The organism is Streptomyces sp. NPDC059828, from assembly GCF_042731955.1.
Lineage (GTDB): Bacteria > Actinomycetota > Actinomycetes > Streptomycetales > Streptomycetaceae > Streptomyces.
Map to the genome: position 1 here is coordinate 1 of NZ_JBHWIW010000050.1, position 55,754 is coordinate 55,754.

56 protein-coding genes, 1 rRNA gene and 1 riboswitch (1 of these 58 running past the window's edge) are annotated in these 55,754 nt (G+C 69.9%); of the genes, 38 read left to right on the forward strand and 19 right to left on the reverse strand.

All coding sequences use genetic code 11. The features are described from left to right. The 11 genes from rrf to ACFV6V_RS25530 all read left to right on the forward strand — a co-directional run. A 5S ribosomal RNA gene (gene rrf, locus ACFV6V_RS25480) occupies positions 1-91 on the forward strand; the annotation flags it as partial. Between the two features lie 141 nt (positions 92-232). Further along, on the forward strand, positions 233-841 hold the full coding sequence (locus ACFV6V_RS25485) for a CDP-alcohol phosphatidyltransferase family protein (RefSeq protein ID WP_385569172.1): 609 nt from the start codon (positions 233-235) through the stop codon (positions 839-841). Positions 842-955: 114 nt separating this feature from the next. Further along, positions 956-3,451 (forward strand): sugar phosphate nucleotidyltransferase, encoded by a 2,496-nt coding sequence (locus ACFV6V_RS25490; protein WP_385569174.1) that lies wholly within the window; start codon positions 956-958, stop codon positions 3,449-3,451. Between the two features lie 113 nt (positions 3,452-3,564). Continuing rightward, the gene (locus ACFV6V_RS25495; RefSeq protein WP_385569176.1) at positions 3,565-4,500 is read left to right on the forward strand and encodes a DUF881 domain-containing protein; all 936 of its coding nucleotides are present in this window, start codon (positions 3,565-3,567) and stop codon (positions 4,498-4,500) included. Then, the gene (locus ACFV6V_RS25500) at positions 4,497-4,829 is read left to right on the forward strand and encodes a small basic family protein (protein WP_242332811.1); all 333 of its coding nucleotides are present in this window, start codon (positions 4,497-4,499) and stop codon (positions 4,827-4,829) included. The genes ACFV6V_RS25495 and ACFV6V_RS25500 overlap by 4 nt, the downstream gene beginning before the upstream one ends. A 5-nt stretch (positions 4,830-4,834) precedes the next feature. Continuing rightward, on the forward strand, positions 4,835-5,788 hold the full coding sequence (locus tag ACFV6V_RS25505; RefSeq protein WP_385569293.1) for a DUF881 domain-containing protein: 954 nt from the start codon (positions 4,835-4,837) through the stop codon (positions 5,786-5,788). 81 nt (positions 5,789-5,869) lie between these two features. Next, entirely contained in the window at positions 5,870-6,808 is a 939-nt protein-coding gene (locus ACFV6V_RS25510) for an FHA domain-containing protein (protein ID WP_385569296.1), read from the forward strand. Positions 6,809-6,825: 17 nt separating this feature from the next. After that, the gene (locus tag ACFV6V_RS25515) at positions 6,826-7,563 is read left to right on the forward strand and encodes a MerR family transcriptional regulator (RefSeq protein WP_385569179.1); all 738 of its coding nucleotides are present in this window, start codon (positions 6,826-6,828) and stop codon (positions 7,561-7,563) included. 64 nt (positions 7,564-7,627) lie between these two features. Then, positions 7,628-8,101 carry a bifunctional nuclease family protein gene (locus ACFV6V_RS25520; protein WP_026281837.1) on the forward strand — a complete coding sequence of 158 codons (474 nt, stop codon included), beginning with the start codon at positions 7,628-7,630 and terminating at the stop codon, positions 8,099-8,101. Between the two features lie 177 nt (positions 8,102-8,278). Beyond that, positions 8,279-8,878 (forward strand): MerR family transcriptional regulator, encoded by a 600-nt coding sequence (locus tag ACFV6V_RS25525; RefSeq protein ID WP_385569181.1) that lies wholly within the window; start codon positions 8,279-8,281, stop codon positions 8,876-8,878. A gap of 71 nt (positions 8,879-8,949) precedes the next feature. After that, positions 8,950-10,401, forward strand: a complete 1,452-nt coding sequence (locus ACFV6V_RS25530; protein WP_385569184.1) for a DNA polymerase IV — start codon at positions 8,950-8,952, stop codon at positions 10,399-10,401. Here the strand turns inward: ACFV6V_RS25530 and ACFV6V_RS25535 are convergent. Continuing rightward, complete coding sequence (locus tag ACFV6V_RS25535; RefSeq protein WP_385569185.1) at positions 10,377-10,802, reverse strand: PRC-barrel domain-containing protein; 426 nt, start codon at positions 10,800-10,802, stop codon at positions 10,377-10,379. The two genes, ACFV6V_RS25530 and ACFV6V_RS25535, sit on opposite strands and share 25 nt — an antisense overlap. Positions 10,803-10,915: 113 nt before the next feature. Continuing rightward, positions 10,916-11,012: riboswitch (glycine riboswitch) on the forward strand. Between the two features lie 178 nt (positions 11,013-11,190). On the opposite strand from ACFV6V_RS25535, the gene gcvP reads away from it, so the two are divergent. Beyond that, positions 11,191-14,085 carry an aminomethyl-transferring glycine dehydrogenase gene (gene gcvP, locus ACFV6V_RS25540; RefSeq protein ID WP_385569188.1) on the forward strand — a complete coding sequence of 965 codons (2,895 nt, stop codon included), beginning with the start codon at positions 11,191-11,193 and terminating at the stop codon, positions 14,083-14,085. 94 nt (positions 14,086-14,179) lie between these two features. Here gcvP and ACFV6V_RS25545 read toward each other — a convergent pair whose 3' ends face one another. Then, positions 14,180-14,377, reverse strand: a complete 198-nt coding sequence (locus tag ACFV6V_RS25545) for a DUF5999 family protein (protein ID WP_385569190.1) — start codon at positions 14,375-14,377, stop codon at positions 14,180-14,182. A gap of 342 nt (positions 14,378-14,719) precedes the next feature. Further along, positions 14,720-15,310, reverse strand: a complete 591-nt coding sequence (locus tag ACFV6V_RS25550; protein WP_385569193.1) for a hypothetical protein — start codon at positions 15,308-15,310, stop codon at positions 14,720-14,722. Positions 15,311-15,814: 504 nt separating this feature from the next. Here ACFV6V_RS25550 and ACFV6V_RS25555 point away from each other — a divergent pair. Next, the gene (locus ACFV6V_RS25555; RefSeq protein WP_385569195.1) at positions 15,815-17,317 is read left to right on the forward strand and encodes a glutamate--cysteine ligase; all 1,503 of its coding nucleotides are present in this window, start codon (positions 15,815-15,817) and stop codon (positions 17,315-17,317) included. 106 nt (positions 17,318-17,423) lie between these two features. Continuing rightward, positions 17,424-18,227 (forward strand): CPBP family intramembrane glutamic endopeptidase, encoded by an 804-nt coding sequence (locus ACFV6V_RS25560; protein ID WP_385569198.1) that lies wholly within the window; start codon positions 17,424-17,426, stop codon positions 18,225-18,227. A 24-nt stretch (positions 18,228-18,251) separates the two neighbouring features. On the opposite strand, the gene ACFV6V_RS25565 is transcribed toward ACFV6V_RS25560, so the two are convergent. After that, complete coding sequence (locus ACFV6V_RS25565; protein ID WP_385569201.1) at positions 18,252-19,073, reverse strand: PhzF family phenazine biosynthesis protein; 822 nt, start codon at positions 19,071-19,073, stop codon at positions 18,252-18,254. A 183-nt stretch (positions 19,074-19,256) separates the two neighbouring features. Between ACFV6V_RS25565 and ACFV6V_RS25570 the strand changes: the two genes are divergently transcribed. Continuing rightward, on the forward strand, positions 19,257-19,856 hold the full coding sequence (locus tag ACFV6V_RS25570) for a PadR family transcriptional regulator (protein ID WP_385569203.1): 600 nt from the start codon (positions 19,257-19,259) through the stop codon (positions 19,854-19,856). An 81-nt stretch (positions 19,857-19,937) separates the two neighbouring features. On the opposite strand, the gene ACFV6V_RS25575 is transcribed toward ACFV6V_RS25570, so the two are convergent. Further along, the gene (locus ACFV6V_RS25575; RefSeq protein ID WP_385569205.1) at positions 19,938-20,366 is read right to left on the reverse strand and encodes an SRPBCC family protein; all 429 of its coding nucleotides are present in this window, start codon (positions 20,364-20,366) and stop codon (positions 19,938-19,940) included. Positions 20,367-20,568: 202 nt separating this feature from the next. Between ACFV6V_RS25575 and ACFV6V_RS25580 the strand changes: the two genes are divergently transcribed. From ACFV6V_RS25580 to ACFV6V_RS25590, 3 genes are all read left to right on the forward strand, one after another. Further along, on the forward strand, positions 20,569-21,108 hold the full coding sequence (locus tag ACFV6V_RS25580) for a Clp protease N-terminal domain-containing protein (RefSeq protein WP_385569208.1): 540 nt from the start codon (positions 20,569-20,571) through the stop codon (positions 21,106-21,108). A 31-nt stretch (positions 21,109-21,139) separates the two neighbouring features. Continuing rightward, positions 21,140-22,159 (forward strand): DMT family transporter, encoded by a 1,020-nt coding sequence (locus ACFV6V_RS25585; RefSeq protein WP_385569211.1) that lies wholly within the window; start codon positions 21,140-21,142, stop codon positions 22,157-22,159. Between the two features lie 238 nt (positions 22,160-22,397). After that, positions 22,398-23,369 carry a DMT family transporter gene (locus tag ACFV6V_RS25590; protein ID WP_385569213.1) on the forward strand — a complete coding sequence of 324 codons (972 nt, stop codon included), beginning with the start codon at positions 22,398-22,400 and terminating at the stop codon, positions 23,367-23,369. 99 nt (positions 23,370-23,468) lie between these two features. On the opposite strand, the gene ACFV6V_RS25595 is transcribed toward ACFV6V_RS25590, so the two are convergent. After that, entirely contained in the window at positions 23,469-24,173 is a 705-nt protein-coding gene (locus ACFV6V_RS25595; RefSeq protein WP_385569216.1) for a pyridoxamine 5'-phosphate oxidase family protein, read from the reverse strand. A 39-nt stretch (positions 24,174-24,212) separates the two neighbouring features. On the opposite strand from ACFV6V_RS25595, the gene ACFV6V_RS25600 reads away from it, so the two are divergent. Further along, a complete protein-coding gene (locus ACFV6V_RS25600) occupies positions 24,213-25,544 on the forward strand; it encodes an aminotransferase class I/II-fold pyridoxal phosphate-dependent enzyme (protein WP_385569219.1) in 1,332 nt (443 codons plus the stop codon). Here ACFV6V_RS25600 and ACFV6V_RS25605 read toward each other — a convergent pair. Continuing rightward, on the reverse strand, positions 25,535-26,506 hold the full coding sequence (locus ACFV6V_RS25605) for a DMT family transporter (protein WP_385569221.1): 972 nt from the start codon (positions 26,504-26,506) through the stop codon (positions 25,535-25,537). The two genes, ACFV6V_RS25600 and ACFV6V_RS25605, sit on opposite strands and share 10 nt — an antisense overlap. A 72-nt stretch (positions 26,507-26,578) precedes the next feature. On the opposite strand from ACFV6V_RS25605, the gene ACFV6V_RS25610 reads away from it, so the two are divergent. Further along, positions 26,579-27,487 carry a LysR family transcriptional regulator gene (locus ACFV6V_RS25610; protein ID WP_385569224.1) on the forward strand — a complete coding sequence of 303 codons (909 nt, stop codon included), beginning with the start codon at positions 26,579-26,581 and terminating at the stop codon, positions 27,485-27,487. A 27-nt stretch (positions 27,488-27,514) separates the two neighbouring features. On the opposite strand, the gene ACFV6V_RS25615 is transcribed toward ACFV6V_RS25610, so the two are convergent. After that, the gene (locus tag ACFV6V_RS25615) at positions 27,515-27,982 is read right to left on the reverse strand and encodes a pyridoxamine 5'-phosphate oxidase family protein (protein ID WP_385569226.1); all 468 of its coding nucleotides are present in this window, start codon (positions 27,980-27,982) and stop codon (positions 27,515-27,517) included. A 124-nt stretch (positions 27,983-28,106) separates the two neighbouring features. On the opposite strand from ACFV6V_RS25615, the gene ACFV6V_RS25620 reads away from it, so the two are divergent. Then, positions 28,107-28,757, forward strand: a complete 651-nt coding sequence (locus tag ACFV6V_RS25620) for a cysteine hydrolase (protein ID WP_385569228.1) — start codon at positions 28,107-28,109, stop codon at positions 28,755-28,757. Here the strand turns inward: ACFV6V_RS25620 and ACFV6V_RS25625 are convergent. Then, positions 28,744-29,208 carry a Rieske 2Fe-2S domain-containing protein gene (locus tag ACFV6V_RS25625; protein WP_385569231.1) on the reverse strand — a complete coding sequence of 155 codons (465 nt, stop codon included), beginning with the start codon at positions 29,206-29,208 and terminating at the stop codon, positions 28,744-28,746. The genes ACFV6V_RS25620 and ACFV6V_RS25625 overlap by 14 nt on opposite strands. Before the next feature lie 115 nt (positions 29,209-29,323). Between ACFV6V_RS25625 and ACFV6V_RS25630 the strand changes: the two genes are divergently transcribed. From ACFV6V_RS25630 to ACFV6V_RS25660, 7 genes are all read left to right on the forward strand, one after another. Further along, the gene (locus ACFV6V_RS25630) at positions 29,324-30,187 is read left to right on the forward strand and encodes a HipA family kinase (protein WP_385569233.1); all 864 of its coding nucleotides are present in this window, start codon (positions 29,324-29,326) and stop codon (positions 30,185-30,187) included. After that, positions 30,184-30,579, forward strand: coding sequence for a DUF3037 domain-containing protein (locus ACFV6V_RS25635; protein WP_385569236.1), 396 nt, complete (start codon positions 30,184-30,186; stop codon positions 30,577-30,579). The genes ACFV6V_RS25630 and ACFV6V_RS25635 overlap by 4 nt, the downstream gene beginning before the upstream one ends. 208 nt (positions 30,580-30,787) lie before the next feature. Continuing rightward, complete coding sequence (gene fabG / locus ACFV6V_RS25640; protein WP_385569238.1) at positions 30,788-31,549, forward strand: 3-oxoacyl-ACP reductase FabG; 762 nt, start codon at positions 30,788-30,790, stop codon at positions 31,547-31,549. A gap of 15 nt (positions 31,550-31,564) precedes the next feature. Beyond that, positions 31,565-32,332 carry an SDR family oxidoreductase gene (locus ACFV6V_RS25645; protein WP_385569241.1) on the forward strand — a complete coding sequence of 256 codons (768 nt, stop codon included), beginning with the start codon at positions 31,565-31,567 and terminating at the stop codon, positions 32,330-32,332. A gap of 120 nt (positions 32,333-32,452) precedes the next feature. After that, the gene (locus ACFV6V_RS25650) at positions 32,453-34,036 is read left to right on the forward strand and encodes an ABC transporter substrate-binding protein (RefSeq protein WP_385569243.1); all 1,584 of its coding nucleotides are present in this window, start codon (positions 32,453-32,455) and stop codon (positions 34,034-34,036) included. A gap of 101 nt (positions 34,037-34,137) precedes the next feature. Continuing rightward, on the forward strand, positions 34,138-34,821 hold the full coding sequence (gene ung / locus ACFV6V_RS25655; protein ID WP_385569245.1) for a uracil-DNA glycosylase: 684 nt from the start codon (positions 34,138-34,140) through the stop codon (positions 34,819-34,821). A 121-nt stretch (positions 34,822-34,942) separates the two neighbouring features. After that, the gene (locus tag ACFV6V_RS25660; protein ID WP_385569248.1) at positions 34,943-35,383 is read left to right on the forward strand and encodes a hypothetical protein; all 441 of its coding nucleotides are present in this window, start codon (positions 34,943-34,945) and stop codon (positions 35,381-35,383) included. Between the two features lie 10 nt (positions 35,384-35,393). Here the strand turns inward: ACFV6V_RS25660 and ACFV6V_RS25665 are convergent, their stop codons facing one another. Together ACFV6V_RS25665 and ACFV6V_RS25670 are read right to left on the reverse strand one after the other, a co-directional pair. Then, positions 35,394-35,906, reverse strand: a complete 513-nt coding sequence (locus tag ACFV6V_RS25665) for a DinB family protein (RefSeq protein WP_385569250.1) — start codon at positions 35,904-35,906, stop codon at positions 35,394-35,396. Positions 35,907-35,999: 93 nt separating this feature from the next. After that, entirely contained in the window at positions 36,000-36,593 is a 594-nt protein-coding gene (locus tag ACFV6V_RS25670) for a TetR/AcrR family transcriptional regulator (protein WP_385569253.1), read from the reverse strand. Between the two features lie 73 nt (positions 36,594-36,666). Between ACFV6V_RS25670 and ACFV6V_RS25675 the strand changes: the two genes are divergently transcribed. After that, on the forward strand, positions 36,667-37,875 hold the full coding sequence (locus ACFV6V_RS25675; protein WP_385569255.1) for an FAD-dependent monooxygenase: 1,209 nt from the start codon (positions 36,667-36,669) through the stop codon (positions 37,873-37,875). Positions 37,876-37,904: 29 nt separating this feature from the next. Further along, entirely contained in the window at positions 37,905-38,810 is a 906-nt protein-coding gene (locus ACFV6V_RS25680; protein ID WP_385569298.1) for a Gfo/Idh/MocA family protein, read from the forward strand. On the opposite strand, the gene lnt is transcribed toward ACFV6V_RS25680, so the two are convergent. The 3 genes from lnt to ACFV6V_RS25695 form a co-directional block, all read right to left on the reverse strand. Next, entirely contained in the window at positions 38,734-40,371 is a 1,638-nt protein-coding gene (gene lnt, locus ACFV6V_RS25685) for an apolipoprotein N-acyltransferase (protein WP_385569258.1), read from the reverse strand. The genes ACFV6V_RS25680 and lnt overlap by 77 nt on opposite strands. A gap of 101 nt (positions 40,372-40,472) precedes the next feature. Next, positions 40,473-40,934, reverse strand: a complete 462-nt coding sequence (locus tag ACFV6V_RS25690; protein ID WP_385569260.1) for a nuclear transport factor 2 family protein — start codon at positions 40,932-40,934, stop codon at positions 40,473-40,475. A gap of 47 nt (positions 40,935-40,981) precedes the next feature. Beyond that, on the reverse strand, positions 40,982-42,994 hold the full coding sequence (locus ACFV6V_RS25695) for an APC family permease (RefSeq protein ID WP_385569263.1): 2,013 nt from the start codon (positions 42,992-42,994) through the stop codon (positions 40,982-40,984). A 240-nt stretch (positions 42,995-43,234) separates the two neighbouring features. On the opposite strand from ACFV6V_RS25695, the gene ACFV6V_RS25700 reads away from it, so the two are divergent. Continuing rightward, a complete protein-coding gene (locus ACFV6V_RS25700) occupies positions 43,235-44,761 on the forward strand; it encodes a right-handed parallel beta-helix repeat-containing protein (RefSeq protein ID WP_385569265.1) in 1,527 nt (508 codons plus the stop codon). A 167-nt stretch (positions 44,762-44,928) separates the two neighbouring features. Here the strand turns inward: ACFV6V_RS25700 and ACFV6V_RS25705 are convergent, their stop codons facing one another. Both ACFV6V_RS25705 and ACFV6V_RS25710 read right to left on the reverse strand, forming a co-directional pair. After that, positions 44,929-45,801 carry an undecaprenyl-diphosphate phosphatase gene (locus ACFV6V_RS25705; protein WP_385569268.1) on the reverse strand — a complete coding sequence of 291 codons (873 nt, stop codon included), beginning with the start codon at positions 45,799-45,801 and terminating at the stop codon, positions 44,929-44,931. A 215-nt stretch (positions 45,802-46,016) separates the two neighbouring features. Next, positions 46,017-46,478: a winged helix-turn-helix transcriptional regulator gene (locus tag ACFV6V_RS25710; RefSeq protein ID WP_385569271.1), complete on the reverse strand. Its 462-nt coding sequence runs from the start codon at positions 46,476-46,478 to the stop codon at positions 46,017-46,019. Positions 46,479-46,616: 138 nt separating this feature from the next. On the opposite strand from ACFV6V_RS25710, the gene ACFV6V_RS25715 reads away from it, so the two are divergent. Then, positions 46,617-47,786 carry a thiolase family protein gene (locus ACFV6V_RS25715; protein ID WP_385569273.1) on the forward strand — a complete coding sequence of 390 codons (1,170 nt, stop codon included), beginning with the start codon at positions 46,617-46,619 and terminating at the stop codon, positions 47,784-47,786. 46 nt (positions 47,787-47,832) lie between these two features. Here the strand turns inward: ACFV6V_RS25715 and ACFV6V_RS25720 are convergent, their stop codons facing one another. Continuing rightward, positions 47,833-48,537: a TVP38/TMEM64 family protein gene (locus ACFV6V_RS25720; protein ID WP_385569276.1), complete on the reverse strand. Its 705-nt coding sequence runs from the start codon at positions 48,535-48,537 to the stop codon at positions 47,833-47,835. Between the two features lie 49 nt (positions 48,538-48,586). Here ACFV6V_RS25720 and ACFV6V_RS25725 point away from each other — a divergent pair, with 49 nt between their 5' ends. From ACFV6V_RS25725 to ACFV6V_RS25745, 5 genes are all read left to right on the forward strand, one after another. Next, the gene (locus tag ACFV6V_RS25725) at positions 48,587-49,303 is read left to right on the forward strand and encodes a DNA alkylation repair protein (protein ID WP_385569278.1); all 717 of its coding nucleotides are present in this window, start codon (positions 48,587-48,589) and stop codon (positions 49,301-49,303) included. A 60-nt stretch (positions 49,304-49,363) separates the two neighbouring features. After that, a complete protein-coding gene (locus ACFV6V_RS25730; RefSeq protein ID WP_361284399.1) occupies positions 49,364-49,537 on the forward strand; it encodes a hypothetical protein in 174 nt (57 codons plus the stop codon). A gap of 122 nt (positions 49,538-49,659) precedes the next feature. Further along, on the forward strand, positions 49,660-50,859 hold the full coding sequence (tuf, locus tag ACFV6V_RS25735) for an elongation factor Tu (RefSeq protein ID WP_385569281.1): 1,200 nt from the start codon (positions 49,660-49,662) through the stop codon (positions 50,857-50,859). 79 nt (positions 50,860-50,938) lie between these two features. Next, positions 50,939-51,910 carry a patatin-like phospholipase family protein gene (locus ACFV6V_RS25740; protein ID WP_385569284.1) on the forward strand — a complete coding sequence of 324 codons (972 nt, stop codon included), beginning with the start codon at positions 50,939-50,941 and terminating at the stop codon, positions 51,908-51,910. A gap of 48 nt (positions 51,911-51,958) precedes the next feature. Beyond that, a complete protein-coding gene (locus ACFV6V_RS25745; RefSeq protein WP_385569286.1) occupies positions 51,959-52,804 on the forward strand; it encodes a spermidine synthase in 846 nt (281 codons plus the stop codon). Positions 52,805-52,845: 41 nt separating this feature from the next. On the opposite strand, the gene ACFV6V_RS25750 is transcribed toward ACFV6V_RS25745, so the two are convergent. After that, positions 52,846-54,159, reverse strand: coding sequence for an MFS transporter (locus tag ACFV6V_RS25750; protein ID WP_385569288.1), 1,314 nt, complete (start codon positions 54,157-54,159; stop codon positions 52,846-52,848). Between the two features lie 60 nt (positions 54,160-54,219). Next, entirely contained in the window at positions 54,220-55,281 is a 1,062-nt protein-coding gene (locus ACFV6V_RS25755) for a hypothetical protein (protein WP_385569290.1), read from the reverse strand. A 185-nt stretch (positions 55,282-55,466) separates the two neighbouring features. Between ACFV6V_RS25755 and ACFV6V_RS25760 the strand changes: the two genes are divergently transcribed. Continuing rightward, on the forward strand, positions 55,467-55,754 hold the 5' portion of the coding sequence (locus ACFV6V_RS25760; protein ID WP_385569301.1) for a DUF4442 domain-containing protein. The gene runs 150 nt beyond the window's last position; only the first 288 of its 438 coding nucleotides appear in the window; it begins with the start codon at positions 55,467-55,469; its stop codon lies beyond the right edge, outside the window.

The window sequence follows — 55,754 nt, forward strand, 5'->3', positions numbered from 1 at the left end:
GCCCGGTTACATTTCGAACCCGGAAGCTAAGCCTTTCAGCGCCGATGGTACTGCAGGGGGGACCCTGTGGGAGAGTAGGACACCGCCGAACAATTCTTCAGCCGTGGCCTCGGATTTCGATCCGGGGCCACGGCTTTTTTGCGTTACCCCCTCTGTACGACCCCCTGAGGCCTGAAGGTAAGGTCAGGGGGCATCATCGGCACGTTCCACGTTCCCCACAGGAGGCCCCCGGGTGGAGGTCCAGGAGACCCGCGTTCAGACGGACCGGGTGCTCACCATCCCCAACATCCTCAGCATGGCGCGCCTCCTCGGTGTGCCGCTGTTCCTGTGGCTGATCCTCCTGCCCGAGTTCGGCGGGCCGAAGTCCGATGGGTGGGCGCTGCTGGTGCTCGCGCTCAGCGGCGTCAGTGACTATCTCGACGGAAAGCTCGCCCGTCGCTGGAACCAGATCAGCAGCCTCGGACGCATCCTCGACCCCGCCGCTGACCGGCTCTACATTCTTTCCACCCTCCTGGGCCTCACATGGCGCGGGATCCTGCCGCTCTGGCTCACCGCGGTCCTCCTGGCTCGTGAGGCGATGCTGCTTGTGATGGTGGCAATCCTCCGCCGGCACGGCTATCCCCCGCCGCAGGTGAACTTCCTCGGCAAAGCTGCAACCTTCAACCTGATGTATGCCTTCCCGTTGCTCCTCCTGAGTGACGGAAACGGGTGGCTTGCATCAGTTGCCCAGATTTTCGGATGGGCGTTCGCTGGATGGGGTACAACTCTGTATTGGTGGGCAGGGATCCTCTACGTGGTCCAGGTCCGCCGACTCGTCAAGGCGGATCGCGTGGCCGATTGAGCCATCTGCCCGGAGTCGTGCAGAATCGCGCCGGCCCGTACAAGACCAACAGGGGCCTGCCCGGATGGGTGAAGTCGGCTGGACCGTCGTCTCTTCAAGGAGGACGCTTCCGACATGAAGGCCGTCGTGATGGCTGGTGGCGAAGGAACACGACTTCGCCCCATGACCTCAAGCATGCCCAAGCCACTCCTGCCGGTGGTGAACAGGCCGATCATGGAGCATGTGCTGCGTCTGCTGAAGCGGCACGGACTCAATGAGACGGTCGTGACCGTCCAGTTCCTCGCGTCCCTCGTCAAGAACTATTTCGGCGACGGCGAAGAGCTGGGGATGGACCTCACCTACGCCCACGAGGAGAAGCCGCTCGGCACAGCTGGGAGCGTCAAGAACGCCGAGGACGCACTGAAGGACGACGCGTTCCTCGTGATCTCCGGGGACGCTCTCACCGACTTCGACCTGACCGACCTCATCGCCTTCCACAAGGAAAAGGGCGCGATGGTCACGGTGTGTCTGACGCGCGTGCCGAATCCTCTGGAATTCGGCATCACCATCGTGGACGAGCACGGAAAGGTCGAGCGTTTTCTCGAGAAGCCCACTTGGGGGCAGGTCTTCTCCGACACGGTGAACACCGGTATCTATGTCATGGAGCCGGAGGTGTTCGACTATGTCGAAGCCGATGTCTCCGTGGACTGGTCCGGCGATGTCTTCCCTCAGCTCATGAAGGAAGGCAAGCCGATCTACGGCTATATCGCCGACGGCTACTGGGAGGACGTCGGCACCCACGAGAGCTATGTGAAGGCGCAGGCCGACGTTCTCGAGGGCAAGGTCGACGTGGAGATCGACGGTTTCGAGATCTCTCCCGGGGTGTGGGTCGCCGAAGGGGCCGAGGTGCACCCGGACGCGGTCCTGCGCGGGCCGCTGTACGTCGGGGACTACGCCAAGGTGGAAGCGGACGTGGAGATCCGCGAGCACACCGTCGTCGGCTCCAACGTGGTGGTCAAGGGCGGTGCCTTCCTCCATCGCGCCGTCATCCACGACAACGTCTACATCGGGCAGCACAGCAACCTGCGCGGCTGTGTGATCGGCAAGAACACCGACATCATGCGGGCGGCGCGCATCGAGGACGGCGCGGTGATCGGGGACGAGTGCCTGATCGGTGAGGAATCGATTGTTCAGGGCAATGTGCGCGTGTATCCGTTCAAGACGATCGAGGCGGGTGCGTTCGTCAACACCTCGGTCATCTGGGAGTCGCGCGGCCAGGCGCACCTCTTCGGGGCCCGGGGCGTCTCCGGGATCCTCAACGTGGAGATCACCCCGGAGCTGGCGGTACGGCTTGCGGGCGCATACGCCACCACGCTGAAGAAGGGCGCGACCGTCACCACGGCGCGCGACCACTCCCGCGGAGCACGGGCGCTCAAACGTGCCGTGATCTCGGCGCTCCAGGCCAGTGCCATCGACGTACGGGACCTCGAGAACGTGCCGCTGCCGGTGGCGCGCCAGATGACGGCGCGAGGCAGCGCCGGCGGAATCATGATCCGTACTTCGCCGGGGGTGCCCGACTCGGTCGACATCATGTTCTTCGACGAGCGCGGAGCGGATCTGTCCCAGGCCGGGCAGCGCAAGCTGGACCGGGTCTATGCGCGCCAGGAGTACCGCAGGGCCTTCCCCGGTGAGATCGGCGACCTGTCCTTTCCGGCCAGCGTCTTCGACTCGTACACGGGAACGCTGTTGCGGCAGGTCGATACGAGCGGAATCTCGGACGCGGGGCTGAAGGTCGTCGTGGACGCGTCGAACGGCAGCGCGGGACTCGTTCTCCCCAGCCTCCTCGGGCGGCTCGGTGTGGACGCGCTGACGATCAATCCCGGGCTGGACGAGTCGCGTCCCACCGAGACCACCGATGCGCGCCGGAGAGGACTGGTGCGGCTCGGTGAGATCGTGGCCTCGGCCAGGGCGGCTTTCGGGGTGCGCTTCGACACCGTGGGCGAACGGCTCTCGCTCGTCGACGAGCGCGGCCGGATCGTGGAGGACGACCGGGCACTGCTGGTGATGCTCGACCTCGTCGCCGCGGAACGGCGTAGCGGGAGGGTCGCGCTGCCGGTGACCACGACGCGTATCGCCGAGCAGGTGGCCGCGTACCACGGGACGCAGGTCGACTGGACGACGACTTCGCCCGACGATCTCACCCGGGTCTGCCGGGAGGACTCCACGATCTTCGGTGGGGACGGCCGCGGCGGCTTCATTATTCCCGAGTTCAGCAGTGTCTTCGACGGCACCGCTGCCTTCGTCCGGCTCCTCGGGCTGGTTGCCCGCACTCAGCTCACCCTCAGCCAGATCGACGCCCGGATTCCGCGGGCGCACGTGCTGAAGCGCGATCTGGCGACTCCATGGGCGGTGAAGGGCCTCGTGATGCGCAGGGTGGTCGAGGCTGCCGGAGACCGCTCCGTCGACACCACCGACGGGGTGCGGGTGGTCGAATCGGACGGCCGCTGGGTCATGGTGCTGCCCGACCCGGCGGAAGCCGTCACCCATCTGTGGGCCGAAGGCCCCGATGACGCGTCCGCTCAGGCGCTACTCGACGAGTGGTCCCGCGTCGTGGAGAGCGCTGGTAGCTGAACCGCGGCCAAACCCTCGGGCACGGTGGTGCGCCGGGAGGCGGCAGGTCCGCCTTCCGGCGCATCGGTGGGGCCATTCGGCGGTAGCGGGAGCGACGTGCGACGATGTGCGGCATGCCGCAGCAGCCCCCCGTTCGGAGCACCGCCTCACCGCCGTCACGTCCCGATGCGTCCATGTCGCTGCTGACCAATGTCATGGACCACAGCCTGGACGACGGCTACGCGGAGGCGGCGGCTCGGAGGAACGCGGAAGGCGGGGGCCTGCCGAGGACCTTGCGGGCGAAGCTGGGGCTCGCCGCCGGGCTGGTGCTGGCCGCTCTGGTGGTGACGCTGGGTGCGGCGCAGGCGCGGATATCGGCACCGGTGGTGGCGAAGGAGCGCGAGGAGCTCATCGACCGCATCGACGCCGAGACGTCAGCGGCCGACAAGCTCGAGGCCGATGTCGACCGTCTCCGTGACGAGGTGGGGGAGCGGCAGCGCAAGGCGCTGGAGAAGCACGGCGGGGACAAGGCAGAGCTGGTCACGCTGCTCTCGGGGGACACGGAGGTGCACGGCTCCGGCGTCAAACTGGTGGTGGACGACGCCAAGGGCACGGAGACCGGTGGCGGTGGTCCTCGTGAGAGCGCGGGCTTCTCCGACACCGGCCGGGTGCGCGACCGGGACATGCAGCGCGTCGTGAACGGTCTGTGGGAGTCGGGCGCGGAAGCCGTCGCGATCAACGGGCAGCGGCTGACGGCTCTGTCGGCGATCCGTGCGGCGGGTGACGCCATACTGGTCGACAACAAACCGCTGGTGCCGCCCTACACCGTCCTCGCGGTGGGGGATGCGAAGAAGCTGAGCACAGTGTTCCAGGACAGTGCCGACGGCCAGTACCTGCACGCGCTGGAAGAGAACTTCGGGATCCGCAGCAGCATCTCTCCCCAGGAAGAGGTGCGTCTGCCTGCCGCGCCGAGCCTGATCGTACGTACCGCACAGCCGAGGACCGCCGATGCCCAGGCGGGCAGGGGTCCGGGCAAGGAAGAGACAGAGACAGGGAAGGGCAGATCGTGATCGCCGTACTGGGCCTCGTGGTGGGAGTCGTGGCGGGGCTGTTGCTCCGTCCCGAAGTGCCGGCGGTGGTCGAGCCCTACCTTCCGATCGCCGTGGTCGCGGCCCTGGACGCGGTGTTCGGGGGTCTGCGGGCCATGCTCGACGGGATCTTCGTCGACAAGGTCTTCGTGGTCTCGTTCCTGTCCAATGTGGTGGTCGCCGCTCTGATCGTGTTCCTCGGCGACAAGCTGGGCGTCGGGGCGCAGCTGTCGACGGGCGTCGTGGTCGTGCTGGGCATCCGGATCTTCTCCAACGCGGCTGCCATCCGTCGCCATGTGTTCCGGGCGTGAGACCGATGCAGGAGCACGAGCGGATGAACCCAGAGATTCCTGAGAACCCTGAGAAGGCGGACGGGACCGGAAGCGCTGCGCACGCCGAGGGCTCTGAGAGCGCCGGGAGTGCGGGCAAGCCCGAGTACGTGGCTGAGCCCGCGCAGGTCCGCGAGCCGGTGAGGGCGCCGGGGGCCGACGAGCCCCTGGGCGCTGACCAGCCCAGGGGCGCCCAGGAGCCGGGTGCGCCGGACGCCGAGCCGGTGACCGGCCGTCAGCGGCTGATCGCCGGATTGTGGCCGCCGCGTGTCACGCGCGCCCAACTCGTGGTCGCCCTGCTGTTGTTCGTCCTCGGGCTCGGTCTCGCCATCCAGGTCCAGTCCACGAGCGACAACAGCGCACTGCGCGGTGCGCGCCAGGAAGATCTCGTCCGCATCCTCGATGAACTCGATGACCGTACTGAGCGTCTGGAAGATGAGAAGCAGCGTCTCGAGGATCAGCGGACCGAGCTCGAGACCAGCTCGGACCAGGCCGAAGAGGCGCGTCGGCAGACCCAGGAAAAGGAGCGTCAGCTGGGCATTCTCGCCGGAACGGTGAAGGCCGAGGGGCCGGGCATCACCCTGACGATCGACAATGCCGGAGCCGTCGAGCCGGACATGCTGCTGGATGCCATCCAGGAGCTGCGGGCGGCGGGTGCCGAGGCCATTCAGATCAACGATGTCCGGGTGGTCGCCAACACGTACTTCTCCGGCAGTGGCGGCGACATCCGGATCGACGGGAAGCAGGTCAGCGCTCCGTACGAGTTCAAGGTCATCGGCAAGCCGCAGGATCTTGAACCGGCGCTGCACATCCCCGGAGGCGTGGTGCAGACCCTGGAAAAGGAGCAGGCCACGGCTACGGTGACCCGGTCGGAGAAGATCGTTGTGGACGCCTTGCGACCGGTGGAACGGCCTGACTACGCTCAGTCGTCTTCTCCATGAGACCAGAGAGCATGGGGAGACCGGACAAGGGCATGAGGTTGCGGGGGGTCGACGCATCGTAAGGGTGCTGAGTGGTGGAAACTGTCCGGAGGGTACGGACGTTGTGAAGTTGTCCGGGTCGGCAGGTGTGGTCAATCAGGATTCCTGCCTTACGGGCGGGTCTGTTTCGGTCAAGGGGAATCGCCCGTGAAGTTGTTTGGGAAGTTGTTCGGCAAGAGCGCACGCGAGGACAGCGGCTCCGCCCGTCATCGCGGACCGCGCCGTGGCCAGGAGGCGGAGCAGGGGGGCGAGCGACCGCTGTTCCGTGACGAGGTCTCCGGCGATGCCGGTGACATTCCGGGCGGCCAGGGCGCGTCTGCTGTTGACCCTGCCGGTCCCGGCCCCATAGGTTTCGGAGAACCGTCAACCTCAAGTGCGGGTGGAGGGTTTGCCTCGGACCCGTACGCTTCACAGGCCCCCGCGGGGCAGCCGCGGCAGGAGGATTCGTCCATGCCGGTATGTACGCGGTGCGGGCACCGCAACGCCGAGACCAGCCGTTTCTGCTCGAACTGCGGCGCGCCGCTGCGGGCCGGGGCGCAGGCGGAGCGAGCGGCGGAGACCACGTCGACCATCTCCATCTCGGGTCTGGAGGCCTACGACGCCGAGGTGACGGGCCAGACCGCCGTTCCCTCGCTCTCACCCGAGGCGCAGGCTGCGGTCGACGCGCTGCCTGTGGGCTCGGCGCTGCTGGTGGTGCGGCGTGGGCCGAACTCCGGCAGCCGCTTTCTCCTGGACGGTGAGCTCACCACGGCGGGCCGGCACCCGCAGAGCGACATCTTCCTCGACGACTTCACCGTGTCCCGGCGCCATGTGGAGTTCCGCAGGACGCCCGACGGCAGCTTCACCGTCACCGACGTCGGCAGCCTGAACGGCACCTACGTCAACAGGGAGCCCATCGACTCGGTCCTGCTGTCGAATGGTGACGAGGTCCAGATCGGCAAGTACCGGCTGGTCTTCTACTCGAGCCAGCGGGGCGTGTGACCCTTCAGGGAAGGTCCATGCTGCGAACAACACCGACGGGCGGTGCCGCGCGCGGCACCGCCGGTGGCGACCGGCTGGTCAGCATCGGTTCGGTGCTGAACCAGCTGCGGGACGAGTTCCCCGACGTCACCATCTCCAAGATCCGCTTCCTGGAGAGCGAGGGTCTGGTCGAGCCGCAGCGCACCGCTTCGGGCTATCGCAAGTTCAGCCCGGAAGATGTCGAGCGGCTCGCCCAGGTCCTGCGGATGCAGCGGGACCACTATCTTCCGCTCAAGGTCATCAGGGAGCAGCTCGATGCTCTGGCCCGAGGGGAGCAGCCGGCTCCGCGGCACCCGGGCGCGCCGGGTGATCCGTACGACCCGGGCGCGGAGTGCGACGGGCCGACCGCCACCCGGGTGGGCCGGACCGAGTTGCTGGCGGCCGCCGAGGTCAGCGAGGACGAGCTCGCCATCTGGGAGTCGTACGGGCTTATCACTCCCGCGGCGGACGGGGGTTATGACGCCCAGTCCGTGACGGTGGCCAAGCTGGTGGCGCACATGGGCCGTTTCGGTCTGGAGCCGCGGCACCTTCGGGCGATGAAAGCCGCTGCGGACCGTGAGGCCGGGCTGGTCGAACAAGTGGTCGCACCGCTGCGGAGGCATCGCAACCCTCAGACCAGGGCTCATGCGGAGGCCACCACCAAGGAGCTCGCGGACCTCTCCGTCAGGCTGCATGCGGCTCTGGTGCAGACCGCTTTGGGTGTCAGGTTGTGCTGAGCTCCGGCTGATCTTGGGGGAACCCGACTACCCAAACCTGCCGGGCACGTCCTAGGGTTGCTGTGTGAACGAGCTCGATGTTGTGGGTGTCCGGGTGGAAATGCCCTCCAACCAGCCGATCGTGCTCCTGCGTGAAGTGGGAGGCGACCGTTACCTCCCCATTTGGATCGGCCCCGGGGAGGCGACCGCGATCGCCTTCGCGCAGCAGGGGATGGCCCCCGCCAGGCCGCTGACCCACGACCTCTTCAAGGACGTGCTGGAGGCGGTCGGGCAGGAGCTCACCGAGGTCCGCATCACCGACCTGCGGGAAGGCGTGTTCTACGCCGAGCTGGTCTTCGCCAGCGGGGTCGAGGTGAGTGCGAGGCCGTCCGACGCCATAGCTCTCGCGCTGCGCACCGGCACGCCGATCTACGGCAGTGATGGTGTGCTGGACGACGCGGGCATCGCGATCCCGGACGAGCAGGAGGACGAGGTGGAGAAGTTCCGCGAGTTCCTCGATCAGATCTCACCCGAGGACTTCGGATCCAGCAGCCAGTGAGTCGGTAGCGGTCACTGATCCGGATCGACGCGTGCGTTCGCGCATCGATTCCCGGTGAGGGGCCATGGAAAACCACTCTCCGGGTGATTATCACTCGGCGTGCCGAGTGTGGCGATCGTTGACGCGCCCCGGGCGACTGCCTACCGTCGAGTTGGCAGGTCAAGGACGGAGGTCGGCGTGAGAACCAGCGGCGACGGTGCGGCAGGGGGACCCCTCGGACTCGGTCCGGGGCACGGCGGGCCGTATCCGCTTCACATGAACGCGGCACATGACGCCACGTCCGAGGCCATCGGCTATCGGGGGCCGACCGCCTGTGCCGCCGCGGGTATCACCTACCGGCAGCTCGACTACTGGGCGCGTACCGGCCTGGTGGAGCCGAGTGTGCGGGCGGCGTACGGCTCTGGCACGCAGCGTCTCTACAGCTTCCGCGACGTGGTCGTTCTCAAGGTCGTGAAGCGCTTCCTGGACACCGGTGTCGCCTTGCAGAACATCCGTGCCGCCGTACAGCACCTGCGGGCGCGCGGGTTCGCCGACCTCGAGCGGATGACGCTGATGAGCGACGGGGCGACCGTCTACGAGTGCTCATCGCCTGACGAGGTGGTCGACCTGCTCCAGGGCGGCCAGGGGATCTTCGGGATCGCCGTGGGTGTGGTGTGGCGGGATGTCGAAGCGGCGCTGTCGCAGCTTCACGGTGAGCGCGTCGACACCGGTGAGACGTTGGTCGGGCAGCACCCGGCGGACGAGCTGGCCAGACGCCGCCGCGACCGGGCCGTCTGACCGGCCCGGTGCACCTGAGGCTCGCACGTGAGTGCGGGCGATTGTCAGTGGCGTAGGGCAGCATCGGACATGTGAGATCCGCCCCGACGATCCTGCATCTGGACATGGATGCGTTCTTCGCCGCCGCCGAGCAGGCGGCGAAGCCCAGCCTGCGCGGAAAACCGGTGGTCGTGGGAGGGCTGGGGCCCCGCGGGGTGGTGGCCACGGCTTCGTACGAGGCGAGACGGTTCGGTGTGCACTCGGCGATGCCCATGGCCCAGGCGAGACGCCTCTGTCCGAACGCCGCGTACCTCGTCCCGCGCTTCTCGCTGTACCGGTCGGTCAGCGAGCAGGTGATGGAACTGCTCGCCCGTCTCTCACCGCTGGTGGAGCCCCTGAGCCTGGACGAGGCGTTCGTGGACCTCGAGGCGGGTGGGGTGGCCGAGGACTCCGGTTCGGCCCGGGAGGCCGGTCAGCGGCTGCGCAGGGACATCCTGGCGGTCACGGGGCTGAGCGGCTCCGTGGGTCTCGCGGGCTCCAAGATGCTCGCGAAGATCGCGTCGGAGCAGGCCAAGCCCGACGGCCTGGTGCTGATCGAACCGGGGACGGAACGGGAGCTGCTGGCGCCCATGGCGGTGCGGATCCTGCCCGGTGTCGGTCCGGCGACCGGCGAGCACCTGCGGCGTGCCGGGATGACCACGGTCCACGACCTCGCCGAAGCCGGTGAGGACGAGCTCGTACGGCTGCTGGGGAAGGCGCACGGCACATCGCTGTTCAGGATGGCCCTCGGGCATGACGACCGCCCCGTGGTGGCCGAGCGTGACGCGAAATCGGTGTCGGTGGAGGACACCTTCGACGTCGATCTGCACGACAGGGTGCGGATCAGAACGGAAGTGGAGCGCCTGGCCGACCGCTGCGTCAGGCGGCTGCGGGACTCCCGTCACTCAGGACGGACCATCGTGCTGAAGGTGCGACGCTTCGACTTCTCGACACTCACCAGGTCGGAGACCCTGCGGGGGCCCACGGACGACCCGTCCGTGGTGCGGGAGGCCGCCGCGCGCCTGCTGGACGCGGTGGACACGACCGGTGGGGTTCGGCTGCTGGGCGTGGGCGTCAGCGGGCTCGCCGACTACACCCAGGAGGACCTGTTCGCACAGGCCGCCGGGGAGAAGGCCATCGGCGACGGGGACGGCGGGGGTCCGGCGGACGAGAGCCCCCGGCACGGCACCGGCGGGCAGCCGGAGCCCGAGCGGACGCCGACGGCCCTACCCGCCGAACGGCGCTGGCCCGCGGGACACGACGTCCGGCACGCACGCCACGGCTCGGGCTGGGTGCAGGGCAGCGGCGTCGGACGGGTCACGGTCCGCTTCGAGGAGCCCTGGTCGACCGTCCCCGGCCGGGTGCGCACCTTCCCCGTCGACGATCCCGAGCTCGAGCTGTCGGAACCACTGCCGCTGGTCATGCATGAGTCCGCCGCCGTGGACGGAGCGCCCTCGGCCGGGACGCCGGCGCAGCCGGCTCAGTCGTCGTTACCGGCCAGCTGACCGAAGTCGCGGTCGCCCGAATCGCCTGGTGCCTGCGAGCGGCCGGTCGACGCGGGCGGCGGCGCGGGAGCGGGGTTCTCCGCAGGACTGGGGAGGTCGAGACCGTAGTGGTGGTACAGCTGGAGCTCCTGCTCGGGGGAGAGATGCCGGCCGACGCCGAAGTCCGGTGCGTCCTTGATCAGGGCCCGCTCGAACGGGATGTGCAGTCCGTCGGTGTCCAGCTCGCTGGGTTCCAGCGGCACGAACGCGTCCCTGCTGAACAGGCCGGTCCGCACGGCCGCCCACTCCGGGACGCCGGTGGCGTCGTCGAGGTACACCTCGTCCACGGTCCCGATCTTGGTGCCGGTACGGTCGAACGCCTTGCGGCCTATCAGGCTGCGCGGATCGATATCGGTCTGCACGGTCCCTCCAAATGGTCGCACTGCTCCGTAAGTACTACGAAAGTGCACTTTTGTGGGGTCGGCCACTCGACCTTTCCGGTGAAGTCCGCGCTGGTAGGCTGGCACACGGCTGTTGACCCCGCGCGGGAGAGCGCTCCGGACAGGTACCGGAGCCGCCGAAGGAGCAAATCCTCCCCGGAATCTCTCAGGCCCCTGTACCGCACGGGCGAGGTCACTCTGGAAAGCAGAGCGGGTGCCGTACGGCATCCGCTCTCACCGACGGTGAAAACCGGAATGCCAGTGAGCGGGCGGACCGGTGAAGCTCTCAGGTTAGATGACAGAGGGGGAGGCCGTCCGGGCACCCGCGCCGCGGTGCCCCTCGCAGGTCGTATCGACCAGGAGGCCTCACATGACCGCCAACCGCACTCCGCTCGCCCAGCTGGAGCGGGGCATCCCCTTCGAGCAGCGTCACATAGGGCCCGATGCCGAGGCCCAGGCGAAGATGCTGGCGCACGTCGGCTACGGCTCGCTCGACGAGCTCACCGCCGCCGCCGTACCGGACGTCATCAAGAGTGCCGAGGCACTCGGGCTGCCGGGTGCCCGCACCGAGCCCGAGGTCCTGGCCGAGCTGCGCAGCCTCGCGGACCGCAACGAGGTCCTCGCCCCGATGATCGGCCTCGGCTACTACGGCACGTTCACCCCGCCGGTGATCCTGCGCAATGTCATGGAGAACCCTGCCTGGTACACGGCGTACACGCCCTACCAGCCCGAGATCTCACAGGGCCGCCTCGAAGCCCTGCTCAACTTCCAGACGATGGTCGCCGAGCTGACCGGTCTGCCCACCTCCGGCGCCTCGCTGCTGGACGAGGCCACCGCGGCGGCCGAAGCCATGGCCCTGTCCCGGCGTGTCGGCAAGGTCAAGGGCGGCGTCTTCCTGATCGACGCCGACACCCTGCCGCAGACCATCGCCGTGATCGAGACCCGCGCCGAGCCCACCGGAGTCGAGGTCGTCGTCGCCGATCTGAGCGACGGGATCCCGTCGGAGGTCGCCGAGGGTGGCGTCTTCGGTGTGCTGCTCCAGTACCCGGGAGCCTCCGGAGCCGTCCGTGACCTCAAGCCGGTCGTGGAGCAGGCCCATGAGCTCGGTGCGATCGTCACCGTGGCCGCCGATCTTCTGGCGCTCACCCTGCTCACCTCCCCGGGCGCGCTCGGCGCGGACATCGCCGTCGGCACCACCCAGCGCTTCGGCGTGCCGATGGGCTTCGGCGGTCCCCACGCCGGCTACATGGCGGTCCAGGACAAGCACGCCCGCAGCCTGCCCGGCCGCCTCGTCGGCGTCTCCGTCGACGCCGACGGCAACAGGGCCTACCGCCTGGCGCTCCAGACCCGTGAGCAGCACATCCGCCGCGAGAAGGCCACCAGCAACATCTGCACCGCGCAGGTGCTGCTGGCGGTGATGGCCGGGATGTACGCCGTCTACCACGGTCCCGACGGCCTGCGGACGATCGCCCGCCGCACCCACCGCTACGCCACGATCCTGGCCGCGGGTCTGCGCGCCGGCGGGGTGGAGCTCGTCCACGACGCGTACTTCGACACGCTGACCGCCCGCGTCCCGGGCAAGGCCGCGGACATCGTCGCCGCCGCCCGTGACAACGGCGTCAACCTGCACCTCGCCGACGCAGACCACGTCTCCGTCTCCTGCGACGAGACCACCGGGCGCGCCCAGCTCGCCGCGGTCTGGTCCGCCTTCGGCGTCGACGGCGAAGGTGCCGACATCGAAGCCCTTGACAGGACCGCCGAGGACACCCTCCCGGCCGGGCTGCTGCGCACCGACGACTACCTCACCCACCCGGTCTTCCACCAGCACCGCTCCGAGACCGCGATGCTGCGCTACCTGCGCCGCCTCGCCGACCGTGACTACGCGCTGGACCGCGGAATGATCCCGCTCGGCTCGTGCACCATGAAGCTGAACGCGACCACCGAGATGGAGCCGGTGACCTGGCCGGAATTCGGCCAGATCCACCCCTTCGCCCCGGTCGAGCAGGCCGAGGGCTATGTGACGCTCATCCACGAGCTGGAGGAGCGCCTCGCCGAGGTGACCGGCTACGACAAGGTGTCCATCCAGCCGAACGCCGGCTCGCAGGGTGAGCTCGCCGGTCTGCTCGCCGTGCGTGCGTACCACCGCGCCAACGGCGACGAGCAGCGCACGGTCTGCCTCATCCCCTCATCGGCGCACGGCACCAACGCCGCCAGCGCGGTCATGGCGGGCATGAAGGTCGTCGTGGTCAAGACCGCCGACGACGGCGAGATCGACGTCGAGGACCTGCGGGCCAAGATCGAGCAGTACCGGGACGAGCTGTCCGTGCTCATGATCACGTACCCCTCGACGCACGGTGTGTTCGAGGAGCACGTCGCCGACATCTGCGCGCAGGTGCACGACGCGGGCGGCCAGGTGTACGTCGACGGCGCCAACCTCAACGCCCTGGTGGGCCTCGCCAAGCCCGGCCGGTTCGGCGGCGACGTCTCGCACCTCAACCTGCACAAGACCTTCTGCATCCCGCACGGCGGTGGCGGTCCCGGTGTCGGTCCGGTGGCCGTGCGTGAGCACCTCGCCCCGTACCTGCCGAACCACCCGCTCCAGCCCAGCGCCGGGCCTGAGACGGGCGTCGGCCCGATCTCGGCCGCCCCGTGGGGCTCGGCGGGAATCCTGCCGATCTCCTGGGCCTACGTTCGGCTGATGGGGGGCGACGGTCTGAAGCGTGCGACGCAGGTCGCCGTGCTCGCGGCCAACTACATCGCCAAGCGCCTTGAGCCGCACTACCCCGTGCTCTACACGGGCCCGGCCGGACTCGTCGCGCACGAGTGCATCGTGGATCTCCGGCCGCTCTCCAAGGCGACCGGGGTCAGCGTCGACGACATCGCCAAGCGGCTCATCGACTACGGCTTCCACGCGCCGACCATGTCGTTCCCGGTGGCCGGCACGCTGATGATCGAGCCCACGGAGAGCGAGGACCTGAACGAGCTCGACCGGTTCTGCGACACCATGATCGCGATCCGTGCGGAGATCGAGAAGGTCGCCTCGGGCGAGTGGCCCGCCGACGACAACCCGCTGCGCAACGCCCCCCACACGGCCGCCGCCCTGGGCGGCGAGTGGAACCACGCGTACAGCCGCGAAGTGGCGGTCTTCCCGGCCGGTGTCCAGGCAGCGGACAAGTACTGGCCTCCGGTGCGCCGGATCGACGGCGCCTTCGGTGACCGCAACCTGGTCTGCTCCTGCCCGCCCATGGACGAGTACGACGTCTGATCCCACAGCCGGGCACACAGAGGGCCGGTTCGGAGTCTCTCCGAACCGGCCCTCTGCCGTTCGGGTCCGTGTGGTGCCCGCCTGAGTGAATCCCTCAGGCTGCCGTGGCGACCGCCTGCGGCCGGTGAGGGGCGATGATCTGCCCGTCCGGGAGCAGCTCACCGGTGTCCTCGAACAGCAGGACGCCGTTGCACAGCAGGCTCCAGCCCTGCTCCGGGTGGTGCGCCATGAGACGGGCGGCGTCCCGGTCGGGAGAGTCGGCTGAAGGACAGGCTGGCTGGTGCTGGCACATGGAAGGGTTCTTTCGCTGCGGTGTGGTGAGGAGAGTGCTGCGGCTCGATGCGGTGTTCATGACCGCCCCCGTTTTCGTCGGTCCGATCCGATCCCAGTGTTGCCCCACGAGCGTCGATCCGCAGGGATTTCACGGCAGCTCGTCTTCCCACTTAATGACGTATCACCCGCGCGGACGGTTCAACCGAAGGGCACCGTCCCTTCGGATGGTTCGAGAGAGCCGTCCTGACTATGTGTCCGCGACGTGCGGACTATGCGGGACTCCCCCCTCGGGCGCAGCACAACGCCCCGTGACCTGTCGGTCACGGGGCGGCCGCACCGTGTTGTCGTGGGCCGTCGTGTCTCAGGCTGGGGACCCCAGGAGCGGGGCACGGGTCGCCCGCAGGGTGAGGACCGGGAGCAGCTCGGCCGCCCGGTGGGGGCGGTGGGCGGCGATGCCCGGTGGGGCCGGTGCGAGAGGGACCAGCAGATCGTCGGGTGCGGGTGCGCCCGACGATGCGTCGGCCGCAGTGTCCCCGTGCAGCCACAGGGTGAGCATGTAGAGCTCGGGGACGGACAGCAAGCGGGGCTGGTAGTCGGCGGTCAGGGCCTCCGCCTGGATCAGCGCCCGTTCGGTCGAGACGAGGTAGGGGCCTTCGAAGAAGTGCGAGAAGGCCCAGCCGTCCGGGGTCAGCATCGTGTCGGCGGCGGCCACGGAGCGCTCACCGGCGCGGATGAGGAATCTCCAGCCCGCCAGTCTCGTGCGGGGTGCCTGGCCGGGCCGGGGGACGACCTGGTCCAGCACATGGACGGGTAGGGGGAGTTCGGCACTCACTGCTCCCTGGACGGAGCGGAGGGTGGGCGTCGGAGCCTGTCGGACCGCGGCGGGGGAACCGAGGGCCGTGAGAACGCTGCGCAGCGCAGGCGTGGGTGCCGGGGGGACATGCAGCGGCATGGTGGGTCGCCTCTCACTCAAGAGACACGGTGATGCGAGGGCAGTTGCGGACGGCACTGTCAGCGTGGGCCAGAGGGGGCTGGAAAGGCCATGCCCGGGCGCCAACTCTCTGCCTCGTTTGCCGAGTTTATACGACGTGTGTTCACGCAGTGTTTCTGCTAGCGCTGCCCGATATTGCGGACAAGGTCGAATCAGGACCTTTTCGGGGGGAGTTCTTCCTGGTCTTTTCGTGAACTCGTCGCTGTCACCTGGGAAGCTGCTCCGTCGGTGGTCGGCCGGATCTCATCGGCGATTCTCACCACATCTGCGCGACACCTGCGCTACACCCGTACGAGGGTAACTGCGCGTTGCTTCATGCCGACGGAATGTGCCCCGTGAAAGCCGCATCCACACTATCGCGCCGTCATCGCCCGCGGGGCGTTATAGATCAGTCGGTCTGGGCATTATCGTCCGTGACGCGAACGGCCTGTGCCGCAGGCCGCCCACTCGAGGAAGGGTGCTTCGATGGGGGAGAAGGTCGTTGGAGGCACGTTTGACCTGTCGGACCGCCAGAGGTACCGGAGGAAGCTCCAGCAGTGCCTCGCGGGGCTGGGGAGGCTCCTGGCGGAGAAGAGGTTCGACCGGCCCAGGAATCTGATGGGCCTGGAGATCGAGCTGAATCTCGCCGGGTCCGACGGACTGCCGCGCATGAGGAATGGCGAAGTGCTCGACCGGATAGCGAGCCGTGATTTCCAGACCGAACTCGGAATGTTCAATCTGGAGGTCAACATAGCCCCGCACCGCCTCGAAGGGCGCGTCTTCGACCAGCTCGCCGAGGAGCTGCACACCAGCCTGGGATATGCCCACCGCAAGGCTGCCGAGCTCGACGCCGGCATCGTGATGATCGGAATTCTCCCGACCATCGAGCCCAATGACCTGGTCTCCGCCAACCTTTCCGACGTGGACCGGTACGTCCTGCTGAACGACCAGATCGTCGCGGCCCGGGGCGAGGACTTCACCCTCGACATCGACGGGGTCGAGCGCCTCAGCTGTACATCGACGTCGATCGCGCCCGAGTCCGCCTGCACCTCCGTGCAGCTCCACCTCCAGGTGACGCCAGCCCGGTTCGCCCAGGTGTGGAACGCCGCGCAGGCCATCGCGTCCGTCCAGATCGCCGTGGGTGCCAACGCGCCCTTCCTCTTCGGTAAGGAGCTGTGGCGCGAATCCCGGCCACCGCTGTTCCAGCAGGCCACGGACACCCGCCCGCCCGAACTTCAGGCGCAGGGTGTCAGGCCGCGGACCTGGTTCGGCGAGCGCTGGGTCGAGTCGGCCTACGAACTCTTCGAGGAGAACCTGCGCTTTTTCCCCTCGCTGCTGCCGATCTGCGACGAAGAGGATCCGCTGCGGGTGCTCGACGACGGGGGAGTCCCGCGCCTCCAGGAACTCGTGCTGCACAACGGCACGGTCTACCGCTGGAACCGCCCGGTGTACGGGCTCGCCGACGGCGTACCCCACCTCCGGGTGGAGAACCGCGTGCTGCCCGCCGGCCCGACCGTCAACGACGTGGTGGCGAACGCAGCCTTCTACTACGGCATGGTGCGTTCGCTCGCCGAGGAATCCCGTCCGGTGTGGACCCGGATGCCGTTCGAGGTCGCCGCCGAGAACTTCGACACGGCCTGCCGCCACGGCATCGACGCCGAATTGATGTGGCCGCGGCCGGGCCGTGGCGGCGGGATGACGCGCGTACCGGCCGTCAAGCTCGTACGGGACGAACTGCTGCCGCTCGCGGCAGCCGGGCTCGAGGCGTGGAACGTGGAGGCCGCGGACCGCGACTTCTACCTCGGGATCATCGAAGGCCGCTGCCGCCGCAAGGTCAATGGCGCGTCCTGGCAGGTGGACGCCTTCCACCGGGCGGTGGAGTCGGGGCTCGGCCGGGAAGCCGCGCTCGCCGCCGTGACACGCCGCTATGCCGAGCTGATGCACCAGGGTGACCCGGTGCACACCTGGCCCTCCTGGTCGGTGGGCTGAGCCCTCGACGTCACCGGGCCGACCCCGCTACCGAGGCCCTGCCTTCGTATGCGCCGCCCTCGTCGGGCAAGCTGTGATCCGCTGGACGAGGCAACAGGAGGCGGATGTGCAGGCGGAGGCGGGACGCGCGCCCGGATCGCTCCCCGAGGGGGGCTTGTCGCCCAGGACCCTGCGGTCCGAGATGCTGCTCGTCCTGGCGCTGTCGCTCGGCGCCAGCGCGCTGTCCTCGCTGATCAGCTTCACCGGCGCGCTGACGAAACCGGGCGGTCTGAAAGACCAGGCCGCCACGCTCAACAGCTCCTACGCCCCGGGGCGCCCCTGGCTCGATCTCGCCTGGCAGCTCTTCGGTGTCGCCACCGCACTAGTGCCCGTCGCGCTCGTCGCCCATCTGCTCTTCCGGGAAGGCGCCGGGGGACTCAGGGTCATCGGCTTCGACCGGACCCGGCCCTGGCCCGACCTCGGCCGGGGCGCGCTGGTGGCAGCGGGGATCGGTAGCGCCGGGCTGGCGTTCTATCTGATCGCCAGAGCCGTCGGGTTCAATCTGACCGTGGTGCCCGAGGCGCTGCCCGAGGTCTGGTGGAAGTACCCCGTGCTCATCCTCTCCGCGGTGCAGAACGCCGTGGTGGAGGAAGTGATCGTCGTCGGCTATCTGCTGCGCAGACTGGACCGGCTGGGGTGGTCTCCGGTCGGGGCGCTCGTGGCCAGTTCCGTGCTGCGCGGCTCGTACCACCTCTACCAGGGCATCGGCGGATTCATCGGCAACATGGTCATGGGTGCCCTCTTCGTGCTGCTCTACCGACGCTGGGGACGGGTCGGGCCGCTGGTCGTGGCGCACGCGCTGCTCGACATCGTGGCGTTCGTCGGATACGGGCTGCTTGCCGGCAAGGTGGGCTGGCTGCCGACGCCGTGATGCCGCCCGCCGGGATCAGGCGCGCTACGGACAGCTGAGCAGTTCCCCGTCGATCACGGTCACGGCGCGCCCGGTGAGCAGGACGCGTCCGCCGCGCAGCGCGGTGTGCACCCGTCCGGAGCGGGCGGACGCCTGGAGGCCGACGAGCTCGCTGCGGCCGAGGCGGTCGGACCAGTACGGGGCGAGCGCGGTGTGGGCGCTACCGGTGACCGGGTCCTCGTCGATTCCCACGTTCGGGAAGAAGCCTCTGGAGACGAAGTCGTAGCCGCGGCCGGGGTCTTCGGCCCGGGCGGTGACGATGACCCCCCGCTCCGAGTGCCGGGCCAGAGCCATGAGGTCGGGCGAGAGATCCCGCACGGCCGCCTCGTCCGTGAGTTCCACCAGCAGGTCGCCGATGTGCTCGCCGGTGTCCTGGACCGCGAGCGGAGTGGCGTTCAGGGCTGCGGCGAGCCCTGCCGGTGCCTCCGTGCGGGTGAGCGGTGCGACGGGGAAGTCCAGGGTGATCGCACCGTCTTCGCGTGCCGTCGCCGTGAGGATCCCGCAGCGCGCGAGAAAGCGCACGGTGCCGGTCGCCGCGCCGGTGGTGTGCAGGACATGGGCTGTCGCGAGGGTGGCATGGCCGCACATGTCGACCTCGGTCGCCGGGGTGAACCAGCGCAGTGCCCAGTCCGCCGGCCCGCCGGGCGTCAGCCGGTGTGCGAAGGCCGTCTCGGCCTGGTTGACCTCTCGCGCCACGTTCTGGAGCCACGGGTCTTCGGGGAAGGCCGGGGTGTCGAGCAGGAGCACTCCGGCCGGGTTGCCGGTGAAGGGCCGGTCGGCGAAGGCATCCACGATTCGTATCCGCATGCCCGCGACGGTAGGGCTCGGACAAACCCGCAGACCAAGGCCAATCCGATGGCCGTGGACCGGTTGATGGGCCCGGTGGCTGCCCGGTGTGCATTGCCAGACGTAGTATTCCGATATATCGTCGACGCATCGCGACAGTACAACGATGGCGCGTAGATAGATCACGATGGAGGGAGCAGAGCAATGCGCTCACAAGGACACGGCAACTGCGGGCCCGGCCATCACGGGCCCGGCCCTCGCGAGCGGGGTGACTTCGAGGGGCGGCGTGCTGCCTTCGGTCCCTTCGGGCCCGGCTTCGGGGGTCCGCCCTGGGGCGGCCGAGGCCGCGGCGGCGGCCGGGGGAGAGCCCGGCGCGGCGATGTGCGCGCCTCGATCCTGGCGCTGCTGAAGGACCGGCCGATGCACGGTTACGAGATGATCCAGGAGATCGGCGAGCGCAGCGCCGGGGCGTGGAAGCCCAGTCCCGGTTCGGTCTACCCCACGCTCCAGCTGCTGGAGGACGAGGGGCTGATCGCGAGTGAGAGCGACGGCGGCAAGAAGCTGTTCACGCTCACCGATGCCGGGCGTACCGAGGCCGAGTCGGTCCCGGACGCTCCCTGGGAGGATGCCGGCCGCGGTATCGACTGGGATGCCATGCACGAGATAAGGGCGGCGGGCATGGGTCTGATGGAGGCGTTCGGCCAGGTCTGGAAGACCGGTACCGCCGACCAGCGGACGAAGGCGATCGCCGTGATCAACGACGCCCGCAAGAAGTTGTATCTGATCCTGGCCGACGAGCACTGAGTCGCGGCCCGGGATGCCCGGGAGTCCGGGACAGGGGCCCCGCCTGGTGCGGGGTCCCTGCGTCCGTCCCGGGGCGCCGGCTCAGGAGACCAGCCCGCTCAGCTTCCGCAGGGACTCGTTGAGCGCGGCGGTGGCCGAGTCCTTGAGCTTGCCCGCCATCAGCGAGACGGCGGCGCCCGTGAACTCCCCCTCGATGCGCAGGGTCGTAGCGTCCCCGTCGGGGACGAGCGCGTAACGCGTGCCGACGGTCACTCCCATCGGGCCCTTGCCCGTGATGGCGAGGACCCGCTCCGGCTCCAGTTCGGCCACCGTCCACATCACCTCGGCGGGAAAGCCCATGAGCTTCATGTTCTCCGGGAAGGTGGCGCCGGTTTCCAGGGTGTGCGGGCCGCCCTGGGGGAAGCTCGTGTGGGTGGCGTTCCAGCGGCCGTACGAAGTGAAGTCCGTCAGCTGGGCCCAGACCTTCCCGGCGGGCGCATCGATGCGTGCCTCTGCACTGACCTCGGCCATGGGGCCACCCCTTCGTCTCGGGTACCGGTGTCGCGGAACGTAGCCGTGCGGCCTCGAACATTCAATACTGATGAACAGTCAGACCTGTGGTCATCTCCTCCCCAAGGAGGAGATGCGAGCGGGTCCGCCCACCTTGCGTGGGATGCCGAGATGCTCCCGTGCGTCGATGACTCGGGCACCGGCGGACTGATGGGGTGTCATCGTGCGCCTTCCCGTCCCCCGCCCGCCGCGTCAGCCTGCTCCCCTGAACGCATCGACCTACTCACGGCTCACGGCGGAGCTGGCGTCGGTCGTCGCGGCTGCCCGTCGGCGTGCGCTGCGGGACGGTGACCGGCAGATCGACACCGCCCACCTCCTGCACTCCCTCATGGAAGAGGACGCCGGGGCGCGCGCCGTCTTCGACGGCACCGGTCAGGCGGCCCGGGTGCTCGGGTATCTCGTCCAGCGGAGCATCGGATACGGGCTGCGCTGGCAGGGCTCGGTCGAGGATTCGGGGGCGATCGCCGTGCTGCGTGACGTCGAGGCGGCGGGCTGGTCGCCTTCGGCGTCAGCGGCCTTGGAGGTCGCCCTGGAGCGTGCGGCCCGGCGCGGCGAAGCGCGTGCCACCGGTCTTGACCTGCTCGCCGCGATCGCCGCGGACCGGGACTGCCGCGCCGTCGATGTGCTCAGGCGTGCGGGCATCGACACGGGGCTGCTCGACGTCCGGATCGCGGAGCTGTCTCAACAGGCGTCACGGCCGTGACGCTCCTGACCTTCCCTGTCATGATGTGCCGATGCACGTGTCGGAGGGAAGGAACGTCGGCCTGGGCCTCGCCCTGGCCTCGGCGTTCGCGTTCGGTGGTTCGGGAGTGGCGGCCAAGCCGCTGATCGACGCGGGGCTCGATCCGCTGCATGTGGTCTGGCTCCGAGTGGCCGGCGCCGCGCTCGTGATGCTTCCCCTCGCCTGGCGTCACCGCGACCTGCTGACACGCAAGCCGGCACTGCTCGCGGGCTATGGACTGCTCGCCGTCGCGGGCGTCCAGGCCTTGTACTTCGCCGCGCTCTCCAGGATCCCCGTCGGCGTGGCCCTGCTCGTCGAGTACCTCGCTCCCGCCCTGGTCCTCGGTTGGGTCCGCTTCGTCCAGCGCAGGCCGGTCACCCGGGCCGCGGCGGTCGGGGTGATCCTCGCCGTCGGCGGCCTCGCCTGTGTCGTCGAGGTGTGGTCCGGGCTCGGGTTCGATGCGATCGGCATCCTGCTGGCCCTCGGCGCGGCCTGCTGCCAGGTCGGCTACTTCGTGCTGTCCGACCAGGGCGGCGACGGCAAGGACGCCCCCGATCCACTCGGCGTGATCGCGTACGGGCTGGTCATCGGGGCCCTGGTGCTCACGGCCATCGCCCGTCCCTGGGGTATGGACTGGTCGGTGCTCGCGGGCGACGCGAGCATGGACGGCGCCGCCGTCCCCGCCGCGCTGCTCCTCGGCTGGATCGTGCTGATCGCCACCGTTTTCGCGTACATCACCGGTGTCGTCTCGGTCCGCAGGCTGTCCCCGCAGGTGGCGGGAGTGGTCGCCTGCCTCGAAGCGGTCATCGCCACCGTCCTGGCATGGGTCCTGCTGGGCCAGCATCTGTCGGCGCCGCAGATCGTGGGCGGGGCCGTGGTCCTGGCCGGCGCGCTGATCGCCCAGTCGTCGACGCCGAAGGCCCCGTCGGGGCCGGTGGCCGGTGGGGTGGGCCCGGGAATTCCCCCGAGCGCCGAAGAGGCCGAGGACGCCGTCCCCGGAGTGCGGTTGTCCGAGGACGTGACCACGGCATAGGGTGCCGATCATGCATTCGACCGTGCTTCCGCCGCCCGCACGCTGACGCGGGCCGGCGATCGCCGATGAAGACCGGGCCCGGGGTGTGGTGTCCCCCCGGGCGGTTTGTCGCTGCCTGCGTGTGAAGCCCAGCGGCCACCAGTCCCGTCTTCAACCGGCCCGTCGTGGAGCCTTCACGCCCCCGTGACCGGGGGAGGGCCCCGGGGGATCCCCCGGACGTCCCGCACGGAGAAGTCACGTGTCGAACCCTTCATCCTCCGCTGCCTCCGGCCTGCCCGTCGGACGCAGCCTCTTCTATCTCGCTGTCGCCGGTGTCGCCTGGGGGACCGCGGGAGCCGCCGCGTCCCTGGTCTACGTGGCCAGCGATCTCGGCCCGCTCGCCCTGTCCTTCTGGCGCTGTCTGGGCGGACTGGTGCTGCTGGCCGGCGTGCTGGCGCTGCGCCCACGCGGCACGGTCGGGGCGGCCGTGCCGCGACGCCACCGAGTACTGCGCATACTCGGCACCGGTACGGGCCTGACGGTGTTCCAGAGCGCGTACTTCGCGGCCGTCGAGCAGACCGGGCTCGCCGTCGCCACGGTCGTCACGCTCGGCGCGGGCCCTGTGCTCATCGCCCTCGGAGCCAGACTCACCATGGGGGAGCGGCTCGGGCGCGGCGGTGCCGCGGCCGTGGTCGGCGCGCTGGCCGGACTGATCGTGCTGGTGCTGGGCGGCGACGCCGGTACGGTCCGGCCGGTCGGGGTGGCGCTCGCGCTCCTCTCCGCCGCCGGATATGCGGGCATCACGCTCCTCACCCGGTGGCTGGGACGGGCGGGCACGGGCGGGGACGCGCTCGCCACCGCGGCGTGGACCTTCGCGGTGGGCGCCGCCGGGCTGCTCCCGTTCGCACTCGTGGAAGGGCTGCTGCCGCACAGCGCGGAACCCGCCCGGGTGATCTGGCTGCTGGTGTACGTCGCCGCCGTGCCGACCGCGCTCGCCTACGCGCTCTACTTCGCGGGGGCGGCCGTGGTCAGAGCCGCGACGGTTTCCGTGATCATGCTTCTGGAGCCGGTCAGTGCTGCGGTGCTCGCGGTGACCGTCCTGGACGAACGGCTGTCGGCGGCGACGGTGGCCGGGACCCTGCTGCTGCTCACCGCGGTCGTCGCGCTGGCCTGGCAGGAGGCGCATATGTCAGTCCCGCGCGGGGACACCGCGGAAGCGGCCGTCGTCTGACGGCCCGGTGGGCCGGTGAAACGAGGGCGGACCGCGCAGCAGCGTGCGAGCCCGCCCCCGCCCGGGGCCGCGACCCCCGTGCGCCGCCCCGGGTGGCCGTCACAATGCTGCGAGATAGTCCGGCAGGGAGACGGCCGGGTCCATGTCCTCCGCGGGGACGGGCGTGCCGTGGCGGGGGGCCAGCGGGATCACTCCGGTCCAGTGCGGCAGTGAGAGGTCCTCCGGGTCGTCGTTCGGACCACCGGTACGGACCTTGGCTGACACCTCGTCCAGATCGAGCCGGAGCACGGCGGTGGCGGCGAGCTCCTTGTCGTTCGCCGGGCGGGAGTCGCGGGATCGTCCGGGGACGACCTGGTCCACGATGGCGTCCAGCGCCACACGCTTCTCCTCGGGGTCGACCACTTGGTGTGCGGTGCCGTGGACCACGACGGAGCGGTAGTTGATCGAGTGGTGGAAAGCCGACCGGGCCAACACGAGGCCGTCGACATGGGTGACCGTCAGACAGACCTTCAGACCTGGCTCGCCCGGCTCGCCCGAGTCGGTCCGACCGGCCATCCGGAGCGGGCGGGAACCCGTCGAGCCATGGACGTACAGCCGCTCGCCGATCCTGCCGTAGAGCGTCGGCAGCACCACCGGCGCTTCGTCGCGTATGAAACCGAGATGGCAGGCATAGGCCTCGTCGAGAATCGCGTGCACCAGCGCCCGGTCATAGGAGGCACGTGGGCGCCCCCGGGTGGGGTAGGTGCGCTCCGTCTTCGGATAGGGGGCGATGTCCTGGGGCGGTGAGGGCGGGAGCGAGGACATGGATTGACATCTCCATTGCACTAGTACAAAATCTCTTTTGTGCTAGGAGAATATCGGATTGCCGGACGCCGTGCAGCGGAGATCGCCGGGAGCGTGGAGCGGGGGGTGGGCTCGGGGGCGCTCGCGCCCGGTCAACTGCTCCCGCCCATGCGGGAGCTGGCTGCCGAGCTGGGCGTCAACCCCAACACGGTCGCCGCGGCCTACCGCACCCTGCGCGAGCGCGGTGTGATCGAGACTGCGGGGCGCAGAGGCAGCCGGGTGCGCTCACGCCCTGCCAGCACCAGCCGGGACTCGCTCGGCGTCGAAGCCCCGCCCGGCGCCCGTCAGATCGCCGACGGAAATCCCGACCCCGCTCTGCTGCCACGGCTGTACGACGCCTTCGCGGTCGCGGCGGGCGAGCAGGACGGGCGACCCGTGCTCTACGGCGAAGCACCCGTGGACCCCGAGCTCGCACGACTCGCCCGGGCGGGCCTGGAAGCCGACGGTGTGCCGGACGGGCCGATCGCGGCCGCCTCCGGCTCCCTCGACGCCATCGAGCGTGTGCTCGCCGCCCATCTGCGGCCGGGTGACGCCGTCGCCGTCGAGGATCCCGGCTGGGGCCGGGTGTTCGACCTGCTGGCGGCGCTCGGGATGCGGCCCGTACCGGTGGCCGTGGACGATGACGGGCCCCGCCCGGAGGACGTCCGGAGGGCGCTCGCCCAGGCGGCCAGGGCGCTGATCGTCACCTGCCGGGCACAGAACCCCACCGGGGCTGTGATCACCGCGGCACGCGCCGGGGAGCTGCGGCGCCTCATCGCCGCCCGGCCGGAGCTCCTCGTCATCGAGGACGACCACGGCTTCGCCATCGTCGACGAACCGCTCCATCCGCTCGCCGGAGCGTCCCGGCACTGGATGCTGGTCCGGTCCGTCGCCAAGGCTTACGGGCCCGATCTGAGGCTCGCCCTCATGACCGGCGACCCGCTCACCATCGACCGGGTGGGGGGACGGCAGCGGCTCGGGCCCGGCTGGGTCAGCCGCCTGACGCAGCGCGCCATGGTGGAGCTGTGGTCGACGGGCGCCGTCGACCCCGCGGCGGTGGCGCGCGCGTACGGGGAGCGGCGGGACGCTCTGATCGACGCGCTCGCGCGTCGGGGGGTCGCGGCGCAGGGGCGGAGCGGGATGAATGTCTGGGTACCGGTCCCCGATGAGACGGGAGCCGTGGCCCGGATGCTCCAAGCCGGGTGGGCGGCGGCCCCGGGTGCCCGCTTCCGCCTGTCGGCGCCCCCGGGAGTGAGGCTCACCGTGTCCACGCTCAGCGCCGCCGACATCGAGCCGCTCGCCGACGCGGTGGCCGCCGCGACGGCCCCTCCGCCCGTGCGCAGCTACGGCTGACGCCTGCTCTGCGTGAGCGCCGCGCCCGCCAGCACGACGAGCGCGCCGACCGGGGTGTTCCAGCCGAGCTGCTCGCCCAGCACCAGCACCCCGGCGGCGGTGGCGATGACCGGGATGAAATACGTGACCATCGTCGCGGTCGTCGGCCCGACCTCGGCGACCAGACCGTACTGGAGGAGCATTGCCAAACCCGTTCCCAGCGCGCCCAGCGCGACCACGGCCAGCAGCGGCACCACGGGGAACGCCGTCGGCAGCACGGTGAACAGCGGTGTCACCACGGCCAGCTGGAGCGTGGCGAGCAGCAACTGGGCGCCGGTCAGGGAAAGGTGCGAGTGGGACGACCCGGCGAGGGTGCGGCGGACGTAGATCCAGCCCACCGGATAGCTCAGCGAGGCGAGCAACGCGAGCAGGGTGCCGGTCATGTCGACGCCTGCGAAGCCCTGCCAGGCCCCGAGCACGGTCAGTACGCCGAGGAAACCGATGCCGAGCCCGGCGACCCTGCGCCTGGTCGGACGGTCCTCCGAGAGTGCGACCAGGGACAGCGCCATGCCCCAGAGCGGGGATGTGGCGTTGCAGATCCCGGCCAGGGTGGAGGGGATCGTGAGCTCCGCGTAGGCGAAGAGCGAGAACGGCAGGGCGTTGAGGAAGAAGCCCGCGATCATCAGATGGCCCCAGGTGCGCAGGCCGCGCGGGAGCCGCTCACGCCGCACCGCCATGACCACCGCCAGCACGGCCGTACCGAAGAACAGCCGGCCGAACGTGACCTGGAACGGCGCGAAACCGTGCGTCCCCACCTTGATCAGCAGAAAGCTGAAGCCCCAGATCAGGGCGAGCACCGCGAACCTGATACGCCAGTCGAAGGCCGGGCGACGGCGGGTCGGGGTTGCAGGTACGGAGTCGCCCGCAGAGGTGGGCGGGGAGAGTGCAGGGCTGTGCTGCCGGGTCGGCGAAACGGTGTTCATGCCCTCACTGTGGACTGGTCAATCACTTAGGACAAGCGAGAAATTCTCCGTTATTGGATTAGCATTACTTACATGTTGAATCTGGAGCGCCTGCGTACGCTGGACGCACTCGCACGGCACGGCTCGGTCAGCGCGGCGGCCGAAGGGCTGCATGTGACCACATCGGCCGTGTCCCAGCAGATGGCGAAGCTGGAGCGGGAGGTCGGGCAGCAACTGCTGGCCAAGTACGGCAGGGGAGTGCGGCTCACCGACGCGGGGCGGCTGCTCGCCGACCACGCCGCCCGGATCCTCTCCCAGGTGGAGCTCGCCCAGGCCGATATCGAGGCACAACGCGGTCAGGTCGTCGGTGAGGCGCGCATCGGCGCCTTCCCTACCGCAGCGCGCGGGCTGTTCCCCGAGGCGCTTGCCGCCCTGCGCGACACCCATCCCGAACTACGTGTGCGCTCCGTCGAGGTGGAGCCGGAGGACGCCGTGCGGCAGGTGGTCCGTGGCGACCTCGACCTGGCCGTCGTCCTCGACTGGAGCAACAAGCGGCTGCCCGTGCCCGGCGGCCTTGCCCGGGCGCGACTGCTCGACGACGCGGCGGATGTCGCCATGCACGCGGACCACCCGCTCGCGGCAAGCGCCGAAGTGGATCTCGAGGACTTCGCAGACGACCCGTGGGTGTCCTGGCCCGAGGGCGAGTTCTGCTACGAGTGGCTGGTCTTCACCCTCCGCGCGAAGGGCGTCGAGCCCCGGATCGCGCACATGGCGGGTGAGCACCACACCCAGCTGGCGCTGATCGCGGCGGGAATGGGGGTGTGCGTCACCCCGAGGCTCGGCCGTGGGCCGGTGCCGGAAGGCGTCAGATTCGTGCCCGTACGCCAGAAGATGCACCGCCACATCTATGCGATCTGGCGCAGTGACGCGGACCGCCGCCCTTCCATCCGGGCGGCGGTCGAAGCACTGCACCAGGCCGCGGCGAGCGTGGCCGGGCTCTGAGGAACCACCCGCCCGCGCCCACCGCCCTTACAGTGCGGCCAGTTTGCGGAAATCCCAGGACGCGATCGCCTCGGGGGTGAGCCTCATCCAGGCGTGCCTGCCGTCGTGCGGCATGGCGTCCAGGCCGAAGTTCTTCCGGGCGAACAGCCGCTCGACCTCGTCGAGCCCGGGATCCGGCTCGCCGGTCCGCGGGGCCTCGCCGACGAATTCGACACTGCCGGAGAGCTCGGCGCCCCGCAGCTCGCCGTACTCCTCACCGGTGTCCACCACCACCGCGATCCGCGGATCGCGGCGCAGATCCGCCCAGCGGCGGCTGCGGGTGATCGAGTACAGCCACAGGGAGGTGCCGTCCCACGCGAACCAGAGGGTGCTGACGTGCGGGCGGCCGTCGGCCGACACCGTCGCCACCCGGCAGGTGCGCTGCTCGGCGAGGAAGGCGTCCAGTTCCTCCGGCGTCATCATGATCCGGCGGCCGCGGCGCTGAGTGGCGGGCATGTCCTGGTCTCCTCCTCGTAGCTGACAGGGTGACAGGAATCATGCGGAGTCTTCCCTCCTGACGCAATGCCCGATACGGTCACGCGCCCGCGGAACGACGGCGACGGGGAGTGGAGGCCAGGGGATGCCCATGCGCGAACAGCTGGTGGAGCAACTCGACCCGGACGGCACCGTGCTGCTGACCGTCGAGTGCCAGAACGGAGTGGTCGGCGCGGACAGCGCCCTTCCCGAACTCGCCACCGAGGCCAGGTCGTCCGGGGTCCTGGCCCGGATCGCCCGTCTTGTCGCGGGGGCGCACGAGGCCGGGGTGCAGGTGCTGCACGCGGTGGCGGAGCGGCGGCCCGACGGGCGCGGCTCGAACCACAATGCGCGCCTCTTCCGGGCCGCGCTCCGGCTGCCGGTCCAGCAGCACCCGGGCACCGAGGCGGTCCGTGTCGCCGCACCCATCGAGGTGACGGACGAGGACATCGTGGTTCGCAGACTGCACGGTCTTTCCCCGATCGCCGGCACCGATGTGGACGCACTGCTGCGCAACCTCGGCTGCAGCACGCTGGTCGTCACGGGGGTCTCGGCGAACGTGGCCATCCCGAACGCCGTGTTCGACGCGGTCAACCTCGGTTACAGGGCGGTCGTACCGGCGGACGCCATCGCGGGGGTGCCCGCGGAGTACACCCCCGCGATGGTCAGGAACACGCTCGCCCTCGTCGCCACTGTCACCACCACCGACGACGTGCTCGCGTGCTGGAAGCGCCCGAAGCGGGTCACGCCAGCCTGATCGAGTCCCCGTCCACCACGATGGAGGCGGGCGGCAGCGGGGATGTGGCAGGGCCTTTGTGCACACTGCCGTCGGACGCGTCGAACATGCTGTTGTGGCACGGACAGTTGATCATGTTGTCCGACACGTTCTTCACGGCGCAGCCCTGGTGGGTGCACTTGGCGGAGAAGGCCTTGAACTCCCCGGCCTTCGGCTGCGTCACCACCACGTCGCCGATCACCTTGCCGCCGCCCTCGGGGATGTCCGCCGTCCTGGCGAGCACCTTTCCGCCGCCGCCGCCCGTCGCGCCACCGGGGTCCTTGGTACCCGTACTGGCCGCCGGCTCCCCGGCCGCCCCGGATTCGTCCGATCCACCACATGCCGTGAGGGCCAGGCACAGCCCGGCTCCGCCCACCGCCGCGACGGCGGTGCGGCGTGTCACGGGGTGCGCCGGTCCCTGCGTTCCACTCATGCGGGCCTCCCTTTCCCTCGGCGGCCCGGGATCGGGCCCGTTCGTGATGTTGTACGGGACCCGGCCCCACGACGTTCAACGACCACGCCGGGGGAGCGCACAGTAATCTGGCGGGATGCTCTCCGAAGTCACGGCGACCCGCTATGTCACGCCCCTGCGTGAAGGCGGCTCCCTCCCGGGCATCGTCGAGGCCGACGATCTCGGTACGTATGTCATGAAGTTCACCGGAGCCGGCCAGGGTCGCAAGACGCTGGTCGCCGAGGTCATCTGCGGTCAGCTCGGCCGCAGGCTGGGGCTGCGGGTCCCGGAGCTGGCACAGATTCAGCTCGACCCGGTCATCGGGCTCTCCGAGCCCGACCAGGAGGTGCAGGAGCTGCTCAAGGCCAGCGGCGGCCTGAACCTCGGGATGGACTTCCTGCCCGGGTCGCTCGGCTTCGACCCACTGGCCTACGAGGTGGACGCCGCGGAGGCCGGCCGGGTCGTCTGGTTCGACGCGCTGATCAACAACGTCGACCGCTCCTGGCGCAACCCCAACATGCTGATCTGGCACGGTGATCTGTGGCTGATCGACCATGGCGCCACCATGATCTGGCACCACAACTGGGCGGGCGCGACGGCCTCGGCCGCCAAGCCCTACGACGCGTCCGACCACGCCCTCGCCCCCTTCCGTCCCGATGTCGCCACGGCCGCCGCCGCGCTGGCGCCGCAGGTCACCGAGGAGCTGCTGACCGAAGTGGCCGCGGACGTGCCCGACGAATGGCTTGTCGACGAGCCGGGGTTCGAGTCCACCGACGCCGTCCGGCGCTCCTATGTGGAGGCACTGCTGTCGCGCGCCGCGTCCATCCACGAGCGGATCACCCTCGGCGCCCCTTCCGCATCGCGGCCCTCGCAGGCCCCGGGTTGGCTGACCGAGCGCCTCGCACCGTGGCCGCATCCCACGAAGAAGGACCGGGACGGCGTGATGGGCGGCGGACAGTGAGCAGCGGCGGCGAAGAGCGGGATGTGTTCGAGTACGCGCTGCTGCGCGTCGTGCCCAGGGTCGAGCGGGGCGAGTGCTTCAACGCGGGGGTGGTGGTCTACTGCCGTGCCCGGTCCTTCGTGTCCGCGCGCACCCATCTGGACGAGGCGAAGCTGAGGGCTCTGGACCCGCAGGCGGACATCACCGGTGTGCGGGCGGCGCTGCATGCCGTCGAGGGTGTGTGCCGGGGCGGTGAGGACGCGGGACAGGCGGCCCGGGACGATGCCGGACGCCGTTTCCGCTGGCTGATCGCGCCGCGTTCGACGGTGGTGCAGCCAGGGCCCGTGCACACCGGACTGACCACTGATCCGGAAGCCGAGGTCGAGCGCCTGCTCGACGTGCTGGTGCGCTGATCGTCCGGGTGGTGGAGGTGAACCGGGCGCCGTAATGCGGGGGGTCCGTTGACACCGGGTGCCAGGGCTTCTAGCGTCTCGTCCAGCTGAAGGTACTAAGCGGTCGCTCACCCCTCTCCGGGGCGTGACCGGGCGACCTCATCCAGCTGCGTACAACCGCATGCGTTCAACTGCATTCACCGGGATCCAAGGGCGAGGAGAGCCAACCATGTCCAGCACCGAGCAGCGCGTTGCCATCGTGACGGGAGCGGCGCGCGGCATTGGCGCCGCCACCGCCGTACGCCTGGCGGCCGAGGGCCGGGCCGTCGCCGTACTCGACCTCGACGAGGCGGCCTGCAAGGACACCGTCGAGAAGATCACCTCGGCCGGTGGCAAGGCGATCGCCGTCGGGTGCGACGTCTCGGACTCCGCCCAGGTCGAGGCTGCCGTCGCCCGGGTCGCCGCCGAGCTCGGCGCCCCCACCATCCTCGTCAACAACGCCGGGGTGCTGCGGGACAACCTGCTCTTCAAGATGAGCGAGTCGGACTGGGACATCGTGGTCAACGTGCACCTCAAGGGCGCGTTCCTGATGGCCAAGGCGTGCCAGAAGCACATGGTGGACGCGGGCTTCGGCCGGATCGTCTCGCTGTCCTCCAGCTCCGCGCTGGGCAACCGGGGTCAGGCCAACTACTCCGCGGTCAAGGCGGGTCTCCAGGGCCTCACCAAGACCCTTGCCAAGGAACTCGGCAAGTTCGGGGTCACCGCCAACGCGGTCGCTCCCGGCTTCATCGTCACCGAGATGACGGCGCAGACCGCCGCCCGCGTCGGCATGGGCTTCGAGGAGTTCCAGGCTGCCGCCGCCACCCAGATCCCGGTGCAGCGGGTCGGCCGGCCGGAGGACGTCGCCAACGCGATCGCCTTCTTCACGGGTGACGACGCCGGATTCATCTCCGGGCAGGTCATGTACGTGGCCGGCGGCCCGCTCAACTGACTCGGAGGCACGACGATGACGACTCAGGAACTTCCGCCGCTCTCCGGCAAGGTCGCCCTGGTCACGGGTGGCAGCCGGGGGATCGGCTACGGCGTCGCCGAGGCGTTGGTCGCCCGCGGTGACCAGGTGTGCATCACTGGTCGGAACGAGGACTCGCTCAAGGAGGCCGTCGAGCGGCTCGGCGCGGACCGGGTGATCGCGGTCGCGGGCAAGGCCCACGACGAGGGACATCAGGCCGCCGCCGTCGAGCAGGTCATGGCGGCCTTCGGACGGGTGGACTTCCTCGTCAACAACGCGGGCACCAATCCCGTCTTCGGCCCCATGGCGGAGCTCGACCTGGCCGTGGCCCGCAAGGTCTACGAGACCAACGTGATCTCCGCGCTCGGTTTCGCCCAGCAGACCTGGCGGGCCTGGCAGCAGGAGCACGGTGGCGCGATCGTGAACATCGCCTCGGTGGCCGGGATCTCCGCCTCCCCGTTCGTCGGGGCGTACGGAATGAGCAAGGCGGCGATGATCAACCTGACCCTTCAGCTGGCGCATGAATTCGCGCCGGTCGTGCGAGTCAATGCGATCGCACCCGCCGTGGTCAAGACAAAGTTTGCGGAAGCGTTGTACGAAGGCAGGGAAGCGGAGGCGGCAGCCGCCTATCCCATGGGCAGGCTGGGCGTTCCCCGTGACATCGGTGGTGCCGCGGCTTTTCTCACCTCGGATCAATCGGATTGGATCACGGGGCAGACACTCGTCGTCGACGGCGGTATCTTCCTCAATGCCGGAGTCCATTGAGTCGTTTTATGCCTGAATAGCCATGGATTGCCATAAGTGCCCCTCCGGACTGCACCGTTGATTCGGAGGGGCACTGCGGTATGGTTCGCCGACCCATGGCTGAACGAGGAGCGTGTGCACGTGTTCAACCGGACGATGCTGCGGGCCGCCGCGGCCGTTGCGTCCATATCCCTGGTGGCGGGATGCGGTCTCTTCTCCGACGATGACGCCGATGGGGCGAAGCCGGTGGTCGTCGGCACCACGAGTGAGCCCAGCACGCTCGATCCCGCCGCCGCGTGGGACGGTTCCTGGGAGCTTTACCGAAATGTCTTCCAGACGCTGCTGAGTTTCCCCATCGGGAGCACCAGCCCGCAGCCCGATGCGGCGCAGAGCTGCCAGTTCACGGATGCCACCAGTACGGCATATCAGTGCACGCTCCGGGAGGGCCTCACCTTCTCCAACGGTCACAAGCTGGACGCCGCCGCGGTCAAGCACTCCATCGACCGGATCAAGAAGATCAATGTCAAGGGTGGTCCCGCCGGACTGCTCGGATCGCTGAGCGCGGTGCAGACGGAGGGTGACCGGAACATTACGTTCCGGCTTTCCAAGTCCGACGCCACTTTCCCGTTCATCCTCGCCACTCCCGCCATGTCGCTCGTCGACCCCGCCGAATACCCGGCGGACGCACTCCGCGAGGACGGCAGGCTCACCGGCTCGGGTCCGTACAACCTGGAGTCCTACAAGGAGGGCGACCGGGCCGAGCTGAAGAAGAACGCGAGCTACCACGGCTTCGCCGACCGCAAGAACGAGGCGGTCACCATCCGCTACTTCCAGGACTCGGAAGTGATGGTGAGTGCGCTCAAGAAGAAGGAGATCGACGCCACCAACCGCGGTCTGACCGCGGAAGAGGTCACCTCCCTCCAGGAGAAGAAGCCGGAGAACGAGGGGATCCAGGTCGTCGAGACCGTCGGTGCCGACATCCGGTACCTGGTGTTCAACCCCAAGGACCCGGCTGCCGCCAAGCTCCCCGTACGCCGGGCGATCGCCCAGGTCATCGACCGCGACGCGCTCGTGGCCAAGGTCTACAACGGCACCGCGGAGCCGCTCTACTCCATGGTCCCGAAGGGCATCGCGGGCCACACCACCAGCTTCTTCGACACGTTCGGCGACCCGGACGTCGAGGAGGCGCGCCGCATCCTCGAGAAGGCGGGGATCGACGCCCCGGTCAAGCTGACCTTCTGGTTCACCAGCGACCGGTACGGCTCCTCCACCGCCCTCGAGTTCGCCGAGATCAAGCGCCAGCTCGACGCGTCCGGACTCTTCGAGGTCAAACTGCAGAGCAAGCCCTGGAAGGAGTACCAGGAGGGCTACAAGAACGGGCAGTACCCGGTCTTCGGCCGAGGCTGGTTCCCCGACTTCCCGGACCCCGACAACTTCATCGCGCCGTTCGTCGGCAAGGAGAACGCGCTCGGCACCCCCTACGACAGCCCGGAGATCGCCGAGCAGCTCACGCTGTCCCGCAAGGAGAGCGACCGCGGGTCGGTGTCCGTGTCCAACCAGTTCGAGACGGCCCAGAAGCTCCTGGTGAAGGACGTGCGGCTGCTGCCGCTGTGGCAGGGCAAGCTGCATATCGCCGCCAGCGAGGAGATCGCGGGCTGCGAGCGTGCCCTCGACCCGCAAACGATCATGCAGGTGTGGACGCTGGAGCGGAAGACGAGCTGGTAGCGGTCCCGGCCGGGCTCCGAAGTCCGGCCGTGGCCCCGATTGTCAGTGGCCGCCGGTAAGTTCTGTGGACGAGAACTGATCGCTCACCGGAGGTTGTTGACGTGACCGACACCGACATGCTGCCCGAGTCCTGGCGCGGCGTCCTCGGCGAGGAGCTCCAGAAGCCCTACTTCAAGGAGCTCATCGACTTCGTCGAGGACGAGCGCGCCAAGGGGCCGGTGTTCCCGCCGCGCGAGGAGGTCTTCGCGGCGCTGGACGCCACGCCCTTCGACCGGGTCAAGGTGCTGATCCTGGGCCAGGATCCGTACCACGGTGAGGGCCAGGGGCACGGCCTGTGCTTCTCGGTGCGCCCGGGCGTCAAGACCCCGCCGTCGCTCAGGAACATCTACAAGGAGATGAAGGAAGAGCTCGGGCACCCGGTGCCGGACAACGGCTATCTGATGCCGTGGGCCGAGCAGGGCGTGCTGCTGCTCAACGCCGTCCTGACGGTACGGTCCGGTGAGGCCAACTCCCACAAGGGCAAGGGCTGGGAGAAATTCACGGACGCCGTGATCAGCGCTGTGGCATCGCGGCCCGACCCGGCGGTGTTCGTGCTCTGGGGCAACTACGCCCAGAAGAAGCTGCCGCTGATCCACCAGGAGCGCCATGTGGTGGTCAAGGGCGCACACCCCTCACCGCTGTCCGCGAAGAAGTTCTTCGGTTCCCGCCCCTTCACCCAGATAGACGAGGCGGTGGCGGCCCAGGGCCATGAGGCGATCGACTGGCGGATCCCCGACCTGGGGTAGCCCAGGCGGCAGCCCTGAGGTGCCCCATCCGGGCGATGCGGGCTCGGAGCCCACTCCGAGCCCGCGCCGGTCATTCCGGGGTAGCGTCGGGATCACCCGTGTCAAGGCGCTGGAGGCCGCAGTGAGCGAGCAGGGTGAGACACCGGATGACGCCGTCATGACCAGGATCGGGCAGGCGGTCATGCTGCTCCATGCCGGGGACCGCGAGGAGGCGCGCAATCGCTTCGGGGAGCTGTGGCAGCAGATCGGCGAGTGCGGGCCCGCGCTGCACCGCTGCACACTCGCGCACTACATGGCGGACACCCAGGACGATCCCGGCGACGAGCTCGCCTGGGATCTGCGGGCGCTGTCGGCGGCTCAGGGGCTGGCCGACGAGGCGGCGTTCCACCCGGCGCTGCACCTCAATCTGGCGGCCGACTATCTGAAGCTCCAGCGCCTCGAGGCGGCCAGGGTCCATCTCGACCGGGCCCGGGCCGCCTCGGCGGTGCTGACGGACGACCCCTATGGCAAGGGGGTCCGCGCGGCGATCGTGCGGCTGGAAGGCCGGCTGGCGGGGGAGTGAGCGGGCAGCGTCAGAACCCGGTCGCCCCGTCGATCCGCTCGCGCAGCAGATCGGCGTGCCCGTTGTGGCGGGCGTACTCCTCGATCATGTGGACGTAGATCCAGCGCAGATTGAACGGATCACCAGCGCTGTTGGCGCCTTGTGTCAGCTCGTCCAGGGAGAGCGGGGCGGTGAGCTCACGGGCGCGTGCGATCTCGGCCTGCCAGTCGCCGTGCGCCTGCTCCCAGGTGTCGTCGGCCGTCACGTGGAAGTCCCCGTCCGGGTCCTCCTCGCCGTAGTAGAGCGGGGCTATGTCCTCGTTCATGAGGATCCGGCGGAACCAGTGGCGTTCGACCTCCGCCATATGCCGGACGAGCCCGAGCAGGGTCAGCTCGGACGGCGGGGCGGAGACGTCCCGCAGCTGCTTGTCGTCGAGCCCCGCGCACTTCTGGGCGAGTGTCTCCCGGTGGAAGTCGAGCCAGCCTTCGAGCATGTCGCGCTCGCCCGCGGTGATGGATGGTTTGGTGCGTTCGGAGGTGGTCATGAGGCGCATCGTTGATCATGGACACGCTCGGGTGCAAGGCATTTCATCCGTGCCGTGCCGTCCCGTGCCGATCCGGCGGCGACTCATGTCCCGTCACGGTCCGAGCATTCCGTGCAGCAGCTCCCCGAACCCCTTCCTGAGCTCGCTCCTGCTGGGGACGGACGCGTGGTACGAGCCGACCGCGCAGGAGAACATCAGCCCCTCGCACCAGGCCACCACCGAGAGGGCGTGCCGCTCGGGCTCGGCGGAACCGGCGTCCCGCATCAGCGCGACCAGCGGTTCGCGGAAGGCGGCGCCCGTCCGGTCGTAGAACTCCCGGAGCTCAGGCCGCCTGGTGGCTTCCAGGGCCAGCTCGTAGCGGCAGACCAGGAGTGTGCGATGGCCGGTCAGATAGCGGTGCAGCGCCAGCGACAGCGCGTCGAGCACCCCGTCCACGCCCTGGGCCCCGGCCGGTAGCCCGTCCGGCGCGAGTACCTGCGCCTCCCGCTCCGCAAGCCGCCGGACGGCCGCTTCGAGCAGTGCCTGGCGGGTGCGGGCGTGGTTGGACGTCGACCCCTGGGGGAGCCCGGCCGCCTCATCGACCGCGCGGTGGGTGAGCCCGCGCATCCCCCGCTCCGCCAGCAGGGCCAGCGCGGTGTCGGCGATCAGCGCGGAGCGGCCGGTGGAGCCGCTGGAGCGTGCGGGCATGAGGCAACCCTACCCCTCGCACTACGGCTGTAGTAACGTGAAATCGCACTACAGATGTAGTCACGGAGGAATCATGGACCACGCACGCAAGCCGCGGGCCGTTGTCGTCGGCGGCGGCATCGGCGGACTCACCGCCGCCGTCGGCCTGCACCAGCGGGGCTGGGACGTCACCGTCCTCGAACGCGCCACCGCTCTCGCCCCCGTGGGCGCCGGAATCGGACTCGCCCCCAACTCCCAGCGCGCGCTCGACGTCGTCGGCCTCGGCGACCAGGTGAGAGCCCTGTCCGCCTGGCAGGGCGACGGCGGCCTGCGCACCCCCCGGGGCCGCTGGCTCAACCGCACGGACAGCGGCGCCGCCGCCGAGCGGTTCGGCGGCCCCCTGGTCCTGGTGCACCGCGCGACCCTCGTGGACATCCTCGTCTCCGCACTGCCCGACGGAGCCGTACGCACAGCAGCGGCGGCCGCACTCGCCGACCCCGGCGACGACCGGCGTCCCGCGGTGGTCAGGACCGCTGGGACCGACCTCGAAGCCGACCTGGTGGTCGGCGCCGACGGCATCCACTCCGCGGTGCGCGCCGTGCTCTTCCCCGCACATCCAGGACCCCGCTATTCCGGCTACACCACCTGGCGCGTCGTCGTCCCCGCCCCCGACGCCCCGTTCGCCCCGCACGAGACCTGGGGCCGGGGCCGTCTCTGGGGCACCCAGCCCCTGAAGGACGGCCGGGTCTACGCCTACGCGGCGGCCCTCGCACCCGCGGGGGAGCACGCGCCCGACGACGAGCGGACCGAACTGCTGCGCCGCTTCGGCGACTGGCACCAGCCGGTCCCCGGCATCATCGCGTCCGCCCGACCGGGCCAGGTGCTGCGCCACGACGTCCACTACATGGCCGAACCGCTGCCCGCCTACCACAGCGGCCGGGTGGCGCTCATCGGCGACGCCGCCCATGCCATGCAGCCCACCCTCGGCCAGGGCGGCAACCAGGCCATCGAGGACGCGATCGTGCTCGCCCACCACGCGGGCAGCGGCCCGGACACCAGCCGGGGCCTCGCCGCGTACACGCGCGAGCGGTTGCCGCGCACCATGGGCATCGTGCGCCTGGCCACCCGGACCGGCCGGATGGCCCTGCACGACAGCGCCGTCGGCGTCGCCGTGCGCGACGCCCTCATCAGGGCGGTCTCGCGCTTCGGTCCGGGACTCGTCCTGCGCGGCTTCGACGGCATCGCCGACTGGCAGCCGCCGTATCCTGGCGTCAGCGCGCCCCGGCATACGGGCGCGCGCTGACGCGGGACTGAGGGATGAGGGAGACCACGGTGAAGGTCGGCTGCATCGGGCTCGGGGACATCGCACGCAAGGCGTACCTGCCGGTGCTGACCACCCGGGCGGATGCCGAACTGCACCTGCACACCCGAACGGCCGCCACCCTCGACCGGATCGCCGCGGGCCACCACATCCCCGCGGACCGGTGCCACACCACCCTGGACTCCCTTGTCGCGCAGGACCTCGACGCCGCCTTCGTGCACGCCCCCACACCCGTGCACCCCGAGATCGTCACCCGGCTGCTGGAGGCGGGCGTGCCGACCTATGTCGACAAACCGCTCGCCTATCAGCTCGCCGACGCGGCCCGGCTGGTGGAGCTGTCGGAGCGCACCGGCACCTCACTGGCGGTGGGCTTCAACCGCCGTTTCGCGCCCGCGTACGCCCAGTGTCTGGACCACCCGCGGGAGCTGATCCTGATGCGCAAGAACCGCATCGGTCTCCCCGAGGACCCGCGCACCCTGGTCCTCGACGATTTCATCCATGTCGTGGACACCCTGCGCTTCCTGCTGCCGGGGCCTGTCGAGCACACTGGGGTACGGGCCCGGGTCAAGGACGGGCTCATGCACCACGTCGTGCTGGAGCTCTCCGGGGACGGCTTCACCGCGATCGGCATGATGAACCGGCGGGGCGGCTCCAACGAGGAGATCCTCGAAGTGGCGGGACAGGACACCAAGCGCGAGGTGCTCAACCTCGCGGATGTGATCGACCACAAGGGTCAGCCGACGGTGCGCCGGCGCGGTGACTGGGTGTCCGTCGCGCGTCAACGCGGCATCGAGCAGACGGTGTTCGCCTTCCTCGACGCCGTGCGCTCCGGGAAGTTCCTCAGCGCCGAGGACGCACTGCTGACCCATGAGCTGTGCGAGCGGATCGTGCGGGAGGCGCTGGAGCAGGCCTCCTGAGCGACCGTACGACCCGGCGCACCATCCCGGTGAGGCACAGCGCAAACAGCACCGCCAGCGCCCCGTACACCGGCCAGTCACCGAGGCGCACATACGGCGTCGTGCCGTGGACCAGCGGAACGACGTACACGGCGGCGGCACTGTCGCCGGTGCCCAGCCTTTCGCCCACCCGCCCGCCGTCCGGCCCGTACACCGCGCTGACGCCGGTGAGGGTGGCGTGCACCATCGGCCTGCCCGTCTCCGCCGCCCGCAGCGCCGCGAGCGAGGCATGCTGCGCCGGAGCCCAGCTCGACTGGAACGTCGACGTCGCGGACTGGGCGATCAGCACTTCGGCGCCGTCCCTGACCAGCCGTCGGCTCATGTCGGGGAACGCCGACTCGAAGCACACCAGCGGCCCCACGCGAACCGCCGTACCCGCCTGCCCGTCCGGCACCGTCATCACCACCCGGCGACTGCCGCGCATCCGGTCCTCACCCGCGGCCCGGCCCACCGATGTGGCCCAGCCGAGCAGCGCACGTGCCGGCACGTACTCACCGAAGGGCACGAGTCGCATCTTGTCGTAGCGGTCGCCGGTCAGGCCCCGCGGCCCCACCAGCACACTGCTCTTGAAGATGCCGCCCTCGCCCTCGGCGGTCCCCACCCCCGTCCCCGCCGGGCGCCGTGCGTCGACATTGACCAGGATCTCGGCGCCCACCGCACGGGACAGCGCGGCAAGCCGCGCCGACAGATCGGGCCGGGCGGCCAGATCCATGCCGACGCTGCTCTCGCCCCAGACCACCAGGTCCAGGCTCCGGTCGGAGAGCTCCCGGGTGAGCTGCTCACTCCGGTCGAAGCGCCTCTCGGGCCCCTGGACCACCCCCGGCTGGACAACGGCGATCCGGAACTCCCCGTCGGACGGCCCCGGCCCCCGGGACCCCAGCCAGACCGCCCCCACCGCCACGGCGCACGCGCAGAGCCCGGCCACCGCGGGGACACGCGCCGTGGGAACGGCCAGCAGCACGGCCACCCCGGTGTTCACCGCAACCACCAGCAGGCTCACCAGCCACACCCCGCCCAACGCGGCGAACCGCAGGGCGACAGGCACCTGCCACTGGCTCGCGCCGAGCAGACCCCAGGGACCGCCCAACCCCTCCCATGACCTGACCAGTTCCACCATCAGCCAGGCCGAAGGCAGTACGGCCAGCGAGGCCGCCGCACGAGCGGACGGCGGCTGCCCGCCGAGCATCAGCCGGACCAGCCACCCCCACGGCGCCCACAGCAGCCCGAGCAATGCCGCCACCACGATCAGGAACACATGCAGGTTCGGCAGCAGCCAGTGGTGCACGGCCAGCATGAAGCCGGTACCGCCGAGCCAGCCGTCGAGCAGCGCACGACGCGCTGTCGGCGCCGCGCGGACCAGCAGCAGCCACGGCACAAGGGCGACATACGCGAACCACCACAGCCCCGGGGCCGGAAAGACGAAAACGGGCAGCGCCCCCGCCACGAGCGCGGCCACGCCGCGCCACCACGGCGACGACAGCAGCCTCGTCAGCCGCTCCCGCCGGCCGACCGGAATCCACATGCCGCGCCTCCCGAGAGCAGTGTCTGTGCCTCCAGTGTGTGTCAGCGGCTCACACAGGGGGACTCGGCGGCGCCGGGGTCGGGCCTTCGGCGACGCCGCACTCACTCGGCGACGGCGACCGGAAACGACGCATGCCGCCACTTCTCCTGAACGGTGACCGAGCGCAGCCGCCAGCCACCTTCCGTACGCGTCAGAACGAAGGTGTACCGACCACCGGACACGAAGTCGTCGCCCGATTCGAGTCGCATGGGATTGACGTAGTCGGACCGCACCTCCGCCCCGTCCCCCGGATACCCGCCGAGGTCCTGGATGTGCACCCGGCGGTTCACGATCAGGTGCTGCCTCACCGGAAACATCCGGAGCGTCTGCTCCAGCCACCCCGCGACCTCCGCCACAGGGCCTTCGATACCACCGGCGCCGCGGTAGTCGGCGCGGCCGTCCGGAGTGAACAGGCCCCGATAGGCCGTCCAGTCCGCGTCGTCCACCGCCACCGCGTACCCGGTGACCAAGTCGTCGATCGCCAGCCGGTCCATCACCGTCGCGAGATCCACGCGCTGTGTCATCGGCCAAGTGTCGGTCAGTGGGGGCGTGGCGCCAAGAGGCCCGCCGGTCAGCGTCTGAAGCGGCCGGCCGGCTCGCCGCGCCGTACCGCCCCGGGCGCACGGGCGGCGGGATGGTCGGCTGCCGCCGATGAGCTGAGTTGCCAGGGCACGCTGGTCACCGTGACCCCGGGATTGAACAGCAGCCGGCTCTTCAGCCACAGTGCCGACTGGTTGTGCAGCAGGTTCTCCCACCAGTGCCCGACCACGTACTCGGGGATGAACACGGCGATCACATCCCGCGGGCTCTCCCGCACGATGGAACGCACGTACACCAGGACCGCGCTCGTGATCTCCCGGTAGGGGGAGTCGACGACCTTGAGGGGCACGTCGATGCCGTACTCCTCCCACTGGCGCTGCAACTCCGCGGTGGCGTCGCGGTCGACCGCGACCGTCAGAGCCTCGAGCCGGTCGGGCCGGAAGGCCCGGGCATAGGCGAGTGCCCGGAGCGTGGGCTTGTGCAGGGTCGACACCAGCACGATGGCGAGGACCCGGGACGGCGGTGCCAGCTCGGCATGCGGGTCCGTCACCGCCAGTTCGGCCGATGTGACGTCGTAGTGGCGGCGGATGGCCCGCATCGTCACCCAGAGCACGAGCGCGGCGAGCACCGCCAGCCAGGCGCCCTGGGTGAACTTGGTGAGCAGCACGATCACCAGCACCAGACAGGTGATGACCGCGCCCGTGGCGTTGATGACGCGGGCCGTGTGATGGCGCCTGCGCAATGCAGGGTCGCGTTCGGTGCGCAGTGCCCGGTTCCAGTGCCGGACCATTCCGGTCTGGGAGAGCGTGAAGGAGGTGAACACGCCGAGGATGTACAGGTGGATGAGGCTGGTCACGTTCGCCTTGTACGCCCACAGCAGTGCTCCCGCCACGACAGCGAGTGCCAGGATGCCGTTGGAGAAGGCCAGCCGGTCTCCCCGGTTGTGCAACTGCCTGGGCAGGTAGCGGTGCTGGGCGAGGATCGAGGCGAGCAGCGGAAAGCCGTTGAAGGCGGTGTTGGCGGCGAGGATCAGCACCAGCGCGGTGGCGGCCTGCACGTAGTAGAAGCCGAAGCTGTGCTCGCCGCCGAAGACCGAGGCGGCGAGCTGGGCGATGACCGTGCGCTGGGTGTAGTCCGCGCAGTCGGGCAGCCCGATGAGGTCGCAGCTGTTCCCCGCGATATGCACCTTGGCGACGATGGCGAGGGTGGTGACTCCGACGAACATGGTGACGGCGACGAGGCCCATCACGGCCAGCGTGGTGGCGGCGTTCCGCGCTTTCGGTTTACGGAAGGCCGGCACCCCGTTCGAGATCGCCTCGACTCCCGTCAGCGCGGTGCAGCCGCTGGAGAAGGCGCGCAGCACCAGCATCACCAGGGCGAGGCCCATGAGGTCCGCCTCTCCCGGTTCGGGCCTGATGCCGTACTGCGCCGTCTCGGCGACCGGGGCGTCGCCCAGCAGGTAGCGGAGAAGTCCGGTGGCGCACATGATCAGCACACCGGCGATGAACAGATACGTCGGCGCGGCGAACGTACGACCGGACTCCCGCACGCCGCGCAGATTCATCGCGGTGAGCAGGGCGACGAAGACTAGGGCCAGGGCCACCCGGAAGTCGGCCAGCGAGGGGATCGCCGAGATGATGTTGTCGACCCCCGACGCGACCGACACCGCCACGGTCATCACGTAGTCGACCATCAGCGCGGCGGCGACGACCAGGCCGGCCGACTCGCCGAGGTTGGTCGAGGCGACCTCGTACGAGCCCCCGCCGGTCGGATAGGCGTGCACCACCTGCCGGTACGACAGCACCACGACCGCCATCAGCAGCACGACCATGGCCGCGATCCATGGAGTGAAGTGCAGATAGGCCAGTCCGCCGACGGTCAGCACCAGCAGGATCTCCTGCGTGGCGTACGCGACCGACGACAGCGGATCCGAGGCGAAGATCGGGAGCGCCAGCCGCTTGGGCAGCAGGGTGGTCCCCAGTTCATCGCTGCGCAGCGCCCGCCCGATGACCAGCCGTTTCAGAAACGCCGTCAGGTTGAACACGGCGCGAGCGTATGCGGCGCACCAGGGGCGACCCGGACCCGCCGCGCCGGACGGGCGTCCACTTGGCGCGGATGCCCGCCCGGCCGGCGCTCCGGTCTGTCGCTGCCCGTCGAGGTCCCGACACTCCCATATACATGAATTGTCATATTTTCGGCTTCTCTTTGTTTGGATATGGGCTATCTCGTTCCCTGTTTGGTCTGGGTCGTGACGGCCTGTTACGCAGAAGGAGAGCTACGTCGGATGTCTGGGTCTTGGGGCAGGGTCGCGGGTGTGCCGCGGCGTGCGAAGCCGGCGGCGCTGAGCCGTCACTGGAAGGCGGCCGTTCTTGCCGCGGCGGGGCTGGTCACCATGACCGGTACGACGGCCGTCGCGGGTATGGCTGACGCCGAGGCGGCCGGGGTGAAGCCTGCCTCCACCGCGAGGGACGACACCGCGGAGACCGGCAGGGGCGGGGGCGACGAGGGCAAGGAGAAGCCCACCGCGTCCAAGGGTGACGAGGGCAAGGAGCGCGACAGGCACAAGGGGGAGGAAGGCGGGGGTGAGGAGCACCGCCACGGGTACGGCCACGGTGACGAGGGCTACGGTCACAAGAAGCGTCACGAAGACCACGGCGGAGGCAAGCGGTATGTCGGGTGCGACCCGGCCGACCTGGTCGCGGCGTTCGTCGACCTGAACGAGAGCCGTGGGGGGACGCTCGTTCTCGCGAAGGACTGCACCTATACCCTGACGACCAGTCAGGATGGCAATGGCCTGCCTGAGATCGTTCAGCCGGTCACCGTTCACGGGAACGGCTCCACGATTGCCCGTGCGGCGAACGCGGACCGGTTCCGTATCTTCGAGGTCGGAGCCGGCGGGGATCTGAGGCTCCGTGATCTGACCCTCACCCGCGGTGAGGCCGAATTCGAGCAGGACGGCGGTGCCATCCGCGTGAGCCCGGCGGGGCGGCTGGACCTCGGCCATGTCGACGTGAAGAGCAACAAGACCGCGGATGACGACAACGATGAGGGCGGAGGTCTCTTCAACGCGGGCGTCGCCCGTGTCCGCGACAGCAGCTTCAGTCGGAACTGGGCCACGTTCGCGTCCGCGATCGGCAACCACGGCAAACTGGAGATCGCCGACTCCAGGATCACCCGGAATGCCTCCGAGGGCTTTGCAGCCATTCTCAATGAGGAAGGTGCCACCGTGGCCATCCGCGGGAGCCTGCTCAGCCACAACACCTCAGGGGACGGCGGTGCTCTGCACAACCACGGCGTGGCGGAGCTCGACAAGAGTGCCCTCACCTACAACTTCGCGTCGCTGCACGGCGGGGCCATCGACACCGACGGGGGCCCGCTGTATCTGCGCGACAGCGTCGTCAAGGGCAACGTCGCCGTGGAATCCGGAGGCGGCATCACCACCGACCAACCGTCGTTCGTGGTCGAGGGCAGCACGATCGCCGACAACGCCGTCACCGCGGAAGACGGTGCCGGCGGCGGTATCTATCTGCTCTCCCCTCCGGGGGTGGCGATCCGTGACTCGAAGATCACGGGTAACCAGGCTCCGGGGAACGGTGCCCGCGGTGGCGGCATCTTCGTCGACTCCAACGACTTTGAACTCAGCCCCCTGGCCCTGACCGATTCCACGGTGAAGGACAACCTGTCGGACGAGCCTGCCGGCGGAATCCACAACCGCGGCGAGGTCACCGCCCACGGGAAGGTCCGCATCATCGACAACGTCCCGACCAACTGCGAAGGCAGTGAGAACGCCGTCCCCGGCTGCTTCGGCTGACATGCCGACCTGGCCCGTCCGCCCGCCTCCCGCCCCCGTGCCGCTGTCCCGGGGCGGGAGTGCCGGGTGATCAACGCTACGGGTCGACACACCGGCACCCGCCCCCGTGCCGATGCCACCTCATGAGTGACTCCGGCCGGCCGTGGCACTCGGACCCGGCGTCGCCGTCAGCCTCCGGACTCGCCTGCGTGGGGACTCAGCACACCGGCTCCCACCAGCACGAACAGCAGGATGCCGAGCAGGATCCGGTAGATCACGAACGGCATGAAGCTCTTGGTCGTGATGAACTTCATGAACCACGCGATCACGGCGTAGCCCACCGCGAAGGCGACGATCGTCGCGAAGATCGTCGGGCCCCAGGAGACGTGGCCCTCGCCCGCGTCCTTCAGCTCGAAGACGCCGGAGGCCAGCACGGCCGGGATGGCGAGCAGGAACGAGTAGCGCGCCGCCGCCTCGCGCGTGTATCCCATCAGCAGACCACCGCTGATGGTCGCGCCGGAGCGGGAGACACCGGGGATCAGGGCCATCGCCTGGCAGAAACCGAAGATCAGACCGTCTTTGACGGACAGCTCCTGGAGGCTCTTGCGGTGCCGGGGGGCACGGTGCTTGCCGCCCTCCTCGTCCCGGGCCGCGAGGCGGTCGGCGATGCCCAGCACGATGCCCATGACGATCAGCGTGGTGGCGATCAGACGGAGGTCACGGAAGGGCCCCTCGATCTGGTCCTTGAAGGTGACGCCGAGTACGCCGATCGGAATCGAGCCCACGATGACGAGCCAGCCCATCTGCGCGTCGTGGTCGCTGCGCATGGCCTTGTTCGTCAGCGAGCGGAACCACGCGGACACGATCCGCGCGATGTCCTTGCGGAAGTAGATCAGCACGGCCGTCTCGGTGCCGATCTGGGTGATCGCGGTGAAGGCCGCACCCGGGTCGTGCCATCCGGCGAACGCCGCCGTGAGGCGAAGGTGCGCGCTGGAGGAGATGGGCAGGAACTCCGTCAGCCCCTGGACGAGCCCGAGGATGAATGATTCGAACCACGACATGAAAGCTAAGCCGTCCAAGTGCTGTCAGGGGTCGGAACGTACGGGTGGCGCGGGCCGCGATCATGCGTCCGCGCCTGGCAGCGTAGCGTCCGGCGGATTCGGCCGAACGGGCGGGCTCCCCTCGGGTGATCTACGACACCGCCGGGAATCGGACTCAGGGACGGTGGTCGCCGCCTCGCGGGCGCCCCGTTGGGGCCTCTGCCGGGGGCCTTCCGTCAGGCGCTGTCGTCGGTGGGTCCGGACACCGCCCAGCCCGGCGCTTCGACACGGGCGGTCAGGCTGTCCCGGGGCGCCGCACCGCCGCAGGCGGCACACACGACGACGGGCCTGAGATCCTCCCCGCACTCGTGCACGAGCACGGTCGGTCTGTGCTGGGAGAGATGCCGGTCACCCCAGTCCATCAGGGTCAGCAGCACGGGCTGAAGCTCGAGGCCGGCGTCCGTCGGGACGTACTCGAACCGCCGGGGCCGCTCGCTGTACGGGACCTTCTCGAGCACGCCCGCCTCCACGAGGCGGCGCAGTCGCGCTGTCAGGACGTCGCGGGGGGCGCCTGTGTTACGCGCGATCCGGTCGAAGCGGCGGACGCCGAGGAAGACCTCGCGCAGCACCAGCAGTGCGTATTTCTCGCCCACGACGGCGAGGGTGGCGGCGATGGAGCAGGGGCGCGCGGTCGTCATGAGGACAGCTTAGGAAGTAGTGGGTTGGAAAAGCCAACTCAAGCGACTACCGTGGGGTAACCAGTGGGTCCGGTTTTCCAACTGATAAGCCCGGAGCCATCCCCTATCGCCGTGCCCCGAGCGAGGAGGCGCCCTCCCATGCGTGATGCCGTCATCGTCGAAGCAGTCAGGACCCCGGTCGGCAAAGGAAAGCCGAACGGCGCACTCTCCGGGATCCATCCCGTGGAACTGCTCTCCCACACCCTGCGTACGCTCGTGGAGCGTGGCGGAATCGAGCCCGAACTGATCGACGACGTGATCGGCGGCACCGTCGACCAGGTGGGCGAGCAGGCCATGAACACCACGCGGTACGCCTGGCTCGGGGCCGGTCTCCCCGAGTCCGTCCCCGCCACCACGGTGGACCGGCAGTGCGGCTCGTCCCAGCAGGCCGTCCACTTCGCCGCGCAGGGCGTGATGGCCGGTGCGTACGACGCCGTCGTCGCCTGCGGGGTCGAGTCCATGAGCCGCGTACCGATGTGGTCCAACGTGCCCCCGGGCGCCGACCCCTTCGGCCCGGGGGTCGCCGAGCGGTATCCCGGGGGACTGGTGCCGCAGGGCATCAGTGCCGAACTCATCGCGGCCAAGTGGTCGATCGGACGCGAGGCGATGGACGCCTTCGCCGTGACCTCGCATCAGCGCGCCGCCCAGGCCTGGGCGGACGGCCTCTTCGACGCCGAAGTGGCCCCGATCGGCGGGCTCACCACGGACGAGAGCGTACGAGCCGGCACGACGGCGGAGGTGCTTGCCGGGCTGCGGCCCTCGTTCCAGGACCCCGTGTTCGCCGAACGCTTCCCGCAGATCGAGTGGTCCGTCACCGCCGGCAACAGCAGTCCGGTGAACGACGGGGCGTCCGCCGTGCTCATCACCTCGTCGGAGCTGGCCGAACGCCTCGATCTGCGACCGCTCGCCCGGCTGCACAGCTTCGCCGTGACCGGCTCGGATCCGCTGCTGATGCTCACCGGAGTGCTCCCGGCCACCGAGAAGGTCCTGAAGCGGGCCGGGCTCCGCCTCGACGACATCGACCTCTTCGAGGTCAACGAGGCGTTCGCGAGCGTGGTGCTCGCCTGGCTCCAGGAGACCGGCGCCGACCCGGCGAGGGTGAACGTGAACGGAGGGGCCCTCGCACTCGGGCACCCGCTCGGCGCCAGTGGCGCCCGCCTGATGACGACGCTGGTCCACGCCATGCGCGCCCGCGGGGCCCGCTACGGCCTCCAGACCATGTGCGAGGCCGGTGGACTCGCCAACGCGACGATCCTCGAAGCTCTGTAGGCGACGCACAGCCGGGCGCCAGGGGCGCAGCTCCGCCCCGGCCCCGTCAGGACTCGCGAAGACGGTGGCGCTTGCGCCAGGCCACGGCCGCCCCGGCCAGCGCCGACACCACGATGAAGCCCGTCGCCGCGAGGAAGACCGGTGAGTCGGGTGACGCCGCCCTGCTGCCCGCGATGACATACGCGGCGGTGTTCGGCACCGAACCGGCGGCCGTGGCCAGCAGGAAGGGTACGCAGCCCATACGGGAGACGGCGGCGCAGTAGTTGACGGCGGCGAACGGAACACCGGGGAACAGCCGCAGCGCCAGCACCGAGCGGAACCCATGGCGGCTCAGCTGACCGTCGGCGACCTTCAGCCAGCGCCCGCGCAGCAGAGGGCGCAGCGCCTCCTGCCCCAGCAGCCGCCCCAGGGTGAACGAGATGCCGGCCCCGATCACCGTGCCCGCGATCGCCGCCGCGAGCCCGGCCGGGGCACCGAAGAGCGCGCCCGCGGCCAGATTCAGCAGCGGGCGCGGCACCAGTGCGGCGGTGCACAGCCCGTAGCAGACACCGAACAGGGCCACCGCCGTGCCGCCGCTCAGCTGCGGCGGCCAGCCCGCGGCCAGCAACCGCTGCGGCTCGTAGGCCAGCACGGCGCAGGCCGCGGACACGAGCAGCAGCGCCAGCAGTACCAGCCGCGCCCAGGGCGACAGCAGGGCCCGGCCACAGCGCAGTGCGAGGCCGTCCCGCGGTCCGGTTACGGGGTCGAGCATCCGGGGAGACTATCCGACGAATCGGTTCGATCGCCGTAATCTGTGCCGCATGACGCTCCCGGCCACGCCCTCCAGCACACTCGCGGACACCGTGCTGGACCGGCTCACCACCGTCTACGCGGCTGCCGCCGATCCAGCCCGTGCAGCCGAGGCCGCTGCGTACATGAAGCACGTCGCGCCGTTCCTCGGCCTGCGCACCCCCGATCGGCGCGCCCTGTCCCGCACCGTGGTCCAGGACACCCCGCGTCCGGACGAGACCGACTGCACCGCCATCGCGCTGCGCTGCTGGGAGCTGCCCGAGCGCGAGTACCACTACTTCGCCGCCGACTACCTGCGCCGCTGGGTCGGGCACTGCTCATCGGGATTCCTGCCGGTGGTACGGCACCTCCTGGTCACCGTCTCCTGGTGGGACACCGTCGACGCCCTAGCGGCGCATGTGGTCGGCCCTCTCGTCGCGGCCGACCCCGCACTGGTGTCCGTGATGGACGAGTGGATCGACGACGACAACCTCTGGATCGCCCGCACCGCACTGCTGCACCAGCTCCGCTACAAGGCCGACACCGACGCCGGGCGCCTCTTCCGCTACTGCCTGCGCCAGTCGGACCACACCGACTTCTTCATCCGCAAGGCGATCGGCTGGAGCCTGCGCGAGTACGCCAAGACCGATCCGGACGCGGTGCGCGCCTTCGTCGACGGAGCACATGACCGGCTCGCCCCGCTCTCCGTACGAGAGGCGCTCAAGAACATCCGACACGCGGATTCCTGACGGCGCGCCGCACCCGAAAACCATTCGACGTGGACTCCACCGTCCATCGATCATGGACGCATGTTCCGGTACGCCTTCACCTCAGCGCCGTCCGCAGTCGCGGGCGCGCCGAAGGCTGCCGCCTTCCTGGCCGCGGTCGCGGTCGATGCCGCCACGACCGCCGCTGCGGTCGCCGCGGTCGCGGCGTTCGCAGCGGCAGTCGCCGCCGCGCCGCTTGACGGCGCCCGAAGCTGACCCTCTCCGGATTGTCCGGCGGACCCCGCAGGGGGAGGGTCGGTCCGGTCAAGGGGTCCCCCTCCGCAGGGAGTTCACGCGGGGAATCACGCGAAGAGTTCCGGGAAGGAACCGCGACAGCCATGCCCAAGACGGCATTCGTGCGCACCAAGCCGCACCTCAACATCGGCACCATGGGCCACGTCGACCACGGCAAGACCACCCTCACCGCCGCCATCACCAAAGTGCTCAGCGAGCGCACCGCCAACGACGGCGCCACCAGCGCCGGTGGATCCACGAAGTACGTGCCCTTCGACCGGATCGACCGCGCGCCCGAGGAAGCGGCCCGCGGTATCACCATCAACATCGCGCACGTCGAGTACGAGACCGACACCCGGCACTACGCCCATGTCGACATGCCCGGCCACGCCGACTACGTCAAGAACATGGTCACCGGGGCCGCGCAACTCGACGGGGCCATCCTGGTGGTCTCCGCGCTCGACGGCATCATGCCGCAGACCGCCGAGCACGTCCTGCTGGCCCGTCAGGTCGGTGTCGACCACATCGTCGTCGCCCTCAACAAGGCGGACGCCGGCGACCCAGAGCTCACGGACCTGGTCGAACTCGAAGTCCGCGAGCTGCTCACCGCGCACGGATACGGCGGTGACTCGGTGCCGGTCGTCCGGGTGTCCGGGCTGCGGGCTCTGGAGGGGGACCCCCGGTGGACGGCGGCCATCGAGGCGCTGCTCGACGCGGTCGACACCTACGTGCCCATGCCGGTCCGCTACACGGACGCGCCGTTCCTGATGCCGGTGGAGAACGTCCTCACCATCACCGGGCGCGGCACGGTCGTCACGGGAGCGGTCGAGCGGGGCACCGTACGGGTCGGCGACCAGGTGCAGGTACTCGGCGCGGAGGTGACCACCGTCGTCACCGGTGTGGAGACCTTCGGCAAGCCCATGGAGTCGGCGGAGGCCGGCGACAACGTGGCGCTGCTGCTGCGGGGTGTGCCGCGCGACGCCGTGCGCCGCGGGCATGTCGTCGCGGCCCCGGGCAGCGTTGTGCCCCGCCGCCGCTTCACGGCGCAGGTGTACGTGCTGTCCGCCCGTGAGGGCGGCCGTACGACCCCGGTCGGCACCGGTTACCGGCCGCAGTTCTACCTCCGCACGGCCGATGTCGTCGGGGACGTGGACCTCGGTGAGACGGGGATCGCGCGCCCGGGCGACACGGTCACGATGACCGTGGAGCTCGGCCGTGACATCCCGTTGGAGCCCGGCCTCGGCTTCGCCATCCGCGAAGGGGGCCGCACGGTCGGCGCGGGGACGGTGACCGAGCTGCTCTGACCGGCCCGATCCGGCGTGAAGGGTCCGCCACCCGCCACAAGCGGGGGCGGACCCGGCCGTCCGACGCCACACTGTTGCCATGGCGGACAAGGACGACGCTGCGAAGCAGGCACCGGCAGCCAAGCGTGCATCGAACGAGCACCGCACGGCCCTCGTACTGGGCGGCGGCGGCCTTGCCGGGATCGGCTGGGAGATCGGCATTCTCAGCGGACTCGCCCGGGAAGGTGTCGATCCGACGGACGCGGATCTGATCGTCGGTACATCGGCGGGCTCGGTCGTCGGTGCCCAGCTCGGCTCCGGACGGCTCACCCTGCCCGAGTTGTACGAACGTCAGCTCGCCGACCCCGACGGGGAGGTCCCCGCGGGCATGGGGGCGGCCGTGCTGGCCCGCTACCTCTGGGGTGTCCTGTGGTGCCGCGAACCCGAGGCCTACGGTGCCCGTATGGGGCGGCTCGCCCTGTCCGCCCGTACTGAGCCGGAAGAGGCACGCCGGGCGGTCTTCGCCGAGCGGCTTCTCACACACGAATGGCCGCGTGCGCGGCGACTGGTCGTCACCGCCGTCGACGCGGTCAGCGGCGAGTTCCGCGCCTTCGACCGCGAGAGCGGTGTGGAGCTGATCGACGCGGTCGGCGCGAGCTGCGCCGTACCGGGTGTATGGCCACCCGTCACCATCGGCGGAAGGCGCTTCATCGACGGCGGAGTCCGCTCCTCCACCAACGCCGATCTCGCCCTGGGATACGGAACCGTCGTCATCGTGGCCCCCATCGCCGTCGGTGGCGGCCCCGTGCTCTCCGCCCGCACCCTGGCCACCCGGCTGGCCGCGTCAGGCGCCCGGGTGACCCTCATCACTCCGGACCGCGCCGCTCGCAGGGCGTTCGGCCGCAATGTCCTGGACCCCGCCCGCCGCGCGCCGTCGGCACGCGCGGGTCTCGCGCAGGCCAAGGCTCACGCGGACGCCGTACGGGCGGTCTGGCCTTCCGGTGCCAAGTCCTCCCGCACCAAACTCTCCGGTACGACCTCCGGAACCAAACCCTCCCGCACCGAGCCCTGAGCCCGGCAGGATCGCCCGAATGCAGTAGTCCGGGCGCACAATGGGCAGGTGAATGAGGCCCTCCCCGTCAGCCGTCGCGTCGACCACGGCATCGCCAAGCTCATGCCCGATGTCGATCGCGAGCGGGCCTGGCTGCTGACCGTGGACGGGGCGCCCCAGTCGTACGTCGATCTCGACGACGCGGCCCACCTCGAATTCGAGTACGCCCGGCGGCTGGCCCATGCCGTGGACTGCGCCGCGGACGAGGGGGAACCCCTCGATGTGCTGCACCTCGGCGGTGGGGCGATGACCCTGCCCCGCTATGTCGCCGCCACCAGGCCGGGTTCCCGGCAGGTCGTGGTCGAGGCGGACCACGGGCTGCTCGCACTCGTGACCGAGCACCTGCCGCTGCCGGGGAGCGCGGACATCACGGTGCACGCCGACGACGCCCGCAGCTGGCTGGAGAAGGCACCAGCCCGCAGCGCCGATGTGCTGATCGCGGATGTGTTCGGCGGTTCTCGGGTGCCCGCGCAGCTCACCTCACGCGAGTACGCGAGTGCCGCACGGCGCGTGCTGCGCCCGGGCGGCCTCTACGCCGCCAATCTCGCCGACGGTGCGCCCTTCGCCTTCCTCCGCTCCCAACTGGCCAACTTCGCCGCGGAGTTCGAGGAACTGGCGATGGTCGCCGAGCCGGCCGTGCTGCGCGGACGGAGGTTCGGCAACGCGATACTGCTCGCCTCGCACCACCCGCTCGACCTCGCCGGCCTCGCCCGCCGCAGCGCGTCCGACGCCTTCCCCGCCCGTGTCGAACACGGCCGGGAGCTGCGCCGCCTCATCGGGGACGCCGAGCCGGTGGGCGACGGGGAGGCCGTCGCCTCCCCCGAGCCGCCCGAAGGTGCCTTCGGTATCGGCTGAGGACCCGAGGGCCCAGAGGGCGGCTCGAGGTCCTCAGACCCTCAGGTCCCTGGGGCCGCCGCCGACACGGGGGGCGTGGACTCGATCTTGTGTCCGGCCACCTGGCGCGTACGCCTGGTCAGGTTCCGTACGTCGGGCACGAAAAGCACCAGTGCCGTCACCAGCACGACCAGCACCGCACACCCCCACAGCGACTTCTCCAGTCCGAACAGCTGCTCGGTGGGCCCCGCCAGCGCCGTCGAGAGCGGCAGCATCGCCGTGGAGCTGAACCAGTCGTACGCGGAGACCCGGGACAGCTTCTCCTCCGGCACCTCCTGGTGCAGCGCGGTCATCCACACCACACCGAACACCTCGATCGCGACACCGCTGACGAACATCACCGCGGCCAGGCCCCCGAAGGGCAACGGCACGGCCAGCGCCGCCGACGGCAGCGCCAGCGGGAACACGCACACGGTGCCCACGAACAGCATCCGCCGCGGCTTCCAGCGCGTCATCAGCAGCGCCCCGCCGATGGTGCCCGCGCCGAACGCCGCCAAAGCCAGGCCCCAGGGTCCCGCACCGCCCAGGGACTCCTCGGCCACCAGCGGTCCGTACACCGCCTCCGCCGCCCCCACGACCGCGTTCACCACGGCGAACTGGGCCGTGATCGACCACAGCCAGGTACGGCCCGCGAACTCCCTCCAGCCGTCGCGCAGATCGGCCAGCAGCCCGCCGCCGTTCGCGCGCCGCGGCACATGGCTGACATCCAGGAACGCCCGCAACGCGCCCGCGACCGCGAAGGCCGCGGCATCGACCGCCAGCACCCAGCCCGGACCGAATCCGGCGATCAGCACACCGCCCAGCGCGGCACCACCGATGCCCGCGCCGTGCATCGCCAGCCGGAACAGCGCGAACGCCCTGCCTGCCTGCTCCCCGTGCACGCTGGAGATCAGCATGCCTTCGGCGGCGGGGTTGAAGAAAGCCTGCCCCGTGCCGCAGAGCCCGGTCAGCAGCATCATCTGCCAGAGCTGCGGCTCGCCCATGAGGACCAGCGCGGCGAACGCGGCCTGGGACACGCAGTTGAGCGCGTTCGCGGCCACCATCACCCGGTGGCGCGGCAGCCGGTCCGCGATGGCTCCGCCGATCAGCGTGAAGAGCACCAGCGGCAGTGTGCGCGCCGCCGCGACGAGCCCCACGTCCCCGCCGTCTCCGCCGGAATCCAGCACCGCGAAGGCCGCCGCGATCAGCGCACCGTGGGTGCCCAGATTGGTGACGACCGCGGAGGCGGTCAGCAGCGTGTAGTTGCGGCCCGCCCATTCCGGTCGGCGCGGGCGGCGTCGTGTAGGGCTCCGGGGAGCCGGGGCGGGACCTGTCACCCGTGGACTATCGCCCGCCCCGGCCGTTCCTGCCAAACCGCACGCCGCAGCCGGAGACGATCAGGACGCGGAAGCGCCCGCAAGGCGCACCGTGCTCAGGACCTGCGCGATCGTCGCGTCCGGGAGCTCGTCCGGAACACCCTTGTTGGCGTAGAGAATCCAGTTCGCGAAGTCACCCTTGGCGTTCTTGAACGAGAAAGCGATCGACTTGCCGTCGGTGTCGCACTTGTCGTCCTTCTTGACGCCGTCGATCCAGGCCGTCGAGACATGGCCGCTCAGCCCGGACTTCGTCGTGTACGGCTTCGGCTTGGTGAACTTGACCTTGCTCTGCGGCTCCGCCTGCCCGTAGGCGGCCCACACCCAGGTGCCGGCCTCACTGTGCGAGGCGCTGGCCGTGTCCTTGGCGCCCTGGCCGCCCTTGGTGCCGGTCCCGGCGAGGCTGGAGTCCTCGTCGCGGCCGTCCTTGTTGGAGTCGATGCTGCACCACTTGCTCTTGAAGTACGCCGGCGCCGTCATCATGATCAGCGGCGAGCCGTCGCCCTTCTCCTGGTCCTCGAACCCGGTGGCCACGCCCGTACCGGCCACCTCCCACTCCGGCGGCACGTCGAACTGGGTGCCGTGCTTGGGATTGGTGACGACCTTCCAGCCGGCGATCAGCGGCTTGGCCTCGTTGGAGCCGTCGCGCGGGTTCGCGGTGGGGGAGGGTGCCTGGGTGGAGGGACTGGGGGAGACGACCGGCTTCTTGCCGTCGTCGGCCCGGTCGTCGCCCTTGTCCCTGCCGTTGAGCACCACGGCGCCGGTGATGACCGCGGCGGCGACCACGGCCGTCGCGGCGACGATGGCGACGATGGTCGTCTTCTTGCGGTCCGAAGACCCGCCGGGCCCACCGGGCTGCGGCGGAGCAGGTTGCGGGTACGCGGGTGTGGCCGGTTGCTGATGTGGATAGGGATTCGGCTGGTGATGCCCGGGCGGCTGCTGACCCGGCTGGGCATACGGATTCGGTTGCTGGTATCCCGGCTGCGCGTACGGGTTCGGCTGCTGGTACCCCGGCTGCGCGTACGGATTCTGGTTCGGGTCCTGCGGGTTCTGCTCGCCCCCGGGCGGCTGCTGTCCTGGCCACATGGCCCCCAACCATAGAGGTTGGCGAGTTCATGTCGCCAAGCGCTCCCACCGCTGTCATCCGCCATCGGAATCCACCCCGTGATCTGTGTGGACATATCGGGTGGACATGCCCGTCCGGAGTCCCGGCAGGGGATGGCCAAGACGGCTACTGGCCGGTAACATCCGTCTCCATGAGCGCAGACCAGATGTCCGCCGGCGAGCTTCTCCTCGCCACGGTTCCCATGGCCAGGACTCTCAACCTCGAGTTCCTGGAGAGCACCGCCGAACGCGCCGTGGTCCGTATGCCGGACCAGGCCGACTACCACAACCACGTCGGCGGCCCGCACGCCGGAGCGATGTTCACCCTCGCGGAGTCCGCGAGCGGTGCCATCGTGATCGCCGCTTTCGGTGAGCAGCTCAGCCGAGCCGTGCCGCTCGCCGTCAAGGCGGAGATCGGCTACAAGAAGCTGGCCATGGGCGTCGTCACGGCTACC

What these genes read in the sequence shown, in the direction of transcription:
- ACFV6V_RS25740 (WP_385569284.1), top strand. Translation starts at nt 50,939, where the DNA reads ATGGCGGACAAGGACGACGCTGCGAAGCAGGCACCGGCAGCCAAGCGT.
- ACFV6V_RS25610 (WP_385569224.1), top strand. Translation starts at nt 26,579, where the DNA reads ATGTTGAATCTGGAGCGCCTGCGTACGCTGGACGCACTCGCACGGCAC.
- ACFV6V_RS25645 (WP_385569241.1), top strand. Translation starts at nt 31,565, where the DNA reads ATGACGACTCAGGAACTTCCGCCGCTCTCCGGCAAGGTCGCCCTGGTC.
- ACFV6V_RS25575 (WP_385569205.1), bottom strand. Translation starts at nt 20,366, where the DNA reads ATGGCCGAGGTCAGTGCAGAGGCACGCATCGATGCGCCCGCCGGGAAG.
- ACFV6V_RS25595 (WP_385569216.1), bottom strand. Translation starts at nt 24,173, where the DNA reads ATGTCCTCGCTCCCGCCCTCACCGCCCCAGGACATCGCCCCCTATCCG.
- ACFV6V_RS25725 (WP_385569278.1), top strand. Translation starts at nt 48,587, where the DNA reads ATGACGCTCCCGGCCACGCCCTCCAGCACACTCGCGGACACCGTGCTG.
- ACFV6V_RS25710 (WP_385569271.1), bottom strand. Translation starts at nt 46,478, where the DNA reads ATGACGACCGCGCGCCCCTGCTCCATCGCCGCCACCCTCGCCGTCGTG.
- ACFV6V_RS25690 (WP_385569260.1), bottom strand. Translation starts at nt 40,934, where the DNA reads ATGACACAGCGCGTGGATCTCGCGACGGTGATGGACCGGCTGGCGATC.
- ACFV6V_RS25490 (WP_385569174.1), top strand. Translation starts at nt 956, where the DNA reads ATGAAGGCCGTCGTGATGGCTGGTGGCGAAGGAACACGACTTCGCCCC.
- ACFV6V_RS25495 (WP_385569176.1), top strand. Translation starts at nt 3,565, where the DNA reads ATGCCGCAGCAGCCCCCCGTTCGGAGCACCGCCTCACCGCCGTCACGT.
- ACFV6V_RS25545 (WP_385569190.1), bottom strand. Translation starts at nt 14,377, where the DNA reads ATGTGCCAGCACCAGCCAGCCTGTCCTTCAGCCGACTCTCCCGACCGG.
- ACFV6V_RS25620 (WP_385569228.1), top strand. Translation starts at nt 28,107, where the DNA reads ATGCCCATGCGCGAACAGCTGGTGGAGCAACTCGACCCGGACGGCACC.
- gcvP (WP_385569188.1), top strand. Translation starts at nt 11,191, where the DNA reads ATGACCGCCAACCGCACTCCGCTCGCCCAGCTGGAGCGGGGCATCCCC.
- ACFV6V_RS25630 (WP_385569233.1), top strand. Translation starts at nt 29,324, where the DNA reads ATGCTCTCCGAAGTCACGGCGACCCGCTATGTCACGCCCCTGCGTGAA.
- ACFV6V_RS25705 (WP_385569268.1), bottom strand. Translation starts at nt 45,801, where the DNA reads ATGTCGTGGTTCGAATCATTCATCCTCGGGCTCGTCCAGGGGCTGACG.
- ACFV6V_RS25515 (WP_385569179.1), top strand. Translation starts at nt 6,826, where the DNA reads ATGCTGCGAACAACACCGACGGGCGGTGCCGCGCGCGGCACCGCCGGT.
- ACFV6V_RS25670 (WP_385569253.1), bottom strand. Translation starts at nt 36,593, where the DNA reads ATGCCCGCACGCTCCAGCGGCTCCACCGGCCGCTCCGCGCTGATCGCC.
- ACFV6V_RS25565 (WP_385569201.1), bottom strand. Translation starts at nt 19,073, where the DNA reads ATGCGGATACGAATCGTGGATGCCTTCGCCGACCGGCCCTTCACCGGC.
- fabG (WP_385569238.1), top strand. Translation starts at nt 30,788, where the DNA reads ATGTCCAGCACCGAGCAGCGCGTTGCCATCGTGACGGGAGCGGCGCGC.
- ACFV6V_RS25730 (WP_361284399.1), top strand. Translation starts at nt 49,364, where the DNA reads ATGTTCCGGTACGCCTTCACCTCAGCGCCGTCCGCAGTCGCGGGCGCG.
- ACFV6V_RS25700 (WP_385569265.1), top strand. Translation starts at nt 43,235, where the DNA reads ATGTCTGGGTCTTGGGGCAGGGTCGCGGGTGTGCCGCGGCGTGCGAAG.
- lnt (WP_385569258.1), bottom strand. Translation starts at nt 40,371, where the DNA reads ATGTGGATTCCGGTCGGCCGGCGGGAGCGGCTGACGAGGCTGCTGTCG.
- ACFV6V_RS25550 (WP_385569193.1), bottom strand. Translation starts at nt 15,310, where the DNA reads ATGCCGCTGCATGTCCCCCCGGCACCCACGCCTGCGCTGCGCAGCGTT.
- ACFV6V_RS25570 (WP_385569203.1), top strand. Translation starts at nt 19,257, where the DNA reads ATGCGCTCACAAGGACACGGCAACTGCGGGCCCGGCCATCACGGGCCC.
- ACFV6V_RS25665 (WP_385569250.1), bottom strand. Translation starts at nt 35,906, where the DNA reads ATGACCACCTCCGAACGCACCAAACCATCCATCACCGCGGGCGAGCGC.
- ACFV6V_RS25555 (WP_385569195.1), top strand. Translation starts at nt 15,815, where the DNA reads ATGGGGGAGAAGGTCGTTGGAGGCACGTTTGACCTGTCGGACCGCCAG.
- ACFV6V_RS25505 (WP_385569293.1), top strand. Translation starts at nt 4,835, where the DNA reads ATGCAGGAGCACGAGCGGATGAACCCAGAGATTCCTGAGAACCCTGAG.
- ACFV6V_RS25615 (WP_385569226.1), bottom strand. Translation starts at nt 27,982, where the DNA reads ATGCCCGCCACTCAGCGCCGCGGCCGCCGGATCATGATGACGCCGGAG.
- ACFV6V_RS25625 (WP_385569231.1), bottom strand. Translation starts at nt 29,208, where the DNA reads ATGAGTGGAACGCAGGGACCGGCGCACCCCGTGACACGCCGCACCGCC.
- ACFV6V_RS25605 (WP_385569221.1), bottom strand. Translation starts at nt 26,506, where the DNA reads ATGAACACCGTTTCGCCGACCCGGCAGCACAGCCCTGCACTCTCCCCG.
- ACFV6V_RS25675 (WP_385569255.1), top strand. Translation starts at nt 36,667, where the DNA reads ATGGACCACGCACGCAAGCCGCGGGCCGTTGTCGTCGGCGGCGGCATC.
- ACFV6V_RS25715 (WP_385569273.1), top strand. Translation starts at nt 46,617, where the DNA reads ATGCGTGATGCCGTCATCGTCGAAGCAGTCAGGACCCCGGTCGGCAAA.
- ACFV6V_RS25755 (WP_385569290.1), bottom strand. Translation starts at nt 55,281, where the DNA reads ATGTGGCCAGGACAGCAGCCGCCCGGGGGCGAGCAGAACCCGCAGGAC.
- tuf (WP_385569281.1), top strand. Translation starts at nt 49,660, where the DNA reads ATGCCCAAGACGGCATTCGTGCGCACCAAGCCGCACCTCAACATCGGC.
- ACFV6V_RS25720 (WP_385569276.1), bottom strand. Translation starts at nt 48,537, where the DNA reads ATGCTCGACCCCGTAACCGGACCGCGGGACGGCCTCGCACTGCGCTGT.
- ACFV6V_RS25585 (WP_385569211.1), top strand. Translation starts at nt 21,140, where the DNA reads ATGCACGTGTCGGAGGGAAGGAACGTCGGCCTGGGCCTCGCCCTGGCC.